Genomic DNA, 57,671 nt, shown 5'->3' on the forward strand with positions numbered 1-57,671 from the left:
CAGTTCCGCCACTTCCAGCATGCGTGCATCGCTGATGTAGCGGGCACCCAGGGTGAGGTTGTCCCGCAGGCTGCCGGCCAGCAGCGGCAGGTCATGGGCGACATAGCCGATCTGCTGGCGCAGGTCCGCCACGTCCAGTTGCCGAAGGTCCAGCCCATCGAGCAGCAACTGGCCTTCCTGGGGCTCATAAAAGCCCATCACCAGGCGCGCCAGGGTGCTTTTGCCCGAGCCACTGCGACCGATGATCCCAACCCGTTCGCCGGGCTTGAGGCTGAAACTCACCTTCGCCAGCGCCGGGGCGTTCTGGTCGTTGTAATGGAAGGTCACGCCGCTGACGTCCAGTGCGCCTTGCAGTTGGGTGCGATCCAGCGGCCGTTGTTTGGCATCGCGCTCCTGGGGCAGCGCCATCAGCGCATCGGTGCTGCGCATGGTGAGCTGGGCTTGCTGGTAACGGGTGATCAGCCCGGCGATCTGCCCCAGCGGCGCCAGCACCCGGCTGCCGAGCATGTAGGTCGCCACCAGCGCGCCGACGCTGAGGTTGCCGGCGATGATGCTGTAGACCCCGGCGACGATGGTCGCCATGCCGGCCAGTTGTTGCAGGAACAGCGTGCCGTTGGTGGCCAGCGCCGAGAGGCTGCGCGCGTGGCTGTCCAGGCGGGTGAGGGCACCGTGGGTGCTTTCCCATTGGTGCTGGCGCTCGCTTTCGGCACTGCAGGCCTTGAGGGTTTCCAGGCCGCCGAGGGTTTCAATCAGCAATGCCTGACGCTGGGCGCCCAACGCGAGGCTTTTTTGTACGGTGTCGCGCAGACGCGCCTGGATGATCATCGCGAAAATAATGGTGAGCGGAAAAGCCACCACCGGAATCACCACCAGCCAGCCGCCCAGCAGGCCGATCACTACCAGCATCAGCACGGCGAAGGGCAGGTCGATCAGGCTGGTCAGGGTGACAGCGGTCAGGAATTCGCGCAGCCCCTGGAAGTCATGGATGCTTTGGGCGAAGCCGCCGATGGTGACCGGTTTGGCCTTCATCGCCATGCCGGTGATGCGTTCGAACAGGGTGGCGGAAAGGATCACGTCGGTCTTCTTGCCGGCGGTGTCCAGCAGATGGGCGCGCACCACGCGCAACACCAGTTCGAAACCGGTGCCGATCAACAGACCGACGGCCAGCACCCACAAAGTCGACGTGGCCTGGTTCGGCACCACACGGTCGTAGGTCTGCATGACGAACAGCGGCACCATCAACCCCAGCAGGTTGATCAGGAAACTCGCCAGGATCGCGTCGCTGTACAGCCAGCGCGACAGTTTCAAGGTGTCGCGAAACCAGGCCTCGACCCGTGGAACCAAGGGCGCGCGCAGGTCTTCGAGTTCATGGCGCGGCCGGGCGAACAACGCCTGGCCGCTGTAGACGGCGTTCAGTTCGTCGCGGCTGACCCACTGCTCGCCACCGTCGGCTTCGCTGGGCAGGATCAGCGCCTGGCCGTCCTCGCCCCAGCGTCGCAACACGGCGCAGCGGCCACCGGCCAGAATAAGCATCACCGGCAGGTTGAGTGGCGAAATATCGGCCAGGTCGCGGCGTAGCAGGCGCGCCTGCAAACTGGCCCGGGCCGCTGCGCGTGGCAGCAGGTCCAGGCTCAGACGTTGGTGCGCCATTGGAAGCCCGGCGCCAAGGCTGGCGCGGCTGACTGTCGCGCCATGGAGTTTGCAGAGGATCAACAGACCGTCCAGCAACGGATCATCGAAATTCAGCCGCGGATCGGCGGGGATTACCGGTTCCATCGTGGTCACATTGATCGCTCCCATTTTTTTGGAGGGGGCCTACTTCAGTTCGGGCAGCTGCGCTTCGTTTTTGACTTCGGTCTGGGCGACTGCGTCGGCCGGCAGCACCACCCGCTGTTTGCTCAACAATTGGCCCATGTTCGCCAATACCCGATACATCGAGTATTCCTCGGTGTACCGCACCTCGGTGTAGCGACGGTTGGCGTTGTACAGCTCGTTTTCGCTGTCGAGCACATCGAGCAGGGTCCGCTGGCCGAGACCGAACTGATCCTGATAGGCGGCGCGTACACGGGAGGTGGTTTCGGCGTATTCCCGGGCGGTAGGGGTCTGCTTGCGGGCGTTGAGCATCGCGTTCCAGGCCAGGCGCGTGTCTTCGTTGAGTTGACGCAGGGCGTTGTTGCGGATGTCCATGGCCTGGTTGATCTGGTGAGCATTGGACGCCAACCGCGCCTTGTCGCTGCCGCCGCGGAACAGGTTGTAGTTCATCACCACACCGACCCGCCAGTTGTTGTCGTGACCTTCTTCGCCACCGAGGTTGTTATTGGCGCCCACCGCCGCCTCGGCGTCGAAACGCGGGTAGAACGGCGACTTGGCCACTTCATACTGGCTTTCGGCGGACTGCACGTCGGCCTGGGCCGATTTCAGGTAGGGGTTGTTATCCACCATGCTCTGCTGGGCTTCGCGCAGGTCAGCGGGCATTTCGCCTTTGGTCGAGGGCGGGGTTTCCAGCTCATCGGGCATGCGCCCGACCACGCTGTAGAAGTTAGCCTCGGCGTCGGCCAGGTCGACCTGGGCGGTGTCGTAGTTGTTTTCCGCCAGGGCCCGACGGGCATTGGACTGATCGGAGTCGGCGGTACTGCCCACGCCACGCTCGGTGCGCAGGCCGATCTGGTCGTTGACCCGTAGGTGAGCCTGCAGGTTGTTTTTGGCCAGGGTCACCAGCTCGCGACGCTTGAGCACTTCTAGATAAACCTCGATGGTGCGTAGCGCCAGGTCCTGGGCGGTGCCTTGGGCGTAGTAGGCCCGGGAATTGACCACGCCTTTGGTGCGTTCCACTTCATTGGCGGTGTTGAACCCGTCAAACAGCATTTGCCGCAGGCGCAGTTCCGACTGGGTGTAAGTCAGGATGTTGGTGTGGTGATTGCCCAGCGCTCGGGTATTGGTGTTGTCGCTGTAGCCCCGCCCGTAGCCGGCATTCAAATCCACCGATGGGAAGAACCCCCCTCTGGCGACCTTGACGTCTTCATTGGCCGACAGACGGCTATCGACCCGTTGTGCCAATTCCGGGTGAGTCGCAATGGTGCTCTGGATCGCTTCGGTCAACGACATGGCCTGCGCAGAAGAAGAGCAGGCCATGGCCAGCAAAACCGCGCTGCAGAGGGGGGAAAGAACGCGCATGGGGTGCATCTCCTGAGGTCTGTTGTACTTCGCTGTCGCCAATATATTGACGTATTTAAGATCAAAACCGTTTCAAGCTTGTAACAACACAGCTAAGAACATCCTGCGCAAAACCTAAGAAGAATTTCTCATAACGCTTATGCCAAAAAAAACTTATGTGCTTGGAAAAAAGCGGCACATTGTTCAAAGCGAAAGCCTTTGAATCTGCGGGTCCTGACGGATTTTGGGCGTCAATAAAGTTCCATCATCAATTTGAAACGATGTGAAGAGGTGCTGAAAAGGACGATTTGCAAGGCGGTTTTCAGTGACGGTTTTTTGTCATTGTGGCGAATAGCTAGCGCCTTTTGCGTCCACCAAAGCTGGCAGATTTTCCAGATTTCCTGGCTGCCAACCGGAGCGCCAACTCTTCACCCACACAGGTGCCGACTGCGGTTGGCAATGGAGGAATGCACATGGCAGCGCTCATCGGTACCGTCAGCAAGGTGGTAGGACAGGTTTTCGCAGAAGCCGTCGGCGGTCTGCGGCGACCTCTGGTTGAAGGTGATCGGCTCTATGCCGGCGAGCACCTGATCACCGGGGCCGAAGGGGCGGTGGCTGTGCAGTTGCAAAACGGCAAGGAGTTGACCCTGGGCCGTGGAAGTGACCTGACGCTGAGCCCGCAACTGCTTGCCAATCAGGCCTCTGCTGGCGACACGCCTGAGGCGACTACCCCCAGCGATGCGCAACTGACTGATGTGCAAAAACTGCAACAAGCCATCGCCGCCGGCGCCGACCCGACCCAGACCGGCGAGGCAACGGCTGCAGGCGCCGAGGGCGGTAATCCGGGCGGCGTGGGCGGCGGGCACAGTTTTGTGTTGCTGGAAGAGGTCGGCGGGGAGGTTGACCCGCTGATCGGTTTTCCCACCGCCGGGTTCAACGGGATACCCGAGTTTCCAGAACTGCGTCTGGCCGGTGATGCGGATGACGGCGGCGACGATGCAATCGTGCCACCGGTCGACCCTGAAACGCCGGACAACCCGGTTACCCTTGATGGCTTGACCGTGGATGGCGGTGAATTGACCGCCAATGAGGCGAACCTGTCTGACGGTTCCGCCAGCAATCCTGGCGCGCTGGTGCAGAGCGGCAGCTTTACCATTTCCGCGCCCGATGGATTGAGCAGCCTGAGCATCGGTGGCATCAACGTAATCACCGGCGGCGTACCGGCAGGTTTTCCCCAATCCATCACTTCAGCGCTGGGCAACACGTTGACCATCACCGGTTACAACCCCGCGACCGGTGTGGTCAGCTACAGCTATACCCTGACGGACAATGAAACCCATCCCGCCGGTGGTGGCGCCAATACCATCAGCGAGCAGTTCCCGGTCGTAGCCGTCGACAGCGATGGCGACACAGCTACGGGGACCTTGGACGTCAATATCACCGACGATGTCCCTCAGGCGATCGACGACAGCCACGCCAGTACCGCATCGGAAAGTCTTGTCACGCTCACTGGCAACGTCTTGCCCAACGATCACCAAGGCGCCGACCGCATCCCCACCGGTCCTGACAGCGGGCCGATCATTGGCGGTACGTTCACCGGCACTTACGGCACCCTGGTGCTGAACCCCAACGGCACGTACACCTACACCCTCAACACCAGTGACCCGCAATTCATAGCGTTGCACGGCGGCGGAAGTGGCACTGAAACCTTCACCTACACCCTGACCGACGCCGACGGCGACACCAGCACCGCCAATCTGGTGTTGCAGGTGCACAACAACGACGACCCGGTGATCATCGAAGGCCTGGACACCGAAGGCGGCGAGCTGAATCTGCAGGAGAAAAACCTCAGCGACGGCACCAGCCCGGATGCTCCGGCGCTGACCCAAAGCGGCACCTTCACCATCACCGCACTGGACGGTGTGCAGACCCTGAGCGTGGGCGGCATCAATGTCGTCACGGGCGGTGTTGCGGCCGGTTTTCCGCAGTCCATCACCACGGCATTGGGCAACACGCTGACCATCACCGGCTTCAATGCCGCCACGGGTGTGGTGAGTTACAGCTACACCCTGCTGGACAACGAAGCCCACGCAAACGCCAACGGCGCCAACAGCCTGAGCGAGCAATTTGCCGTGGTGGTCACCGATGACAACGGCACCACCGCCAACGGCAATCTGGACGTGAACATCGTTGATGATGTGCCCCAAGCCGTGGACGACAGCAACGCCGGCACCGCCTCGGAAACCAACCTGACCCTGACCGGCAGCGTGCTGACCAACGACACCGAAGGCGCGGATCGGGTGGCGTCCGGCCCGATCACACCCGGTACTTTTACCGGCACTTACGGCACGCTGGTTCTCAACGCTGATGGTTCCTACACCTACACGCTGAACACCGCCGACGCTGACTTCAAAGGCCTGAACGGCGGCGGAAGCGGCACTGAAACCTTCACCTACACCCTGACCGACGCCGACGGCGATACCAGCACCGCCAACCTGGTGTTGCAGGTGCACAACAACGACGATCCGGTGATCATCGAAGGCCTGGACACCGAAGGCGGCGAGCTGAATCTGCAGGAGAAAAACCTTAGCGACGGCACCAGCCCGGATGCTTCAGCACTGACCCAAAGCGGCACCTTCACCATCACCGCGCTGGACGGTGTGCAGACCCTGAGCGTCGGCGGTATCAACGTCGTCAGCGGTGGTGTTGCCGCCGGTTTCCCACAATCGATCACCACTGCCTTGGGCAACACGCTGACCATCACCGGCTTCAATGCCGCCACGGGTGTGGTGAGTTACAGCTACACCCTGCTGGACAACGAAGCCCACGCAAACGCCAACGGCGCCAACAGCCTGAGCGAGCAATTTGCCGTGGTGGTCACCGATGACAACGGCACTACGGCCAACGGCAACCTGGACGTGAACATCGTTGATGATTTGCCCACCGCCCATGCTGACTCCGCCTCGGTGGATGAAGGCGGAACGGTCAGCGGTAACGTCCTGAACAACGATGTGGGCGGTGCCGACGGACCCGCCGCAAGCGGCGCGGTGATCGGTGTGCGTGCTGGCAGCGACACCTCAACCTCGGCGGTTGGCGGCCTCAATACCCAGATCCACGGCACCTACGGCTACCTGACCCTGGACGCCAACGGCAACGCCGTTTACCACAGCAACCCGAACACTGTCAGCGCGCCGGGCGCCACCGATGTGTTCACCTACACCGTGCGCGATGCCGATGGCGATGAAAGCACGACGACCATCACCATCGACGTCTACGAAAGCTGCCTTGTCGCCACACCGGACGAGGAAATCAGCGTCTACGAGAAAGCCCTCGACCTGAATCAGGACGGCCAGGACCTGGCCCCTGGCACCGTCACCGGCAGTGCGCCGAACGCTAGCACTGAAACCGCCAGCGGAAGTCTGGTCGGTTCGGTCACAGGTGCGATCGGCGCCGTCACCTTCGCTCTGGTGGGCAACGCTACGGGGGCCTACGGCCAACTGCTGCTCAACCCCGATGGTTCGTACACCTACACCTTGACTTCGCCAGCCACCACAGCACCTTCGGCCAACGATGGTCCGAATATCCTGAGTGAAAGCTTTACCTACCAAGCCACCGATTCCCTGGGCAATACCGTCACCAGCACCATCGTCATCAACATCGTCGACGACGTACCCACCGCCCACGCCGATTTGGCTTCGGTAGTGGAAGGCGGCACGGTCAACGGCAACGTGTTGGACAACGACGTGCTCGGCGCTGACGGTGGCGCGGTGATCGGCGTACGGGCCGGCAACGACACCTCAACCCCTGCAATAGGTGGCCTCAACACCCAGATCAACGGCACCTACGGCTATCTCACGCTGGACGCCAATGGCAACGCCGTTTACCAGAGTCATCCGAACAGCGTCAGTGAACCCGGTGCGACCGACGTATTCACCTACACCGTGCGCGATGCCGACGGCGATGAAAGCACCACCACCATCACCATCGATGTCTACAACAGCTGCCTCGCTGCCACACCGGATGAGGAAGTCAGCGTTTATGAAAAAGCCCTGGACCTGAATCAGGACGGCCAGGATCTGGCCCCCGGCACGGTCACCGGCAGTGCGCCGAATGCCACCAGCGAAACCGCCACGGGCAGCCTTGTCGGTTCGGTCAGCGGTGCCGTCGGCGCTGTAACGTTTGCCCTGGTGGGCAATGCGACCGGCGCCTACGGTCAGTTGCTGCTCAACCCTGACGGCTCGTACACCTACACCCTGACTTCGCCCGCCACGAGTGCGCCCGCCGCCAATGACGGCCCGAACGTGTTAAGCGAGAGCTTCACCTATCAAGCCACCGATTCCCTGGGCAATACCGTCACCAGCACCATCGTCATCAACATCGTCGACGACGTGCCCAGCGCTCATTGTGATACTGCCTCGGTGGTGGAGGGCGGCACGGTCAGCGGCAACGTGCTGGACAACGACGTGCTCGGCGCGGACGGTGGCGCGGTGATCGGCGTACGGGCCGGAAACGACACCTCAAACCCTGCAATAGGTGGTCTCAACACCCAGATCAACGGCACCTACGGCTACCTGACTCTGGACACCAATGGCAACGCCGTTTACCACAGTAACCCGGACTCCGTCGGCGTGCCGGGCGCCACCGACGTATTCACCTACACCGTGCGCGATGCCGACGGCGATGAAAGCACCACTACCATCACCATCGATGTCTACAACAGCTGCCTCGTCGCCGAAACTGATCAGGACATCACCGTCTACGAAAAAGCCCTGGACCTGAATCAGGACGGCCAGGACCTGGCTCCCGGCACCGTCACTGGCAGCGACCCGAGCGCCACCAGCGAAACCGCCACCGGTAGCCTTGTCGGTTCGGTGACCGGTGCCAGTGGTGCGCTGACGTTCAGTCTGGTGGGCAACGCCACCGGCGCTTACGGCCAGTTGTTGCTCAACCCTGACGGCTCGTACACCTACACCCTGACTTCGCCCGCCACGACGGCGCCCAACGCCAACGACGGCCCGAATGTATTGAGCGAAAGCTTCACCTACCAGGCTACGGACGCCTTGGGCAACAGTGTCACCGGCAACCTGGTGGTGAGCATCGTCGACGACGTACCTACGGCCATCGCGTCCGAGCGTTCGGTGACGGCGGTGGAGATCGACTCGAACCTGCTGATCGTGCTCGACGTGTCCGGCAGCATGGCTGATCCCTCTGGTGTGCCGGGGCTCTCGCGACTGGACCTGGCGAAACAGGCCATCAGTGCCTTGCTCGATAAATACGACGATCTGGGGGATGTGAAAGTCCAGCTCGTCACCTTCAGCAGCAGCGCCACCGACCAGACTTCCGTGTGGGTGGACGTGGCGACCGCCAAGTCGCTCCTCACCGGCCTGTCAGCGGGCGGTGGGACCAACTACGATGCGGCGGTGGCGGCGGCCAAGACCGCGTTTGTCACCTCGGGGCAACTGACCGGAGCACAGAACATTGGCTACTTCTTCTCCGACGGCAAACCCACTACGGGCCAGGGGATCGATGCGGCGGACGAAGCGGCGTGGAAAGCGTTTCTCGACGCCAATGGCATCAAGAACTACGCCATCGGCCTGGGCGGCGGGGTCAGTGACACTCACCTCGACCCTCTGGCCTACGACGGCAGTACCCACACCGACACCGACGCGGTGCTGGTCACCGACCTGAACCAGCTCAACTCGGTGCTCTCCGGCACCGTGCAAGGTGTGCCAGTCACTGGCAGCCTGCTGGGTGAGGGCGGCTCGTTCGGCGCCGACGGTGGGTTTGTCAAAAGCCTGGTGGTCGATGGCACCACCTACAGCTACGATCCGACCGCCAACGCCGGACAGGGTGCGCTGACCGCGAGCGGCGGCGCCAACCATGGCACCTTCAACACCGCCAACAACACGCTGAGTATCGCCACTGACCACGACGGCACACTGGTGGTGAATCTCGACACCGGCGAGTACAGCTACACCTCCCAGACCGCCACCAACACATTGATCACCGAGACCATCGGCTTCACTGTCAGCGACAACGACGGTGACCTGGCCAGTTCCAGCCTGGTGGTCAAGGTTCTCCCCAACAGCCCGCCCGTGGCAGTCGACGACAACATCATCACCAACGTCCTGTCGGGCAACATCGTGATCCCGGGAGAAATGCTGCTGGGCAACGACAGTGATGCCAACGGTGATCCGCTCACCGCCTCCCCCACAAGTTTCAATACCGGATGGACAGCCAAAGGCGGGGATTTTACCGGCAGCACCGGCACGGCCAGCTTCACCGGCAACAATGTGCAGTCGATCAACCTCAACCGCGGTGCCTTTGTCGCCAATGCCGCGACCATGACCGCGGTGCTGGTGGTCAGCGGTGCACTGGGGATGGTCTCCAACCACAACAGCAACGATGAAGACTTGCTCAATATCAGCCTCAAGCAGGGTGAAACCCTCACCCTGGACCACAACCTGGCGGCCGGACGCATCGCCCTGGAGTACTCCCTCAACGGCGGGCCTTTCATCGCGATCACCGACGGTGCCTCGTTCACCGCGGCGGCCGATGGCAACTACCAGATCCACGTCACCAACATCGCCAATGCCAGCGGCGGCAACCCCAACGGCGCGGAAAACTACCAACTGACCTTGACCGTCAACTACGCCGGCGCCCAGGACAGCACGCCGGACTACCACGGCAGCTACACCGCCAGCGACAATCACGGTGGCAGCGACAGCGCAGCGGTCGGCATCAGCTATCAGGCCGGCCACACCCTGACGGGCACGACCGGAGACGACGTGCTGATGGCCGGCGAGGGGGACAACATCCTCAACGCGGGCGACGGCAACGACATACTCAGCGCCGGTTCGGGCAACAACGCCTTGCATGGCGAGGCGGGCAATGACTTGCTCTACAGCGGCGCCGGCAACGACCTGCTTGACGGTGGCACTGGCAACGACACCGCCAGCTATGCCCACGCCAATGCCGGCGTCACGGTGAACCTGGGCCTGTTGGCGGCGCAGAACACCTTGGGCGCCGGTATCGACACGTTGACGGGCATCGAAAACCTGGTCGGCTCGAACTTCAACGACACCCTCACCGGGGATGGCGCCAGCAATCGCATCAACGGCGGCCTGGGCGACGACGTGCTCAATGGCGGTGGCGGCGATGACGTATTGATCGGCGGCCTGGGCAACAACACCCTGACCGGTGGCAGCGGCGCCGATACCTTCCAATGGCAGGTGGGCAACAGCGGCCATGACCTGGTCACGGACTTCACCCCTGGCCTGGACAAACTCGACCTGTCGCAACTGTTGCTGGGGGAAAACGGCAGCAGCGCGTCCCTGGACGACTACCTGCACTTCAGCGTCACAGGCAGTGGTGCGTCGGTCATGACCAGCATCGACGTCAGCAGCACAGCCGGTGCGACACCGAACCAGACCATCGACCTGGCTGGCGTCAACCTTGCCAGCTACTACGGCGTCACGCCGGGCGTGGACGGCATGATCGCCGGCGCGGATACCGCGACCATTATCAACGGAATGTTGAATGATCACTCGTTGAAGGTGGATACGGTGTGAGGTGAGCTGAAACGAAAAAACCCGCCATTTCCTGACTGGGAATGGCGGGTTTTCTGTATTTCGGGGTGGGGCTGTGTCGGATTCCCTGTGGGAGCAAAGCCTGCTCGCGATAGCGGTGGTTCAAGTTGCATTGAGGTTGAATGTGCCTCAGTCATCGCGAGCAAGCTTTGCTCCCACAGTGGTCTTGTGGTGGTGCCCGGTATTCGGCCACAAAAAAATCCCCTGTGGGAGCGGGCCTGCCCGCGAAGACGGCGGCACATCCACCATCACCGCCCCAGACACACCGCTTTCGCGAGCAAGCCCGCTCCCACAGTTGTTGATTGCGGCTGCTCACAGATCCAGGGTTCGCCACAGATCCCCTGTGGGAGCGGGCTTGCCCGCGAAGACGGCGGCACATCCAGCACTTCAGGCTCAGGCAGGGCGCCATCGCGAGCAGACTCGTTCCCTCAAGAAGAGTGGGTTTCGCTGAGGTTAGCGAGCAGGCATTCGGGGCGTCTCACCGATTTAGTGGATTATTCCTTCAACTGCTTCTGCTTCTCGGCGATGAGATTGAAGCTTGAGCGCGGCACCACGTGATGCCGGGGTGGCGTAATAAAAGACCTGACCGCGCAATTGCCCTCGGCGAGGGTAGGGTATACGCGCCCGTTGTGGCGACTGGCGTGGGTCCCGACTTCAGGGCTTATGCAGGGTTTTTTGCCTGAGGATATAAACCGTCACCAACACCGCACTCGTCAACATGAACGCCCGTGCCCACGGCAGTGGCACCAGGTAGCAGGACAGCAGAATACTCGCCCACATCAACCCGATGGCGTAGACCTTGCCCTTGAGTGGGATGCCGTTGCCGCTGAGGTAATCGGCGATCCAGGGCCCGAGCCGCGGATGGCCCACCAGCCAGCGGTAGAAGCGTGGCGAGCTGCGGGCGAAGCAGGCAGCAGCCAGCAGCAGGAAAGGCGTAGTGGGTAATACCGGAATGAAGATGCCGATGACCCCCAGCACCACGCTCAGCCAGCCGATGGCCAGCAGAACGTAACGCAGGATCAGCGGGCGCTTGCCGATGGGCGCGGGCACCCGATGGCTCAGTGGTGGCGCGGCTTGAGGATCGCCGGTTTCTCGTCGGGTGCGTTGCACAGCAGGTACAGGGCAGTGAGTGCTTCCGGGATCTGTACGACCATGTCGTCCATCAGGTTCGCGTCGGCAGCGATGTCGGAAAACTCCGGTTGTTCGTCGAACAGGCCGGAACCGACCATGATCGGCAGGAGCATTTCGCTGACTTCGTCTTCGGCGGTTTCGAACCAGGCGGCTTCACGCAGGAACACGCCTTCCATGAAGCCGATGCACCAGCCACGCAGTTCCGAATCGTCCGGGTCATCGCCCAGGTCCAGCTCGCATGGCAATTCGAATTCTTCGTCGGAAGCCAACTGACGGGCGATGTGGGCCTTGAGGCCAACCAGCGTGGCTTCGATTTCGGCGCGCTGGGCTTCGTCGGCGTAATGCGGCTCTTCGGCGAACAGGGCATCGATCCACTCACGCTCCGGCACCTGTTCGGAGCAGATGGACAGGGCGGTCAGATAGCCGTGAGCGGCCACGTAATCCAGCGCTTCTTCGTGCAGCTCATCGGCGTCGAGGAAGACTTGCAGGCGGGTCAGTTGCTCAGCGAAGGACATTACAGGCTACCTTGGGGAATAAACAATGCGGGAATTCTAGGCCTTCTTGAGCGCCCAGGCCAGCCGCGTGGCGTATTTGCTTCGACTTGGGCGCACGGGCAGGTCGCGATACCTGTAGGAGCTGCCGAAGGCTGCGATCTTTTGATCTTGATCTTGATCTTGATCTTGATCTTGATCTTGATCTTTCGTCTCTCGACTCAATGGACAGTGGAAAGATCGCAGCCTCGTTGCACTCGGCAGCTCCTACAGGGCGCATAGCGTGCAATCGCCTATTTGATCACCTCTTGTCAGCAGCGCCCTTTGCCGAGAAGGCCTCGGGTATACTGCCGCGTTTTGTGATGCCCTGCGGCGTCCTGGCGTTTCGAAACGCGCACTTACGATTTGCCGGTGCAGCGTGTTTGAATCTGAACCAGCCTTGCAGGGATGTTTCGGTGATTTTTGGAGTTTTTATGCTCGAACAGGCTCAACGCGTCCTCAAGGACATCTTCGGCTACGACAGTTTCCGTGGCCGCCAGGGTGCCATCATTGAGCGCGTGGCCAGCGGCGGCGATGCTCTGGTGCTGATGCCCACCGGCGGCGGCAAATCCTTGTGCTTCCAGGTGCCGGCGCTGTTGCGCAACGGCCTGGCGGTAGTGGTCTCGCCGCTGATTGCGTTGATGGACGACCAGGTTGCGACCCTTGAAGAGTTGGGGGTTGCCGCCGCTTCGCTGAACTCGACCCTCAGCGCCGAGCAACAGCGGGACCTGGCGGCGCGAATCAAGCGCGGTGAAATAAAAATGCTCTACCTGGCCCCGGAGCGGCTGGTGCAGCCGCGCATGCTGGCGTTCCTGCAGAGCCTGGAAATCGCCCTGTTTGCCATCGATGAAGCCCACTGTGTGTCCCAATGGGGCCACGACTTCCGCCGCGAGTACCTGCAACTGGGGCAACTGGCCGAACTGTTTCCCGACGTGCCACGCATCGCCCTGACCGCCACCGCCGACAAACGCACCCGCGAAGAAATCGTCGAACGCCTGCACTTGCAGAACGCCGAGCGGTTTCTCTCCAGCTTCGACCGACCCAACATTTTCTACCGCATCGTGCCCAAGGAGCAGCCGCGCAAGCAGTTGCTGGCGTTTATTGCCGAACGGCGCAGCGACGCCGGCATCGTTTATTGCCTGTCGCGCAAAAAGGTCGATGAAGTGGCGGCGTTTCTCTGCGAGCAAGGCTTTCCGGCATTGCCGTATCACGCCGGCCTGCCCAATGACCTGCGGGCCTACCATCAGAAGCGTTTCCTCAATGAGGAAGGCCTGATCATGGTGGCCACCGTGGCGTTCGGCATGGGCATCGACAAGCCCAACGTGCGTTTCGTCGCGCACCTGGACCTGCCCAAATCCCTCGAGGCGTATTACCAGGAAACTGGTCGCGCCGGCCGTGATGGGTTGCCAGCCGACGCGTGGATGGCCTACGGCCTGCAGGACGTGGTGATGCTCAAGCAGATGCTGCAGAACTCCGAGGGCGACGAGCGCCACAAGCGTCTTGAGCAGCACAAGCTCGACGCCATGCTTTCGCTGTGCGAAGAGACCCGCTGCCGGCGCCAGACCTTGCTGGCCTATTTCGACGAGGACATGCCCCAGCCTTGCGGACATTGCGACAACTGTGTCGACGGCGTGGAAACCTGGGATGCCACCGAACCGGCCCGCCAGGCGTTGTCGGCGATTTATCGCACCGGCCAACGCTATGGCGTGGGGCATCTGGTGGACGTATTGCTGGGCAAGGACAACGAGAAGGTGCGCAGCTTTGGCCACCAGCATCTGTCGGTGTTCGGTGTGGGCAAGGCACGCACGGAGAGTGAATGGCGTTCATTGTTCCGTCAGCTTGTGGCCCGCGGGCTGGCCGATATCGACCTGGAAGGCTACGGTGGCCTGCGCCTGAGTGCCAGCTGCCGACCGTTGCTCAAAGGCGAGGTCTCCCTCGAACTGCGCCGTGATCTCAAACCGGCAACGGCGATCAAGAGCAGCAAGAGCCAGGCCAGCCAACTGGTGCGCGGCGAAGAGCGGGACCAGTGGGAAGCCTTGCGCGCCTTGCGTCGCAAGCTGGCCGAAGAGCATGGCGTGCCGCCGTATGTCATCTTCCCCGACTCGACGCTGCTGGAAATGCTCCGCAGCCAACCGACCTCCCTGGCGGAAATGGCCCGGGTCAGCGGCGTGGGTGCGCGCAAGCTGGAGCGTTACGGTGAAGCCTTCCTCCAGGTGCTGGGCGGCGAGGCCGAAGCGCCGAAAGCGGTGGCCGATGTTCGTCACGAATTGATCACCCTGGCCCGCGCTGGCATGACCCCGTTGCAGATCGCCGGGCAACTGCAATGTTCGGAAAAGAACGTGTATACGATGCTGGCCGAGGCCATCGGCAAGCAGCAGTTGTCTTTGGAGCAGGCGTTGGATTTACCCGAGGAGTTGATGGGCGAGGTGCAGGATGCATTTCTGGATGGCGAAGGCGAGTTGCCGCCAGTGTCGGAAATTTCTGCGTTGTTTGTCGGTCGGGTCCCAGAGGGCGTCCTGTATTGTGTCAGAGCTGCGTTGCAGTCTGAATTTGAAGTCTGATCAGTGAGTTACGGTCCTTTAACGATTCACTACAGGGGAAACCTTGCCTGAATCCAAAGCTCATGCTTAGCTGACTAATAATTAGTTTTTCTCTATTTCAGATCTGATGAGTTTTTTTATGCCGTTAACCGATCAACACCGTTTTGGCATGCAGTTGGCGCAAATGTCTCGAGGCTGGCGTGCCGAGCTGGATCGTCGCCTGGCCGGGTTGGGTCTGTCTCAGGCCCGCTGGCTGGTGCTGCTGCACCTGGCCCGTTTCGAACAGGCGCCGACCCAGCGTGAACTGGCTCAGAGTGTCGCTGTCGAAGGCCCGACCCTGGCCCGGTTGCTCGACAGCCTGGAAGCTCAGGGCCTGGTGCAGCGTCAGGCCGTGGCCGAGGATCGTCGTGCCAAGAAAATCGTGCTTTGTGCACCGGCGTTGCCGCTGATCGAACAGATCGAAACCATTGCCACGCAACTGCGCCGCGAGTTGTTCGAGGGAGTCGATGAAGCCGACATGCGCGTGTGCATGCGGGTCCACGGCACGATTCTGGCCAATCTGGAAAAATCCTGAGGCATATCCTGCGGGTCAGACTTTTTGAGATTCGGCGGTTCGCGAACTATAACCAGTACTTAGGCGCTCAGTCTGGTAATCAAAAGGGATGCCCATGTTTGTAAGTTTGCAGTGCACGTTGCGCAGTTGGGTCAACGTGTTGGTCGTCGTGGCAGCCATGGGGTATCCGGCGTTTGCATCGGCGCTGGGGCTTGGGGAGATCACCCTCCATTCCGCCCTGAATCAGCCGTTGCGTGCCGATATCGCCCTGGTCGATGTGGCTGGGGTGAGTGAAAGCGATTTATCGGCCAGCCTGGCGAGCCCGGACGATTTCAGCCGTGCCGGCGTGGAGCGGGTGTTTTTTCTCAATAGCCTGCGCTTCACGCCAGTGCTGCGCGGCGAGCGCAGCTACATTCGGGTGACCTCCAGCAAACCGGTGGAGGAACCCTTCCTCAATTTCCTGGTGCAGCTCAACCAGCCCAACGGGCGCCTGCTGCGCGAATACACCGTGTTGATCGACCCACCGGGCACGCCGGGTATCGTGCCGGCCCGGGACGAGCCTTCCGCCACGGTCCAGGCAACGCCTGCGATCAAGCCGCCTGCGGCTACTCAAGGCAAGCGCTATACCGTCGTGCAGGGAGACAACCCCTGGTCCATCGCCAAACGCCTGCATGACGCCGGCAGCAATGCTTCGGTCAATGAGCTGATGCAGGGCATCCAGGCCCTGAACCCCGGCAGCGAGCGGCTCTCCGTGGGCCAGCGTTTATTGCTGCCCGATTCTGCGGTGCTGCCATCAGCGACAGAAGCGGTTGCGGCCCCGGCCGCCGCCGAGTCTGACGAGCAACTGGCCGCCAGCGTGCTGCAGACCGAGCAGCAACAAAAAACCATCGAGCAACTGCAGGCGCTGCTTCAAGCGCAGGACGAAGAAATCGCCGGCCAGCGCGAGCAGATCAGCGAGTTGCAGACACAACTGGCCGAGGTCACGCCGGCCCCTGCTGAATCTGCGCAGCCGGAGTCGGTGCCTGCCGCATCAGCCGCATCACCCGCGCCGGCAGATCAAGCACAACCCGTCACAGAACCGGTCCCGGAACCAGAGGAGGGCATTAACTGGTTGTGGATGACGGCGCTGGTGGGGCTATTGGGGTTGCTGGGGTTATTGCTGTTCCTTCGTCGACGGCAGCAAGAACAGGCCGAAATGGAGCCCATACCCGAGCGTCCTGAACCGATGCTTGAAGACGACAGCCCAACCTATGCGTCGACCGCCGATACGGAGCAGCCCGAGGCCGCCACATCGTTCAGTAACGGTGATGCACCTTTGGGGGACGTGCTGGAAGGAGTCGGGATTTACCTGACCTACGGTCGTTTCACCGAAGCGGCGGGATTGCTGCGCGCCGCGTTGCTGACGGAGCCCGCGCGTACCGACCTGGGCCTCAAGTTGCTGGAGGTGCTGGGCAAGCAGGGCGATACCATCGGTTTCCAGGCCCAGGAACATCATTTGTTGGCGCAGGGCATTGATGTCAGGACACTGGAGGAGATCCGCGGGCGTTATCCGAAGGTCGCCGCGGTCGCCGCGCCCATGGTGACAGAGCCTCAGCCGCTGGCGCCGCTGCCTGACGCCGTCCCTGTGTCCAGTGACGAGTTCGAGCTCGATCTGGATGCGCTGTCCATGGAAACCAGTTGGGACCTTGCCGAGCCCCCGGACAGTGCCGCTGAAAAAACACCTATTGCGCCGGAAGGCTTTGGGGACTTGTCGCTTTCGAGTTTCGACGAGCCGGAGCTGCAGTGGAGCGCACCGTCGGAAACCGAATCGCTGGACGATGCATTTCTCGATGGGTTTGCCGATGAAGAACAGTCGCTGGAACTGGAGCCGATGGCCCTCGAACCTGTTCGCCAAGAGCCTCAGGTAGCGGAACACTCCGACAAGCTGGAGCAGGCGCAGAACTGCATCGACGATGGTGATCTGAAAACCGCCGTCGCACTGCTGGAAGAGTTGCTCGAAGAGGGCAACGAACCCCTCAAGCAAACCGCGCGGGTGCTGCTGGCGGGGATTCGCTGAAGTCCTTTATTGATGTGAACCTACCGGCCCCTTCGCGAGCAAGCCCGCTCCCACAGGGGGGGGACGGTGAACGCCAATGCTGCGCCCGACACGAAACCAATGTGGGAGCGAGCCTGCTCGCGATAGCGGCAGCACAGTCGACATCATTGCAACTGAACCACCGCGATCGCGAGCAGGCTCGCTCCCACACAGTAGCTGTTGCGGATACAGGGGTGTGTCTACGCCTCCCCTTGGTTTGTTGCATGGCCATCAAAACGTCTGCCCCAGATTCAGATACACCGCCTGTTCATCATCATCGTTAAACCCATAACTGAAATTCAGTGGCCCCAGCGGCGTATCAAACCCCAGGAAAATACTGGCGGCATTGATGTAGCCACTGTCGAACTCATTGTCGTTGTTCCACGCCCGGCCCCGTTCCAGGGAGCCGCCGATGTACAGCGGGAAATCCAGCGGCAGGTAGGCTCGCGGTGTGAGCCTTCGGTAATACACGGCGCGCATCAGGCTCATGTTCTGCCCGGATATGCCGTCTTCGCGAAAGCCCGACAGCTGCCGCGCACCGCCGAGTACAAAGCTTGAAGTCACCACATCGGCGGTGTCCAGGGTACGCCCGTAACGCCCGCCGAGGATGAAGGTGTCCGGGCCGCGGCTCAGCGCCTTGTCCAGGTTGAGTTCCCATTGGCGGTAACGCTGGTCGGAACCCAATCCCGGCTCATACTGGCGCCAGGTCAGGCCGATGTCTTCGCCTTCATGGGGGAAGTACACATTGTCGAAGGAGTCGAATGAATACTTCAGGTCGTAGAAGCCTTCATTGAAGCTTTCGCTGGGCTGGTCATGATCGCCAATACGTACATCTGCCTCGCCCCAGGCTTGGCCGACACCGAAACGGATTTCGCCGCTGTTGCCGATCTGCCGGCCCAGGTTCAAGCCGAAGCCATAACGCTCGACGCGGTACTGGGCCACCGGATCGTTGTCCAGGATGGACTCCACGTTGCGGGATTCGAATTGCCCGTAGGGTGCGATGAAGTAGCGCGAGCCGACATCCAGCGGCTGGTAGAACTCGCTGTACAGTTCCTGCTTGCCGCCGATCTGCGCCCGGGTCAGCCACTCCGCGCCCAAGCGGTTGATGCCATTGACCCGATAGCTGGCGCCGAGGTTGAAAGCGCTGTCGCCGCGCATGTCGTCCGACAGGCTCAACCCCAGCCGCAGATAATCGGTGCCGGTGCGTTTGCCCCGGGCACTGATGACCAGCGTATGCTCCGGGGCCTTGTGCACGACGCGGTATTGCACCTGTTCGAAGTAATCCAGCCCGTACAACGTGCCCATATCGGTTTGCAAACGACCCAGGTCCAGTGGCTCGCCGACTTGCTGGCGAACGTAATAGCGAATCACATCGTCGCCGACTTTCGAGTCGTTCTCCACGCGAATGGCGGTGATGACCGGTGTGCGCTCACTCGGGGTACGCGCCGCCATGAGTTCGGGGTCGGCCGGTTCCGTGGGGCGCAGGTGCGCCAGGCGAGCCTCGAGTATTTGGGTGGCACGGTAACCGGCGTCGATCATCTCTTGGGCACGGCCAAAGTCTGTGGCGCCGAAGCTCGCCAGCGCCGGCTGGATCAGCACATCGTCTTTTTTCAGCGTTGCCAATTGTTCTTCGGAGTTGCGCCGGGTCATCAAAGTGGTCGACTGGTTCAGGACGTCGATCACCGTGACCAATTGCTTGCGGGTGCTCAGCGGGGTGCCGATGTCCACCACGATGGCCATGTCCACGCCCATTTCCCGGGCCACATCCAGCGGGATGTTGTCGGTCATGCCGCCATCTACCAGCAATCGGCCGTCCAGTTCCACCGGCGCGAACACCGCCGGGATCGACATGCTGGCGCGGATCACCTTGGGCAGGTGGCCCTTGCGAAACACCACTTTCTCGCCACTGGCGATGTCGGTCGCCACGGCGCGAAACGGGATTGGCAGTTTGTCGAAATCCCGGGTGTCGCTGGCGTGGGCCAGCAGGCTTTCAAGCAGCAGGGCCAGGTTCTGCCCCTGGATAACGCCCAAGGGCAGGCCGAGGCTGCCGTCGTCGCGAAAACTCAGTTTCTGTTTCACCAGAAAGTCCCGGTCATCCTGCTTGCGCCGGAACGGCACGTCCTTGCGCGGCGGGGCGTCGGACAGGGCCTGTTGCCAGTCGATGCCCAGGGCGAGTTTTTCCAGCTCGTCGATTTTGTAGCCCGAGGCATACAGCCCGCCGATCACGGCGCCCATGCTGGTGCCGGCGATGGCGTCGATCTGGATGCCTTGCTCCTCCAGAGCCTTGAGCACCCCGATGTGGGCCAGGCCCCGGGCGGCGCCGCCGGACAGTACCAGGCCGACTTTCGGACGCGGGGCCTGAGCGGCGTCGGCGAACAAGGGCAGCAGTAACAGAAGCAGGCAAGGCAGCAGGCGGCGCATCGTCAATCTCGGGGCGGGCGATCAAAGGCAGGTATTATAGCGATGCCTTTGCCCCCAGGAGTTCCCCCGCAATGACCGAACACAAACCGGAAGTCGTCATTACCTATTGCACCCAATGCCAGTGGCTGCTGCGCGCCGCCTGGTTGGCTCAGGAGCTGCTCAGCACGTTTAGCGACGACTTGGGCAAGGTGTCGTTGGTGCCGGGCACCGGTGGGGTGTTTCATATCAGTTGCGATGGCACGCAGATCTGGGAGCGCAAGGCCGATGGTGGTTTTCCCGAGGCCAAGGTTCTCAAGCAGCGGGTCCGTGACCGGATCGACCCGGAGCGGGATCTGGGCCATAACGACCGGGTTCAGTGAGACGTGGCTTGGGCCCCTACACCCGGTTTCTTTGTGCCGCCACTGAGTTGGCTCGACACCACGATCGCAACGATGATCAGCGCGCCACCCAGCAGCATGCGCAATGTGGGATTTTCATCGAATAGCAACCAGGCCATGGTGATGCCATAGACCGGCTCCATGGCAAACACCACCGCCGCCGTGCGGGCCTTGATCACCGCCAGGCTGGCGACGAACAGGCTGTGGGCCAGGCCGGTGCAGAACACCCCCAGCAGGGCGATCCACAGCCAGTCGACAGGGCGCACGTCAATCAGTTGTGGCGCTGCCATTGGCAACAGGCAAAACCCGACCACCAGGTTCTGGCACAAAGCGGCCTGTACCGGCGGCACCCGTGTGGAACCGGCGCGGTTGACCAGCGAAAGCAGGGAGAACAGCAAGCCCGAAAGCACGGCCCACAGCAGGCCGGTGGTGGCGCCGCTGGCCAGGTCGAAGTGCGGTGTGACCAGCACCAGGCCGATGCTCACCAATACCACCAGCAGGATTTCATTGACGCGGATCCGCTCGCGGAAAATCACCCCTTCGAGCAGCACCGTGAAGGCCGGGAAACTGGTAAAGCCCAACGTGGCGATCGCCACGCCGGCGACTTTCACCGCGATGAAGAAGCTCACCCAATGGCCGGCGAGCAATAGCCCGCCCAGCAGCAAGCGTCGAACGTCCTGTGCGTGGAGCTTGTGCCAGCGGGCGCTGCTGGCGAAACGGGCAAAAACTGCCAGGGCCAGCACCGCGAATACGGCGCGACCGAACACGATGACCGCTGGCGAGGCGGCGGCGAGCTTGCCGAACACACCGGTCAGGCCAAACATGAGTGCGCCAATGTGCAGGGCGCCGAGGGCGGTACGGGGAGTCATTGCGATCCTTGTCCAACGGTTGAGCGTCAGGGTATTGAACCCGTTACCGGCCGTTCCTGTCTGTCGCGATCCTAGCGTTTTTTAGCGCGAAGCTAGCGCTGGCGCCGCAGTTTGCCCGGTGAAGCGCCGAATTCGCGCAGCACTGCGGCGGCAAACGCACTTTGCGAGCTATAGCCGACCCGGTGGGCAATTTCACCGATGGGCAGTTGTGAGTCACGCAGCAGCCCTACCGCCTTGTGTAGACGGCGGCTGCGGATGTAGTCCATCGGGGTTTGCCCGCATTCGGCGACGAAACGTGCATGCAAGCGGGCACTGGAGAGCCCGGCGACCTGGGCCAGGTCCGCCACTTGCAGCGGATAAGCGGCGTACTGGTCAATGTGGGCGTTGAGCGCCGCATAGGGCAGGCGCCGGCCACCGATTGTGTCCTGACCAGAGCCATTGAGGCTGGCCAGGAGCAGCACCGCCCCTTGTTGGGCAATCAGTGGGTCGTCCACCGGGCTGCCCGCCAGCCAGTTGACCAACTGGCTTTGCCCCGCATCCAGGGGCCTGCGAGCGGTATTGTCGAGCAATCGGCGGCTGGCGTCGGCGTGATCACCCAAGGCTTGCCCGATCCAGTCATCGCTCGGCACATCCAATACCAGGCAACGGCTGCCACGGGGGCTGCCGCAGGCGTGATGGGCGCCGGCCGGTATCACTACGAAGCTCTGCTGCACGACCTGGCTGCCACAACCTTCGACCTCGAAATCCAACAGGCCGGACAACCCGAACACCAGTTGGGCGTGGTCGTGGCTGTGGACAATCAGGTCGTGGCTGTACTGGCGTAGCGTGAGGATCGGTCTCATCTCGGTCTCCCGGGGCAGGCCGTCAGCATACACCGAGGCCACGCAGCTTCGCGCTGTCATGTAACGGACTTGTTTTTGTCATGGGGTATTAACCGCAGGCAGGCACAGTGGCTAAAACGATCAGAGGGTTGCCCATGACCAGCGCCGAGCTCGCCAGACCCAGCCGCAAACAGCGTGTTCGCACCCTATGGATTTCCGATGTGCATCTGGGCACCCGGGACTGCCAGGCCGAGCATTTGTCGCAGTTTCTCAAGGGCTACCATACTGACAAGATCTACCTGGTGGGTGACATCATCGACGGCTGGAAGCTGCGCGGCGGGATGTACTGGCCACAGGCTCACACCAACGTCATTCGTCGCTTGCTGACCATGAGCAAGCGCGGCACCGAGGTGATCTACGTCACCGGCAACCATGACGAGTTCCTGCGGCGTTACTCCAAGCTGATTCTGGGCAATATCCAATTGGTGGACGAAGCGGTGCACGTCACCGCAGACGGCCGACATTTGCTGGTGATCCACGGCGATCAGTTCGATGTCATCACCCGGTACCACCGTTGGCTGGCATTCCTGGGCGATTCGGCCTATGAGTTCACCCTGACCCTGAATCGCTGGCTCAACCATTGGCGGGCCCGTTATGGCTACGGTTACTGGTCGTTGTCGGCGTACCTCAAGCACAAGGTCAAGACGGCGGTCAGCTTTATCAGTGATTTTGAAGAAGCCATCGCCCATGAATGTGTGAAGCGTGAACTGCACGGCGTGGTGTGCGGGCACATCCACCATGCCGAGATGCGCCGGGTGGGCGAGGTGGAGTATCTCAATTGTGGCGATTGGGTCGAGTCATGCACGGCGCTGATCGAGCACTGGGACGGGTCGATCGAGTTGTATCGGTTGGCCGATGCCCAGGCGCGGGAGGCGCAGTTGAAAGCACTGAAAGTCGCCGAACCTGCTTGAACCCGTAGGAGCTGACGAGTGCAACGAGGCTGCGATCTTTTCCTGCCGCTTGAGTCTCAACCGAAGCTTCAAGATCAAAAGATCGCAGCCTTCGGCAGCTCCTACAGCAGGCGTTTGATGTCTGTCAGGCCGGTGTTTCAGCCATCGCCGCCTTGTAGATCGACTGCTTCGGCACAGCAAACACCCTTTCGAGCATCGGCTCGAAGAAACTCAACGGCAGGGTATCGTACTCGGCATCGAACGCCGCGGCGTCGTATCGGGCGCAGAAATCAATGGTCGCCTGGTATTGGGGATGCGCTTTGAATTGCTCGCGCAGGTGCCGGTCCATGCCCAGGTGGTGGAAGAAGTAATAGCCCTGGAATATCCCGTGTTTCTCCACCATCCACAGGTTTTCGGCGCTGACGAACGGCTTGAGGATGGCGGCGGCAATGTCCGGGTGGTTGTAGCTGCCCAAGGTGTCGCCGATGTCGTGAAGCAAGGCGCAGATCACATATTCCTCGTCCCGTCCGTCACGATAGGCGCGGGTGGCGGTTTGCAGGGAATGGGTCAGGCGATCCACCGGAAAACCGCCGAAATCGCCGTCCAGCAACTTCAAATGGGTCAGGATTCGACCCGGTAATTGCCGGGCATAGGTGCTGAAGTCGGCGGCGATGATTGCCCAGTCTTCCTCAGTACCGTCCTTCATGTGGGTAAAGCTCGCTTGAGAGTTCATGGGCAGTCCTTTGAGCGTGGCTAGAACGCAACCTTGCCCCGCAGCATGTCGCGGTACATGACAAAATCGCCGAGCAGGCTGTAGAACGGGTGCTGGAACGTGGCGGGACGGTTCTTTTCAAAGAAGAAATGCCCGACCCACGCAAAGCCGTAGCCGGCAATGGGCAAGACGATCAGCCACCAGGCGTTGCCGACGATCAGGGCCAGGGCGAAAATCAGGATGACCAGGGAGGTGCCGATAAAGTGCAAGCGCCGGCAGGTGCTGTTGCTGTGTTCGCTGAGGTAATAGGGATAGAACTCAGCGAACGTATTGAAGCGTCTGGTGTTTTCCACGACTGCGGGCTCTGTGGTTATTGTTCTGTTGATTCTGGGCGACCAACGGTTTGATTGAAGTCTAGAGCGATCACTTGCAACGACCAGTGACAATGGGCGCCACTTTAGTATCCTTCGCAAATCCAGCCGTACCCTGCGGCTCGTCATGCAAGTAAAACGTCATGAGCGAACGAACGACTTCTTCAAGCTGGGCGATGGGGATTGTCAAGGCACTGGAAATGGACGGCCTGGATTGTCGGATGCTGTTCAAACAGCTGGGGCTGGACTATGACGCGCTGGAAGATCCGGATGCACGTTTCCCCCAAGATTCGATGACCCGCCTCTGGCAACGAGCTGTGGAGTTGTCGGGCAACCCGGCCATCGCCTTGAACATGGGTAAAGTGGTGCGCCCGGCGTCGTTTCACGTGGTCGGGTATGCCTTGATGTCCAGCCGCACGCTGGTCGAGGGTTTTCAGCGGCTCGTGCGTTATCAGCGGATCATCGCTGAAAGCGCCGACCTGAGCTTTCGTCAGATGGAGGGGGGCTACGGATTGGTGCTGACAGTGCATGGTGATCACCTCCCGCCGACCCGTCAAAGCGCCGAGGCTTCCCTGGCCTGTGCGCTGGCCATGTGCAACTGGTTGACCGGACGCACCCTGCACCCGATGAAGGTGTTGTTCCAGGGCGCCGAACCGGTTGATCTGGCACCTTATCAGCAGGCGTTTCCCGCGCCGCTGGTATTCGGCGCGCCCTACGACGCGTTGATCTTCGAGCGTAGCGACATGGAGGCGCCGTTACCCACCGCCAACGAGGCCATGGCGCAGCTCCACGACCGGTTTGCCGGTGAATACCTGGCGCGTTTTTCCGAAAGCCGCGTGACCCACCAGACCCGCCAGGTATTATGCCGGCTACTGCCACGGGGCGAGCCTAAGCGTGACGTGGTGGCGCAGACGCTGCACCTGTCCCAGCGCACCTTGCAGCGACGCTTGCAGGAAGAGGGCACCAGTTTCCAGAGCCTGCTCGATGACACCCGCCGCGAACTGGCCGAACAGTACCTGGCGCAGCCGGCCCTGACCCTGCTGGAAATCGCCTATCTGCTGGGCTTCGCCGACCCGAGTAATTTTTTCCGGGCCTTTCGACGCTGGTTCGACACGACGCCCGGCGAATACCGGGCGCGGTCAAACGGCCAGGCCGGTCAGTGACGCCAGAACGCCGGGATACACAGCACGAACACGGTGATGATCTCCAGTCGGCCCAGTAGCATGCCAGCCGACAGAATCCATTTGGCCGCATCCGGCAGCGGGGCAAAATTGCCGGCCGGGCCGATGGTCTCGCCAAGCCCTGGGCCAACGCCGGACACGGTGCTGGCGGCGCCGGTCAGGGCTGTCATCCATTCCACCCCCAATAGCGAGAGCAGCAGGGCGATCACGCAGATGGTGATGGCGAAGAAGAACGAGAAGGTGAGAATCGAGCGCACGATTTCTTCGTCGAGGCGGTGGCCGTTGTACTTCTGTTTGATCACCGCGCGCGGGTGAATCAGTTGCTTGAGGTTGGCCCTGAGCAGGATGTAGGCGACCTGGAAGCGGAAGATCTTGATCCCGCCGGCCGTCGAGCCTGAACAGCCACCGATGAACCCCAGGTAAAAAAACAACATCAGCGAGAAATTGCCCCACAGGCTGTAGTCCCCCAGGGCGAAACCGGTGGTGGTGACGATCGACGTCACGTTCATCGCCACGTGCCGCAGGGCCTCCAGCCAGTGCAGGTCGGTAGTCGCCCAGTACCAGGTGCCCAGCACCACCCAGGTCACCAGCAGCACCGCCAGCAGGCCTTGGACCTGCTGGTCCTTGATCAGCGCCCGGCGATTGCCCCGCAGCGTCGAGACGTACAAGGCAAATGGCAGGCTACCGAGAATCATGATAACGATAATGACCCAGTGCACCGCCGGCTCGGTCCATTTGGCCAGGGATTTGTCCGACGTCGAGAAACCACCGGTGGAAATCGCCGACATTGCATGGTTGATGGCATCGAAGAGGCTCATCCCCGCCCACCACAGTGCGAGGGTGCCGAGAATGGTGATGCCCACATAGGACGCCACGATCAGCCGCGCCACCATGTGGGAGCGGGGCATGACTTTCTCCGAGCGGTCGGAGGATTCGGTCTGGAACAGCCGCATGCCACCGATGCGCAACAGTGGCAGGATCGCCACCGCCATCGCGATGAAGCCGATCCCGCCGAGCCAGTGCAACAACGACCGCCACATCAGGATGCCGGGGGACATGTTGTCCAGACCGCTCAGGACCGTGGCGCCGGTGGCGGTGATTCCGGACATGCTTTCGAAGAACGAGTCGGTATAGCTGATGTGCTGGGTAAGCAGGAACGGCAACGCGGCAAAGATACACACCACCAGCCAACTGCTGACGGTCAGCAGGTACATGTCCCTGGGGCGCAGATGCACGTGTTCCGGGCGTCCGGGCAGGACCAGGGCCAGGCCGGCGACAAAAGTGATCATGCTCGACCAGAGGAACGACGGGAGGTCGTTGGTGCGCTCGAAGATCAGCAAGGTGGCCATGGGCACGACCATGGAGATCGCCAGGGTGATCAGGAAGATGCCGATGATGAAACCAATGATCCGTAGGGTCGGCAACGCCATGAAGTCCGCTCGGGCTGAAAGGGAAGGGCGTCATTCTACCCGCGACAAGCGGCATGTAAACCGGCACCCGGTGGCGCGTGAGGCCAGTGGTCTGCGCAATGGACGTCTGGTCGCGGAATTTGAGCTAACGAACTCGCCGTACAAGCCACTAGAATAGCGGGACATTTTTTCAGGAGGTGGCCGATGCAGGCTCTCGACGCTTTGCTCAACCGTGTTTCCGTCCCGCGCCTGGTGGACCCGGCGCCTACCGCTGAACAGCGCGAGGTCATGTTCGCCGCTGCGATGCGGGCTCCGGATCATGGCCAGTTGCGGCCATGGCGTTTTCTGACGGTCGAAGGGCAGGCGCGTCATCGCATGGGCGAGCTCCTGGCCGAAGCGGCACGGTTCAATGATCCGCTGGTAGCCGAAGCGGTCGTGGAGAAAGCGCTCAACGGCCCGTTGCGCGCGCCGCTGGTCGTGGTGGTGATTGCACGGTTGCAGGACCATTTCAAAATCCCCAAGTCCGAACAAATGCTGGCGGCCGGCTGCGCGGCCCATGCAATCCTGTTGGCGGCGTATGCCCAAGGGGTGGGCGGAGTCTGGCGTACCGGTGAGCTGGCGTATTCACCTCATGTGGCCAAGGGGCTGGGCCTTGAGGACGGGGAAGAGGTGATCGGTTTTCTCTACCTGGGGACCCCGCAGAAAGAAGCGCGCACGGCGCCGAAGGCGGAAACGGCAGAGTTTGTCAGCGAGTGGACTGGCTTGTAGGAGCTGCCGAGCGAAGCGAGGCTGCGATCTTTCCCCATCCCCATTGAGTTCCGAGCGAAAGGTCAGGATCAAAAGATCGCAGCCTCGCTTCGCTCGGCAGCTCCTACATGTTACTTGCACACGTCAGCAATCGCCTCAGCCAGTAAATCCAGGCGCGTGGCATCAATGCCGGCCACGTTGGCCCGGCCTGTGCCGACCATGTACACGCTGTGACGTTCGCGCAGGTGCCTGACCTGTTCCGGCGTCAGGCCGGTGTAGGAAAACATCCCGCGTTGTACGCCGATATGGGCGAAGCGCTCACGCAAACCGTGGGGTTCGAGCGCTTCCAGCAGGCCGCTGCGCAACTGCGCAATGCGCAGGCGCATGGTCTGCACTTCGTCGGCCCACAGGCTTTTGAGATCCGGGTTGCCCAGAATCGTCGCCACGACGGCTGCGCCATGATCCGGCGGCGTCGACCACAGGTTGCGGGCGATGTTCGCCAGTTGGCTGCGGATGTCCACCAGTTTGTCGGCATCGCCGGCGCAGACGATCAGCGCGCCAGTGCGGTCGCGGTACAGGCCGAAGTTCTTAGAACAGGAACTGGTGATCAGGACTTCAGGCAAGCCTTGAGCAAACAGCCGCACGGCCCAGGCATCCTGCTCCAGCCCATCGCCGAAACCTTGATAAGCGAAGTCGATCAACGGCAGCAGGTTGCGGCTGCGCATCACCTCCAGTACCTGGCGCCATTGTTCCTGGGTCAGGTCGAAGCCGGTGGGGTTATGGCAGCAGGCATGCAGCAACACCACATCGCCCTTGGGTGCCTGGCTGAGGGTCGCCAGCATCGCGTCGAAATCCAGGCGATTGTCTGTGCCCACGTAGGGGTAATGACTGGTCTTGACCCCGGCAGTGGCGAAGATGGTTTCGTGAATCGGCCAGGTCGGGTTGCTCAACCATACGCCGCGGCCCGGCAGGCATTGGGCAATAAAGTCGGCACTCAGGCGCAGGGCGCCGGTGCCGCCCGGCGTCTGGGTAGCTCCGGCGCGATTGTCCTTGATCAGCGTCGAGTCGGCGCCCAGCACCAGTTCATTGATCAACTGGCCGAACGCGGCGTCGCCATGACCGCCGATGTAGGTCTTGGTGCTCTGGCGGTCCACCAGGCGCTGCTCGGCCTGTTTGACTGCCGCAAGAATCGGCGTCAGGCCTTGGGCGTCTTTATAGACGCCCACGCCCAGGTCGAACTTGCCCGGATTGCTGTCCGCCGCGTAAGCCTCCATCAGGCCGAGGATCGGATCGCCGGGCACCCGGCCGATGGCATCGAAATGCATTACTTGCGGCCCTCGGCGGTCTTGGCCACGTCATCGGTGCGGGCGGCCATGATGAAGTCATTGCGGTGCAAACCTTTGATGGAGTGGCTCCACCAGGTCACGGTGACTTTGCCCCATTCGGTGAGCAGGCCCGGGTGATGCCCTTCGGCCTCGGAGATTTCCCCGACGGCGTTGGTGAAGGCCAGGGCGTGCTTGAAGTTCTTGAACAGGAAGACTTTTTCCAGTTGCATCACGCCGTCGCGCACTTCGATGTTCCAGTCCGGGATCTGCTTGATCAGTACCGGCAGTTCTTCGTCGCTGACTTGTGGCGCGTCGGCGCGGCAGGCTTCGCAATGGGCTTGGTTCAGAGTGTTCATGGTGTGTTCCCGGATCGAATATTTGAAAAACGTCGATGCACTCACGCTAAAGCAAAGCCGCGTTGTGCAACAGACTCAATTGAGATTAAAAGACGCGGTTCACGCAGCTTTTGGCGGAAATTTCGGAGCGTGCAGGCCCAGTTCGCGACCGCGCTTGACCATGCCCATGATGTCTTCGTGGGCCAGGTCGAACAGTCGCTTGAGCTCGGGGAGCACGAAATACACCGGCTGCAGGATGTCGATGCGATACGGCGTGCGCATGGCTTCCAGCGGATCGAAGGCTTGATGCTCCGGCTCGTCCGACAGGCAGTAAACGGTTTCTTTGGGCGAAGACAGGATGCCACCACCGTAGATGCGTCGGCCTTGCGGGGTTTGCACCAGGCCGAACTCAATGGTCATCCAGTACAGGCGCGCCAGGTAGACGCGTTCTTCCTTGGAAGCCTGTAGGCCGAGTTTGCCGTAGGTGTGGGTAAATTCGGCAAACCAGGGGTTGGTCAGCAGCGGGCAGTGGCCAAATATCTCGTGGAAAATGTCCGGCTCTTGCAGGTAATCCAGTTCTTCGCGGGTACGAATAAACGTCGCGACTGGAAACTGCTTGCTGGCGAGCAATTCAAAAAAGGTCTGGAAGGGGATCAGCGCCGGTACCCGCGCCACTTGCCAACCGGTGGTTTCGCCCAACACCTTGTTGATTTCACCCAATTGCGGGATACGGTCGTGGGGCAGGCCCAGCTTGTCGATACCGTCCAGGTACTCCTGGCACGCACGGCCTTCGATGACTTTGAGCTGGCGGGTGATCAGCGTGTTCCACACCGCGTGTTCTTCGGCGGTGTAGTGGATAAAACCTTGCGCATCGGGCTCGCGGGCCACGTACTGCGTCTGCTTCATGCTGCTCTCCTGCTGATTTCCCTCTGGGGGACGGCTTGTTTGTTGTTATGTCCAGCGATGCATTAGAGATAACCCGAAGCAGGCGTCGGCGCAGCGACGAGACGCAGAGATCAGTCTCTGATAAAGGCCAATAACGTAAAGTTTTCGTTACGTATCGGCTGGCGTGGCGATGTTCTGGAGATTTTCGAGTGGGAATCGGCCTACAACTGTCACATAATCTTGACGACTATTTGCGCGCCACTGCAGAAATTCTTTGTGGCGAGGGCGCGTGCTCCCGCTGGGGCTGTGCCGTAGGAGCTGCCGAAGGCTGCGATCTTTTGGGACTCAAGTGTTTCGGAAAAGATCGCAGCCTCGCTTCGCTCGGCAGCTCCTACAAGCGGGAGCGAGTGCCCTCGCCACGAATTCCTAATACACATCGGGTCTTTTTATGCGCATCAAAGTCCATTGCCAGAACCGCATCGGCATCCTGCGGGACATTCTCAACTTGCTGGTGGAGTACGGCATCAACGTCGCCCGCGGGGAAGTGGGTGGTGAGCACGGCAATGCGATTTATCTGCACTGCCCGAATCTGATCAACATCCAGTTTCAGGCGCTACGTCCGAAGTTCGAAGGTATTGCCGGGGTGTTCGGCGTCAAGCGCGTCGGGTTGATGCCCAGTGAGCGCCGGCACATGGAGCTCAACGCGCTGCTCGGCGCCCTGGAATTTCCGGTGCTGTCCATCGACATGGCAGGCTCCATCGTCGCCGCCAACCGGGCAGCGGCGCAGTTGCTCGGGGTGCGAGTGGACGAAGTGCCAGGAATCCCCCTGTCCCGGTACGCCGAGGATTTTGACCTGCCGGAGCTGGTGCGGGCCAATCAGTCACGCATCAACGGCTTGCGAGTCAAGGTCAGGGGCGATGTGTTTCTGGCGGACATCGCGCCACTGCAATCGGAGCACGACGACAGCGAGGCCATGGCCGGTGCGGTGCTGACGCTGCATCGGGCGGACCGGGTCGGCGAGCGCATTTATAACGTGCGCAAGCAGGAGCTGCGCGGCTTTGACAGCATTTTCCAGAGTTCGAAGGTGATGGCTGCGGTGGTTCGCGAGGCCCGACGCATGGCGCCACTGGATGCGCCGCTGTTGATAGAGGGCGAAACCGGCACTGGCAAGGAGTTGCTGGCTCGCGCCTGTCACCTGGCGAGTCCGCGCGGGCAGTCTCCGTTGATGGCGCTCAATTGCGCGGGGTTGCCCGAGTCCATGGCCGAGACCGAACTGTTCGGCTATGGCCCCGGTGCTTTCGAGGGCGCCCGTGCCGAAGGCAAGCTCGGTTTGCTGGAGCTGACCGCCGGAGGCACGTTATTCCTCGACGGGGTGGGGGAAATGAGCCCGCGCCTGCAAGTGAAATTGCTGCGCTTTTTGCAGGACGGTTGCTTCCGTCGTGTCGGCAGCGATGAAGAGGTGTACCTGGATGTCAGGGTGATCTGTGCAACGCAGGTGGATTTGTCCGAACTCTGCGCCCGAGGGGAATTCCGTCAGGATCTGTACCACCGCTTGAACGTCCTTTCGCTGCACATCCCGCCCCTGCGCGAATGCCTCGACGGCTTGATGCCGCTGGTGGAACATTTTCTTGACCAGGCCAGTCGGCAGATTGGTTGTGCGCTACCGAAACTGGCCCCGGCGGCGATGGACCGTCTGAGCCACTATCACTGGCCAGGCAACGTTCGGCAGCTGGAAAACGTGCTGTTCCAGGCCGTTTCCCTGTGTGATGGCGCAACCGTGAAGGCCGAGCATATCCGTCTGCCGGACTACGGCGTGCGTCAGCCCCTGGGGGACTTTTCCCTGGAGGGCGGACTGGACGACATCGTCGGGCGATTCGAGAAAGCGGTGCTTGAGCGGCTGTATTCCGAACACCCCAGCAGCCGGCAACTGGGCAAGCGGCTGGGGGTTTCCCATACCACCATCGCCAATAAGTTGCGTGAGTATGAGGTTGGCAAAAAACCGGCTGAAGATCAAAACATGTAGGAGCTGCCGCAGGCTGCGATCTTTTGATCCCGATTTTCTCCGGTTGAGATCAAAAGATCGCAGCCTGCGGCAGCTCCTACAAGAGTCAGTGGTCTTAGCACGAGTTGCCGCCAAACGGCATGACATCGCCGGTTTTCCGTCTTCAGTGCCTTCTCCCAATTCCCTCCAGAACCCTTAAACCCTTTGTTTTAAGGGCTCGACGGCGCCAGAAAAAAGTTGGTCTGCAAATTGCTTAGTGCTCAGCAGTACAGCAGTGGACGGCAAACGTCCGGCATGCAGAGGAACGACAGTGGACAAGTACCTTTATGTGGCAATGACCGGCGCCAGCCAGAACGCACTGGCGCAGCGGGCCCATGCCAACAACCTGGCGAACATCTCCACCAACGGTTTTCAGAAGGACCTGGAGCAGGCTCGTTCGATGCCGGTGTTTGGCGACAGCTTTCCGGCGCGGGCATTTGCCATGTCCGAGCGTCCAGCCACCGACTTCACCCCTGGCGCGCTGGTGGAAACCGGCCGCGACCTCGACGTGGCAGTCAGCGGGCCGGGCTGGATGGCTGTGCAGAACCCTGAAGGCGGTGAAAGCTACGTGCGCACCGGCAGCCTCAACGTTGACGCCCTGGGCGTGCTGCGGGCCGGCAACGGTATGCCGGTAATGGGCAACGGTGGTCCGATCGCCGTGCCGCCAGAGCAGAAAATCGAAATCGGCCAGGACGGCACCATCAGCATCCGCGCCATGGGCGAAGGTCCGCGCGTGATGGCTGAAGTCGACCGCATCAAGCTGGTCAACCCGGATCTTCGCAACATGACCAAGGGCCTGGACGGCACCATCCGTACCAAGGACGGCCAGCCGGCTGTCATTGATGCCAACGTGCAGTTGGTGTCGGGTTTCCAGGAAGCGAGCAACGTCAATGCCGTGGACGAGATGACGTCGGTGCTGGCCTTGGCCAAGCAGTTCGAGCTTCACGTCAAGATGATGAACACCGCCAAAGAAGGCGACGAAGCCATGGCTCGGGTCTTGCAGATCTAATCATTAATTACAGCGTCGCGCCGAAAAACAGGCGTACGAGGAGAATCGAATGCTTCCGGCTCTTTGGGTTGCCAAAACAGGTCTGTCCGCCCAGGACACCAATCTTTCTACTATTTCCAACAACCTGGCGAACGTGTCGACCACGGGTTTCAAACGTGATCGTGCCGAGTTCCAGGACCTGCTGTACCAGGTCAAACGCCAGCCAGGCGCCCAATCGACCCAGGACAGCGAACTGCCGTCGGGCTTGCAAGTGGGTACCGGTGTGCGCATCGTCGGCACCCAGAAAAACTTCAACGCCGGCAGCCTGCAAACCACCGAGCAGCCGCTGGACATGGCGATCGACGGTCGCGGTTTCTTCCAGATTCTGCAGCCCGATGGCACCACGTCCTACACCCGTGACGGTACGTTCCACCTTGACTCCAATGGCCAGATTGTCAACGCCAGCGGGTTTGCGCTGGAACCGGCCATCATCATTCCGAATGATGCCCAAACGTTCACCGTGGGCCGCGACGGCACCGTGTCCATCACCGTGGCGGGCAACCCGGCCTCTCAGGTGATCGGCAACCTGCAGACTGCTGACTTCATCAACCCGGCCGGCCTGCAAGCGGCGGGTAACAACCTGTTCCTGGAAACCGCCGCCAGCGGCGCGCCACAAGTCGGTACGCCAGGCCTGAACGGCTTCGGTACCACGCTGCAGAACACCCTGGAAACGTCCAACGTGAGTACGGTGGAGGAGATGGTCAACATGATCACCACCCAGCGCGCCTACGAGATGAACTCCAAGGTGATTTCCACCGCCGACCAGATGCTTTCGTTCGTTACGCAGAATCTGTAATCACGTCTATAAGGCGGCCTGAGGTCGCCTGCAACACCAAGAGGTAGGGTCATGAATCGCTTCGTATCTGTTCTGGCACTGAGTGGGATTACCGCGCTCGCGGGCTGTGTCGCGCCAACGCCCAAGGCCAATGACCCGTATTACGCTCCGGTGTTGCCGCGCACACCGTTGCCGGCCGCCGCCAACAATGGTTCGATCTACCAGGCCGGTTTTGAGCAGAACCTGTACAGCGACCGCAAGGCTTTCCGGGTCGGGGATATCATCACCATCACCTTGAACGAGCGGACCCAGGCCAGCAAGAACGCCAACTCGCAGATCGACAAGACCAGCGAGACCAGCGTCGGCCTGACGTCGTTGTTCGGCTCCAGCCTGACCACCAACAATCCCATCGGTGGCGGGGACCTGAGCCTCAACGCCGGTTATGGCTCCGACCGGGCTACCAAGGGTGACAGCAAGTCTGGCCAGAGCAACAGCTTGACCGGCTCGATCACGGTGACCGTCGCCGATGTGTTGCCCAATGGCATCATCGTTGTGCGGGGCGAGAAGTGGCTGACCCTCAACACCGGTGACGAACTGGTGCGTATCGCCGGCATGGTTCGCGCCGATGATATCGCTACCGACAACACCGTATCGTCGACCCGTGTAGCCGACGCACGTATTACCTACTCGGGCACCGGTGCCTTTGCCGATGCGAGTCAGCCAGGCTGGTTCGACCGTTTCTTCCTCAGCCCGAAGTTCCCTTTCTAGGTGGCCCAGTTGAATCTCAAGCGGTTGAATCTCAAGCAGCTGTTGATGGGCGCGTTGCTGATGACGGCGGCCTTCACCGCTCAGGCCGAGCGTCTGAAGGACATCGCCAGCATTTCCGGCGTGCGTTCCAACCAGTTGATCGGTTATGGCTTGGTCGTGGGTCTGAACGGCACGGGTGACCAGACCACCCAGACCCCGTTCACCCTGCAAACCTTCAACAACATGCTGTCGCAGTTCGGTATCAAGGTGCCGGCGGGGTCGGGCAACGTGCAGTTGAAAAACGTCGCGGCGGTGTCGGTCAGTGCCGACCTGCCGGCGTTCGCCAAGCCCGGGCAACAGGTGGATATCACTGTTTCGTCCATCGGTAACTCCAAGAGCCTGCGCGGCGGCACCCTGCTGCTGACGCCGCTCAAGGGTATCGACGGCAACGTCTACGCCGTCGCCCAGGGTAACCTGGTGGTGGGCGGCTTTGACGCCGAGGGGCGCGATGGTTCGAAGATCACCGTCAACGTTCCGTCGGCTGGCCGCATTCCTGGCGGTGCGTCGGTGGAACGTGCGGTACCGAGCGGTTTCAACCAGGGCAACAGCCTGACCCTGAACCTCAACCGTTACGACTTCACTACCGCCAAGCGCATCGTCGACAAGATCAACGACATGCTTGGCCCAGGCGTGGCCCAGGCCATCGACGGTGGTTCGGTGCGCGTCACTGCACCGCTGGATCCGAGTCAGCGGGTCGACTATTTGTCGATCCTGGAAAACCTTGAAGTCGATCCGGGCCAGGCGGTGGCGAAAGTCATCATCAACTCGCGCACCGGTACCATTGTGATCGGCCAGAACGTCAAGGTTTCACCCGCTGCGGTGACCCACGGCAGCCTGACCGTAACCATTACCGAAGACCCGATCGTCAGCCAGCCTGGACCATTGTCCAATGGCCAGACCGCCGTGGTGCCCCGTTCGCGGGTCAATGCCGAGCAGGAAGCCAAGCCGATGTTCAAGTTCGGCCCGGGCACTACCCTGGATGAAATTGTCCGGGCGGTGAACCAGGTCGGCGCGGCGCCGGGCGACTTGATGGCGATTCTCGAAGCCTTGAAGCAGGCCGGCGCGTTGCAAGCCGACCTGATCGTGATTTAAGGAACGAGCCATGGATATGCGCAAGGGCGCTTTGATCAGCGGGGATTCGGGTTCCTACTCGGACCTCAATCGCCTGAACCAGCTCAAGGTCGGCGACAAGAACAGTGACGGCAACCTGCGCAAAGTGGCGCAGGAATTCGAGTCGTTGTTCATCGGTGAAATGCTCAAGTCCATGCGCGCGGCCACCGAGTCGATGGGCAAGGACAACCCGCTCAATACCGCTGAAGCCAAGCAGTACCAGGAAATGTACGACCAGCAGTTGGCCGTTTCCATGTCTCGCGAGGGCGGTGGTATCGGCTTGGCCGACGTGCTGCTGCGCCAGATGTCCAAGAACAAACCCCTGGTGTCAGGCGAGGCGGCAACACTGGCGGCCGGCAAGCAGGAGCAAGCGTTGGACGAGGCCGTCAAGGCCCCGGTGCCGACGCCCATTGCCGCCGGAACATTACCCGACGGGCCATTGTCGCGCTCCAACGGCCAGCGTCCGTTGTGGGCTTCGCGGGCCGTGAGTGCGCCGCAAGGGGCGGGCGAGGGCGTTCATCGCAACGACATGGAATTGCTCAACCAGCGCCGCCTGGCCTTGCCGCCGAAACTGGCCGACCGTCTGCTTGCCGGGCTGGTGCCTTCGGCTGCCGCAGCGCCTGACGTCAAGGCGCAGAACATATTGCCGGATCGTGCCATCACCGCCGTCAAGCCTGCCACCGGCGAACTGGCCAATGGCGACTGGCTGGCCGCGCTCAAGGCAGCAGAACCGAGCGGATCGATGCAGGTGTACGGTCGCGCCGTGGCGCAGCCACCCCTGGCTCCTGCTCGCAAGGCCTTCCGCGATGCTGATGAGTTCGTCGATGCCATGCTGCCAATGGCCAAGGAAGCCGCAGACCGTATCGGCGTAGACCCGCGTTATCTGGTGGCCCAGGCGGCCCTGGAAACCGGCTGGGGCAAGTCGGTCATGCGTCAGCCCGATGGCAGTAGCAGCCACAACCTGTTCGGTATCAAGGCCAGCAAGAACTGGACGGGCGATTCGGCGCGGGCGATCACCAGCGAATTCCGCAATGGCGAGATGGTCAAGGAGACGGCCCAGTTCCGTTCCTACGCCTCGTATCGCGACAGCTTCCATGATCTGGTCAATCTGCTGCAAAGCAACAGTCGCTATCAAGATGTACTGAAGTCGGCCGATAACCCGGAACAGTTTGTGCGTGAGTTGCAGAAGGCCGGTTACGCCACCGACCCGAACTACGCCAGCAAGATTTCGAATATAGCCCGGCAGATGACCAGTTACCAAAACTACGCTTCGGCTGGCGCCACTACGACTTTATAAGGTCTGAACCATGAGTTTGCTCAACATCGGGATGTCGGGTCTGTCCGCAAGTCAGACCTCATTGGTGACCACGGGTAACAACATTGCCAACGTTGATACCGCCGGTTATTCGCGTCAGCAGACCGTGCAGACCACCAAGGCATCCAATCAATACGGCAACGTTTTCATCGGCTCCGGCACCACCCTGGCCGATGTGCGCCGGGTCTATAATTCCTACCTTGAAGCGCAGTTGAAGACCACGACCTCGCTCAACAGCGATGCGGCGGCCTATCAAGGGCAGATCACCCCGCTCGACTCCCTGCTCTCGGACAGTGGCACCGGTCTTAACGGCGCCCTGACCAAGTTTTTCGCGTCGGTGCAGAACGTCAACGCCAAGCCGGGTGATGATGCGTCCCGTCAGTTGTTGCTCAGCGATGCCCAGGCCCTGAGCAACCGTTTCAATTCGGTCGCCAGCCAGTTGACGGAGCAGAACCAGAACATCAACGGCAACCTGTCGAGCATGGTCGATCAGGTCAACAAACTGGCCACCACCGTTGCTCAGTTGAACAAGAAGATCGCCGAAGTCTCCAACTCCGGCGGGGCTCCCAACGATCTGCTCGATGCTCGCAACCAGACCATTCTCCAGCTTTCGGCGTTCACCGGTACTCAGGTCGTGGAGAACGGCAGCAGCCTGGACATCTACCTGGGTTCCGGCCAGCCGCTGGTGATGGGCAATACCGTCAATACCCTGCAAACCGTGCCGGACAAGAACGATCCGGGGCGCCTGGGGATCCAACTCAATAGCGGCTCCAGTGTCATGGACCTCACCCAGGTACTCACCGGTGGCGAGATCGGCGGCCTGATGCGCTATCGCAGCACCGTGCTCGACCCGGCCATGAATGAGTTGGGCCGCGTGGCCCTGGTGGTCGCCGACCAGATGAACGCGATCCAGGCCTCCGGCATCGACAAGAACGGCGCCTTCGGTTCCAACCTGTTCACCAACATCAACAGTGCCGCGCAGATGAGCCAGCGCAGCATTGCCGCGCTGGACAACAGCGCCGGTTCCGGCAACTTCAACGTGGCCATCAAAGACACCGGCGCGCTGACCACCAACGATTACAAGGTGACGTTCACCAGCGGCACCGACTACACGGTCCAGCGCCTGCCCGACGGCACTTCGATGGGGTCGTTCAATACCGCAACGACGCCGCCGCCGGTGATCGACGGTTTCTCGATGACCTTCGCCAATGGCACCGCTGCCGCTGGTGATTCGTTCAAGATCACCCCGACCCGCAACGCAGCGACCAGTATCAAGACCGAGATGACCGACTCCAAGCGGCTGGCGATTGCCGCCCCGCTGGGCGCCGCCATCGTGCCGGGCGGCAGCGGTACGCTGACCATTCCGGCCAGCGGCCAGCCGGCCATGACGTCGCAGCTGGATATCTATGACGAAGCCACCACCACCATCATCCAGAACGGCATCAAGACCTCGATGCCAGTCAAGGTGGTCTTCGGTGCGACGTCCGCCGACGGCACCAGCCAGGCTTATCAGTTGCTCGATGCCACGGGCGTCGAGATCAGCAATGGCACGATCAAGCCCGGCCAGAGCAATACCTTGAACCTGAGCGTTCCGCTCAAGGATGCCAGCGGCAACCCGATCATGGATTCTTCCGCACCGCCGGTGCAGCGTACCGTCACCTTCGACATGTCGATTGCGGGCGCGCCGTCCAACGGTGCCGCGATCGATGTGAGCGTCAGCCAGGCCGGCACCCTGGACAACCGTAACGGTACTGTCCTGGCCGGTTTGCAGACCGCCAAGACCGTGGACACCGGTTCCGCCAGCAAGGGTATTTCCCTGGGCGATGCCTACGGCAAGCTGGTGGAAGGAGTCGGCTCCAAGGCCGCTCAAGGCAAGCTCGACAGCGCCGCGACCGGTGCGATCCTGGATAACGCCAAAGGCGCTCGCGACTCGCTGTCGGGCGTGGACCTGGACGAGGAAACCGGCAACCTGGTCAAGTATCAGCAGTACTACACCGCGTCTTCGCAGATCATCAAGGCTGCGCAGGAAATCTTCAGCACATTGATCAACAGTCTTTAAGGAGTCGTAGCCCATGCGAATTTCTACCGCCCAGTTTTACGAATCCACGGCTGCGAACTATCAGAAAAACTTCGCCAATGTGGTCAAGACCAGCGAAGAGGCCAGCAGCCTGGTGCGCGTGAATACCGCCGCCGATGATCCGGTGGGGGCTTCGCGTCTACTGCAACTGGGCACACAAGCCTCGATGCTGGCTCAGTACGAAACCAACGCCAATACGATCAAGGCCACCCTGGGCACCACCGAAGCGGTGATGACCAGCATTGGCAACGTGCTGCAGCGCGCCAAGGAATTGGCCGTCGGTGCCGGCAACGCTGGCTACACCGACGCCGACCGCCAGGCCAACGCCTCGGAGCTGGCGCAGATCGAAGAGCAGTTGCTCAGCCTGATGAACAGCAAGGACGAAAACGGCAAGTACATTTTCGCCGGCTCCAAGGGCGACACCATCCCGTTCACCCGCAACACTGATGGCAGCTACAGCTACAACGGTGATCAGGTGACCCTCGACCTGCCAGTCGGCGACACCATGTCGATGGCCACCAACAGCACCGGCTGGGAAGTGTTCCAGCAGGCCGTCAACACCAGTCGCAGCCAGGTCACCATGACCGCGCCGGCGGTGAATGATGGTCGTGTAGTGCTGTCCGACGGTCAGGTCTCGTCCAGTGTCAGCTACAACAGCAAATTCCGCAGCGGCGAGCCGTATACCGTTGAATTCACCAGTGGCACGCAACTGAGAATCACCGACTCCGGCGGCAACGACGTCACCGCCGAAGCCAGCCAGGGCGGTGCTTTTGACCCCACCAGCAAAAGCGGTCAGGCAGTGCAGTTCCGTGGTCTGGAACTGACCTTGAACATCAATCTGCAAACCGGTGATGATGCCAATACCGTGTTGCCAGGCCATACCTTCACTCTGGCCGCCAAGCCGGACACCTTTGTCGCGACCCGTAGCCCGGGCAACCCGACCGCCGTCCAGGTCACGGGGAGCGAGATCACCGACCCGGTGGCGTATCACGCCAGTTTCCCTACCGGCTCGGCGGTATTGAAATTCACCAGCGCCACCGATTTCGATCTGTACGCCGCGCCGTTGACCGCCAACAGTCAACCAGTGTCCAGCGGCACCCTGGCCGGCAACGTGGCCACCGCCTCTGGCGTGAGCTTCACCCTGAACGGTACGCCCGGTGCGGACGATCAGTTCAGCATCGCGGTCAACACTCACGAAACCCAGAACATTCTGGACACCGTGAACCAGTTGAAAACCGCGTTGAGCACGCCGACCAACAACGATCCGATTGCGCTGCAAAAGCTACAGGCTTCGCTGGCCTCTGGTATCGGCAACCTGGCCAGCGGCACCGATCAGTTGTCCAGCGCCTTGAGTTCGGTAGGTGGGCGTGGTCAGGCTCTGGAAACCCAAAGCGACACGAACCAGAGCCTGTTGTTGGCCAATACCCAGACCCAATCGTCGATTCGTGATTCCGATGCGGCCGAAGTGATGACTCGCCTGACCTTGCAGCAGACCATGTTGCAGGCTTCGCAACTGGCTTTCAGCAAGATCACCCAACTGGGCCTGTTCAACAAGATCTGAGCCGGTATCGACCGAGCCGCCAACCGTCTTTTTTTAAGCGGTTCTGGGGCGCTGGCCTGAAAAGGCCGGCGCCCGCCGCTCGAGAGTTTTCGCCGTGAAACCATTGCCCCTCGTCAGTATTGTCATTCCTGCGTACAACCCCCGGTTCTTCGATCAGGCACTACTCAGTGCCCTGGCCCAGACTTACGAACAGATCGAAATCGTTGTTTGCGACGATTCGTCAGGCGATGAAATTCGCCAGATTGTCGACTCCTTCGCCGAACCGTCCCATCCGATCCGCTATCTGCGAAATCCGCAGCGACTGGGGCTTCAGGGCAACCTGTTGCGCTGTGTCGAGGAGGCCAGGGGCGAGTTCATCAAAGTGCTGTGCGACGATGATCGGCTGTTTGCGCCGAGCATTGCCATGCAGGCCCAGGCGTTGATGGATCATGCTGACGTCAGCGTTGTGTTCGCGCTTCGGTTGTTGTGTGACGCAGGTAACTTCATCCTGCCACCCCGTGTGGACAATTGCCGCTTCTCGCCCAACGATGCCCTGCTCAAGGGCGACGATATGCTGGCGATTTTCGAGAGCACGCTGACCAATTTCGTTGGTAATTTCAGTTCCGCGCTGATGCGCCGGGCCGATGTGCTGGAATTGCTGCCGGCGCTCCTTCAGGACGGTGCCGGTTTTGTCGCTTTGCTCGACTTTGCTTTGTTCGTCTGCCTGATGCGTCGTGGCAACTTGATTGCCTTGAATACCGTGTTGAGTGTCGAGCGACTGTACCCGGAGCGTTTGAGCAAGACTCCGGAAATGCTCAAGGCCGCGAAGGCAGAAGGGGGGTGGCTGGCGCAAATGCTTGTTGCGCGCAGCGGCGAAGCGGCTCCGGCCTCGGGTTGGGTGCGCTGCATCGATTTGAACAAAATCACTGACCAGCCTCATGCCTGGCAGGAACTCTGCGTAACCCGCGTGCTGGGCAACCGCAATACCGTCGTCAATGGTCGGGTAGGTGCGCAAAGTGAGAGCTACGCCGACTTTTACCGCGAGTGGCTGAGCGTCCGCCAGTTCAGCGAGGTTGAGCGGCGTGTCATGCCGGCGCGTATCGATAGCTGGTCGTTTCAGCCGAACATCGTGCCTGTGATCATCGATGCTCTTGGCGATGCGACGTCGCTTGCGGCGACGTTGCGTAGCATCAAGGGCCAACTGTATCGCGCCCAGGCCGTGGTGGTGCTTTCCGATGCGCATTGCGAGGTCGACGAGCGAGTGCTGCAGTTGCCTTATCAGGCCGATTGGCAGCGTCAGCTCAATGCCATCATTCCACAGCTGGAAGGCGCGCACTGGTTTTACCTGCTGCGAGCGGGCGACGTTTTGCGCGATTCGGCATTGCTGATCCTGGCCGAGCGCGTGGCCGGGAGGCAGGGCATCCTTTGCGTCTACAGTGATGAAGGTGCGTTGGTGGACGGGGAGTCCTTCGAGCCGGTATTCAAGCCGGACTTCAACCTGGACCTGATGCGGGCCTATCCTTATGTCGGCCGGACCTTGGCTTTCGAGCGTGAGCGGTTCATGACCGCAGGCGGCTTCGAGCCGGCCCAGGGTGAACTGGCGCCCCACGATCTGCTCTGGCGCCTGGTGGAAGAGGCCGGCCCTCAGACCATCGAACACATTCCGGAAATCCAAGTCGAGTCGGCCCTAAGCTTCGCCCAATGGTTGTCGCTGCCCGAGGTCATCGAAGGCAATGCCCGGTTGGTTGGCGCGCATCTGGATCGTATCGGCATCGAACACAAGATTTCACCGGATACGATGCCGTTGATCAATCGCATCACCTATCGACACGGTGCGCGTCCGCTGGTGTCGATTATCGTGCGTACCGGTGACTCGCTTGCGGCGTTGCAACACTGCACCGAAAGCCTGATCGAGCGTACTGCCTATACCCATTATGAAATCCTGATCGTCGACAGCGGCGTCCAGGATCCGGCCATGCTCGACTGGCTGGCGAACATGGCTCAGTTGGGGGCGAGCATGCTGCGGGTGCTGCGTCATGTCGGCGAGGCCAATGACGCTGCTGTGCGTAATTTTGCCGCCAGCCAAGCCCGTGGTGAATACTTGCTGCTGTTCAGTGCGCACATGATCGTTCGCGATAATGATTGGCTGGACGAGATGATCAATCATGCCCAGCGGCCTGAGGTCGCGGTGGTAGGTGCCAGGATCCTCAGCCCTCAAGGCGCCCTTGTTGGCGGCGGGCAAATTCTCGGGTTGGCCGGGCCGGTGGGGACGCCGTTCTACGGTGAGTCAGCGGCTTCCCGGGGCTATATGCAACGTTTGCACACGACCCAGAACTGGAGCTCGGTGAGCAGCGACTGCCTGATGGTGCGCAAGCAGGTTTTCGATGAACTCGGCTACCTGGACGAAGCGTGCTTTACCCTCGGCCTCAGCGATGTCGACCTGTGCTTGCGCGCTGGCCAGCACGGCTATCTGGTGGTTTGGACGCCTTACGCCACCTTGATGAAAGTCGACCCTCAATCAAGCGTTGTCCGGCTCGATGAAACCACGTTAATGGAGCGCGAACACGAAATCTTCTCTCGTAGGTGGTTACCGCAGATTGCCCGGGATCCTGCCTACAATCCTGCGCTGAGCCTGGGAGCATCGAGCTTCAGCCTGGAGCCTTCGCTGCGCAACAACTGGAATCCGTTCTACACCCGTGCGTTGCCACTGGTGCTTGGCTTGCCGGTCAACGCCACCGCGGTCGGCCATTATCGTGTCACGGCTCCGTTGGCCGAATTGGAGGCTGCGGGACGGGTGATTGCCCGAGTCGCCTACGAGTCGCCTTCGACCGTAGAAGTCGAGCGCTTGTCGCCGGATACGATCGTCTTGCAGGGGCGCTACAGTGAAGGTGCCGCTGGCGATATCCTGAGGATGAAGAAGTATTCCAATGCCCTGCGGATCTTCGAGCTTGACGATTACGTCGTCAATGCGCCCAAGAAAAACACTCATGCGCGCAACAAGCCGGTCAATATCGAGCAGATGCTGCGCGAAGGGATCGGATTGTGTGATCGCGTTGTGGTGACGACGCCGTCGCTCGCTGATGCGTTGTCCAGCATGCACCATGAGATCCGTATCGTGCCCAACATGCTGCCGCCCAAGCCATGGAGTCGGTTGACCAGTCGTCGCGGTACGTCCTCCAAGCCTCGGGTGGGTTGGGGAGGAGGGACAAGTCACAGCGGCGACCTGGAGATCATTGCGGACGTGGTTCGCGAGCTGGCAGACGAGGTGGAGTGGGTCTTCTTTGGTATGTGTCCGGATGCGCTGCGGCCGTACATCCATGAATTCCACCGGTCGGTTGCCTTGAGCACTTATCCTTCCAAATTGGCCAGCCTGAACCTGGACCTGGCCCTGGCTCCGCTGGAATTCCATATCTTCAACGACTGCAAGAGCAACCTGCGCTTGCTGGAATACGGCGCCTGCGGTTACCCGGTAATCTGCACCGATACCAAGGCTTACGACGGCTTCCTGCCGTGTACCAAGGTACGCAGCAACAGCACCGAGGAATGGATCGCGGCAATCCGCATGCACCTGGCCGACCCTGACGCCAGCTACCGCATGGGCGATGAACTGCGCGAAGCAGTGCTTCGTGATTTCATGCTCAGTGGCGACAACTTGCAGCATTGGTTGTGGGGCTGGTTGCCGGACTGAGCATGAGCTGTTTGAGCCGGAAGGTCTGTGGCGAGGGATAAAACCCCCTCGCCACAAAGATCAGTATTCATCCCTGTTTTGATTCAAATCCCCTCCAGCGAGCTGGCGCGTTTCCTGCAAGCCCCCCTCATATCGCCATAAAACGAGCGCTTGCGGCATACCGCGGCGCCCGGATCGGCATCGAAGGTGTAATCCCCGCGCCCGCAAAGCGAAACAACGCTTGGCCGAGCCCGGTGATGGACAAGAGGGGAGACGATGAAGGCAGTTATCTTGGCAGGTGGTCTCGGCACGCGGATCAGCGAGGAGTCGCACCTCAAGCCCAAGCCGATGATCGAGATCGGTGGCAAGCCAATTCTTTGGCACATCATGAAGCAGTATTCCGCCCATGGAATCCACGACTTCGTCATTTGCCTGGGCTACAAGGGCTACGCTATCAAGGACTTCTTCGCCAACTACTTCCTCCACACCTCCGATGTCACCTTCGACATGTGCAACAACCGCATGGACGTTCACCAGAACTACAGCGAGCCGTGGCGCGTAACCTTGATCGACACCGGTGAAGACACCATGACCGGCGGCCGGCTGCGTCGGGCGGCGCGTTATCTGGAAAACGAAGAGGCGTTTTGCTTTACCTATGGTGACGGCGTCTCGGACCTCAACATCGGTGCGCTGGTGGATTTTCACCTGGCCCACGGCAAGCTCGCCACGGTCACCGCCGTCCAGCCTCCTGGACGTTACGGTGCGCTTGAGCGCGACGGCGATAGCGTCCTGGGTTTCACCGAAAAACCTCGGGGTGACGGTGGCTGGATCAACGGTGGTTTTTTTGTACTCTCGCCCAAGGTCCTGCCTTATATCGCTGACGACCAGACTTCCTGGGAGGCCGAACCGCTGGCGGCGTTGGCAACGGAACAGCAACTGCAGGCGTTCCAGCACGACGGTTTCTGGCACCCGATGGACACCCTGCGGGATAAAAATCATCTTGAGGCCCTGTGGCAAAGCGGGGAGGCCCCATGGAAGCAATGGGGTTGAGTCCGGAGTTCTGGCGCGGCAAGCGGGTGCTGGTTACCGGCCACACCGGTTTCAAGGGCAGTTGGCTGGCGCTGTGGCTGCAAAGCCTGGGCGCGCAGGTCAGTGGCTTTTCCCTGGATCCGGCCACTGATCCAAGCCTGTTTGAGTTGGCCCGCGTAGGCGAGGGCATCGATGATCGGCGCGGTGATTTGCGCGACCTCGGTGCCTTGCTGGAAGTGCTCGCCGACGTGCAGCCGCAGATTGTCCTGCACCTGGCGGCCCAGCCGTTGGTGCGTGAAGGTTATCGCGATCCGCTGGGCACTTACTCCAGCAATGTCATGGGCACCCTGAACCTGCTCGAAGCGGTCCGTCAGATCGGCGGCGTGCGAGCCTGTGTCCTGGTCACCACCGACAAGGTCTACGCCAATCAGGAATGGCTGTGGCCCTACCGCGAAAACGAAGCTCTGGGCGGCCATGATCCTTATAGCAGCAGCAAGGCCTGCTGCGAGTTGCTGGCGCAATCTTATGCCGCCTCGTTTTTCTCCGCCGATCGTTACGCCGAACACGGCCTGGCCCTGGCCACGGCCCGGGCCGGAAACGTGCTGGGCGGCGGTGACTTCGCCCCTGAACGGCTGATCCCGGACGTGCTCAAGGCTTGGTCGGCGGACGAACCGGTGACGCTGCGTTATCCCCAGGCCGTACGCCCCTGGCAGCACGCCCTGGAACCGCTGGCCGGTTACCTGCAATTGGCCGCGCGGCTCCTTGAGCAAGGCCCGGAGTTCGCCGGTGCCTGGAACTTCGGCCCCGGCGAGGCTGATATGTGCAGCGTCGGCGAAGTCGTCCAGTTGCTCGCCGAACGCTGGCCGCTGGCGCCGGGCCTGCGGATCGAACCGAGCGATTTGCATGAAGCCGGCCTGTTGCGCCTGGACAGCAGCCGCGCCCGGCAGTTGTTGGGTTGGCAGCCGCGTTGGTCGTTGCAGCAGTGTCTGGCCCAGACCCTCGATTGGCATTTGGCGTGGCAGAACGGCGATGACATGCGTCAGGTCACCCTCGGCCAATTGAACCTGTACCGAGGCGCGTTGTGAGCGAGTTTTTGTTAAAGGCATTGCCTCTTGCCGGGCTATTCAGCGTCCAGCACAAACGCTTCGAAGACCAGCGCGGGCATTTTGCCCGGCTGTTCTGCGAGGGCAGTCTGAGCGCGTTCGGCCAACCCTTTCATATCCGTCAGATCAACCATTCCTGCACCCGCGAGCGAGGCAGTGTGCGAGGTCTGCATTACCAGAGCGCGGCGCAACCGGAGGCCAAATTGATCACTTGCCTGCGCGGTGAGGTCTGGGATGTGGCTGTGGATTTGCGCCCCGATTCCGACACGTTCCTGCGCTGGCATGCCGAGCATTTAACGGCGGGTGACGGACGCAGCCTGTTGATCCCGGCCGGATTTGCCCACGGGTTCCAGACTCTGACTGACGATGCCGAACTCCTGTATCTGCACAGTGCCGATTACGCCCCGGAGCATGAGGGTGGCGTGTCGGTCAATGATCCGCGGCTGGCGATTGCCTGGCCGCTGCCTGTCAATAATCTGTCGATCCGGGACAGCAGCCATCCCTTGCTCGATGAGCATTTCGCTGGAGTGCGTGTATGAATTGCCGAGGTTGCGGGACTGCCCTGGTGTTGCCACTGATTGACCTTGGCACGTCGCCGCCGTCCAACGCATACGTGCGGGCCGACCAACTGGAGCAGGCCGAGCAGTGGGTGCCGCTCAAGGTTGCGGTATGCCAGCAGTGCTGGCTGGTACAGACCGAGGATTACACCCGCGCCGACAGTCTGTTCGACGCCGACTATGCCTATTTCAGTTCGTTCTCCAGTACCTGGCTGGCCCATGCCGAGCGCTATGTGGCCGAGATGGTCGAACGCTTCGATTTGACCCCGGACAGCCGCGTGGTGGAGATTGCCGCCAACGACGGTTACCTGTTGCAGTACGTGGCTAAGCGCGGCATTGCGTGCCTGGGCGTCGAGCCGACCCGCAGCACCGCCGAAGCGGCTCGTGAAAAGGGTCTGGACATTCGCGAGCTGTTCTTTGGCCGCGATACCGCGTTGCAACTCATGGGGGAGGGTTGGGCAGCCGACCTGATGGCGGCCAATAACGTGCTCGCCCATGTGCCGGACATCAATGATTTCCTCGCCGGTTTCGCCACGCTGCTGAAGCCGACGGGCGTAGCGACGTTTGAGTTTCCGCAATTGCTCACGCTAATGGCCGGGCAGCAGTTCGACACCCTGTATCACGAACATTTTTCCTACCTGTCGCTGACGGCCGTACAAACACTGTGCGAGCGCAACGGGCTGGAAGTATTCGATGTCAGCCAACTGTCGACCCACGGCGGTTCGTTGCGGGTGTTCGTCCAGCGTGCCGATGGCGTGCAGCGTCCGGTGCAGGCCACGGTGCAACAGCAGTTGCAGGCTGAGCTGTCTGCTGGCGTGAAAACTTCTGCGTATTACGCCACCCTGGCGCCAGCCGCGGAGGCCATCAAGCATGGTTTGCTGCGCTTCCTGTTGCAGGCCAAGGCTGATGGCAAGCATGTGGTCGGTTATGGTGCGGCCGCCAAAGGTAATACGTTGCTCAACTATGCTGGGGTCAAACCCGACCTATTGGCCTGGGTCGCCGATGCCAACCCGCACAAACAGGGCAAGTACCTGCCGGGCAGTCGAATCCCTGTGGTGTCGCCTGAGCGTATCGCGCGGGAGAAACCCGATTACGTCCTCGTCCTGCCCTGGAACCTGTTGAGCGAAGTCAGCCAGCAGTTGGCCGAGGTTCGCCAGTGGGGTGGGCAGTTCGTGATCGCCGTGCCTGAGTTGACGGTGCTATGAAGGTCCTGGTGACTGGCGCTACGGGGTTCGTCGGCCGTCATCTGGTCCAGGCGTTGCTAGCGCGTGGCTGTGAGGTAAGGGCTGTTGCCCGTCGGGTCGAACCGGCGAGAGCATTGCCTTGGTTCGACCAGGTCGAGTTCGTGGCGGCTGATGTTCACGATGACGCGCTGGACGTCGCGGCGCTGGCCGAAGGAGTCGATGCGTTGGCGCACCTGGCATGGCCTGGGTTGCCGAATTACCAGGCACTGTTTCATTTCGAACACAACTTGATGGCTGATTATCGCTTCATCAAAAAGGCCGTCGAGGCAGGCGTTTCCCAAGTGCTGGTCACTGGCACCTGTTTCGAATATGGCCTGCAAAGCGGGCCGCTCGACGAGCAGACTGCGCCGCAACCGGCCAATCCTTACGGCTTGGCGAAAAATACCTTGCGCCTGTTTCTCGAACACCTGCAACGCGAGCATCCCTTTACCTTGCAGTGGGCCCGTCTGTTCTACCTGCATGGCGCTGGCCAGAACCCCAACAGTCTGCTGGCGGCGCTGGACCGGGCGATCGATGCGCAAGCAGCGGTATTCGATATGTCTGGGGGGGAGCAGTTGCGCGATTACCTGCCCATCGAGACTGCGGTCGCCCATTTGGCTGGCCTGCTGCTGCGGCGGCGATTCAATGGCGTGGTCAATTGTTCCAGCGGCGAGCCGGTGTCGGTGCGCGCGCTGGTGGAAGCACACCTGCGCGAGCGTGGTGCCGTCCTTCGCCTGAACCTGGGCCATTATCCTTATCCGACTCACGAACCCATGGCGTTCTGGGGCGTGGCTGACCGTTTGCAAACCTTATTGGGAGCCGCACATGACGCGTGAGCTGTACCGGGCCACCGGTCTTCCGGTGCTGCAAAACCGAACCTTTGCCGATGAGCAGTCGGCCAAAGCCTCGGCGTGTGCCGATATGGTACTCGTCCAGGACGAAGTGAGCGGGTTGGTCTTCAACCAGGCATTCGATGCCGACAAGCTCAGCTACGACAGTGATTATCAGAACGAACAGGCCCACTCAGCTCAGTTCCAGCAGCATCTGTCTGAGGTAGAAGGCATCATTGCCCGGCATTTCCGCGCTCAGGAGCTGATCGAGGTCGGTTGTGGCAAGGGTTATTTCCTGGAGCTGCTCAAGCAACGAGGCTACGCCATCACGGGCATCGACCCGGCCTACGAGGGCGATAACACCGATGTGATCAAGGCGCCGTTCACTCGTGACCTGGGCCTGTCGGCCGATGCAGTGGTGCTTCGTCATGTGCTTGAGCACATCCAGGACCCGCTGAGCTTTCTCGCCGAAATCGCAGCGGCCAACCAGGGCGGACAAATCTACATCGAAGTGCCTTGCCTGGACTGGATTCTGGAGCATCGCGCCTGGTTCGACCTGTTCTACGAACATGTCAATTATTTCCGCCTTGATGACCTGCGCCGAATGTTCGGCACGGTACATGAGGCCGGACATCTGTTCGGCGGCCAGTACCTGTACATCGTGGCTGACCTGGCTACGTTGCGCCTGACGCCGGAAGAACCCGCGGCGGAACTTGCGTTGCCGGACGGCTTCACTGCCAGTCTCGGGCGCGCGGTGCAGATTATCCAGGCTGCGCCGCAGCAGGGCTCGGCGATCTGGGGGGCTTCGTCCAAAGGGGTGATCTATTCGCTGTTCCTGCAACGCGCTGGTGTGGCGGTGGACTGCGTGGTGGATATCAACCCGGCCAAGCAGGGACGATATCTGCCCTTGAGCGGCGCGCGCGTCTGTTCACCGGATGAGGCGCTGGATACCTTGCCTGAAGGGGCGCACGTGTTTGTGATGAATTCCAATTACCTTGAAGAGATCAAGCGGATGACCGGTGGGCGTTACGTCTACCACGCCGTTGACAGTGCTTCGTTCCAATAACCACGAGATTCGAACATGACCGACAACACGATCCATAAAGCCTTCGAAGCCCAATGCCAGACCGAAATCGCCGGTCAAGGCCAAGACCAGAAACTCGTTGGCCTGGCCAAGGAGTTTTTCAACGAATCGGCCCGTCACAAGTACAGCTACCATTTTTCCTGGATGGGCCGCCCCATCATCCAGCTGCCGCAGGACATGATGGCCATGCAGGAACTGATCTGGCAGATCAAGCCTGACCTGATCATCGAGTGCGGCATCGCCCACGGCGGTTCGATCATCTATTACGCCTCGTTGCTGGAACTGCAAGGCCACGGCGAAGTGCTGGGCATCGACCTGGATATCCGCCCGCATAACCGTGAAGCCATCGAAAACCACCCGATGAGCAAACGCATCTCGATGATCGAGGGCTCGAGCATCGATCCGGCCATCGCCGAGCAGGTCCATGCTGCGGCCAAAGGCAAAAAAGTCATCCTGGTGCTCGATTCCAACCACACCCACGACCATGTCCTCGAAGAACTGCGCCTGTACGCACCGCTGGTTTCGGTGGGCAGCTATTGCGTGGTGATGGACACCGTGGTCGAGGACATGCCGGCGGACTTTTTCCCGGATCGTCCATGGGGCCCGGGCGACAACCCGAAAACCGCGGTGTGGAAATACCTTGAGGAAAATGGCGATTTCGAAATTGACCGGCAGTTGCAGAACAAGCTGCTGATCACCGTTGCACCGGATGGCTATCTGCGCCGGGTTCGTTAATTCATCCGTATCAAATCATTGGCGTCTGGCAGGTTGTGGGGACAGGAAATATGCAGGTTCGAAACAATGCTCAAAGCAACGTGGCACCGCTGAACGAGCGGTTCACGGTGGTGGTGATCTCCCACAACCGCAGCGCGTTCCTGCGCCGGACATTGCATTACTACAGCGGTTATCCGTGTTCGGTGCTGGTGCTTGATTCATCGGTCGAGCGCGATGAGCAAATTGCCCGGGACTTTCCGTCGGTCGATTACCGGCACTTGCCGCAGTTCACCTACAAGGGGCTGCAAGACAAGTTGGTGTACGGCGTCAATCAGGTCTCGACGCCCTACATGGTGTTCGCCGCCGATGACGATTTCCTGCTGCACGATGCCTTGACCGAGTCGGTGGAGTTCCTCGAAGCCAATCCTGACTATGGCCTGTGCCATGGCTACGGGATCATGTACCTGTCCTGTGCGACCGAAGTGAACTATTTCCGTCGTGATCGCAAGGTTCATGAGGACTACAACAGCGAACTGTCCGAAGACCGGGTGATCCGCTTCATGGATCAGTTCCTGCCGCCGTTCTATGCCGTGACCCGCACCGACCTGCTGCAGCAGTGGTACGGCATGCTGCCGCCAGGCACCAGTTTCGAATGGCAGGAAATCGGTCATACCTTTTACTTGCTGGCGTGCGCCAAGGCGCGGATCCTGCCGATTCCGTTCGCCGTGCGCGAACTCAACTACGGCGGTTCCGAACACAACACCAATGTGTTGACCGTGCTTAGCTACAAGGACGCCAAAAGCGTTGCCGAGCGCGAGCAATTCGCCGAGTTTCTGGCGTCCCTTCCAACGCCGCTGCGCGAGCAAGCGCCGGGACGTGCCAAGCAGATCGCTCTGGACAGCTTCGCGGCCATGGCTGACTGCCTGCAGCAGGGGCGTTCACTCAAGGGCACACAGATCATTCGTTCGGCCTGGCTGGAAGCAGGGGGCGAGCCGATACGTTCGTTTGGCCCACAGCAGTTTGTCGAGATGCCTTTCTACAACCAACGGGTATTCGATCTGCTGACCCAGTTCGAATTCCTGCTGCATGCCATGCCGGCCGGTCGCCTTCAGCTTCAGCAACTGGAAGGCATCCTGCTGCGCCAGCACGAATTGATGCAGGTGCAACCCAACGACAACGAACGCACGATACGCAGCCGTTTGTGGGAAGCCCAAGGTCTTTATGCGTTCAACCGTACCGTGGTCAAGCGCCTGGCCGAGTCGTTGAAGAACAGCGACGAGCCTGAGGAGGCGGTGAAGTTGCAGGCCTGGCTCGAGCGCCTGGACTCGGTGCCGGGACAGCAGGGTCGCCGGTTACTGGAGAACATGCACTCCGGCCGCTTGTTGAGCTGGCTTGAGGCACGTAACCCTGATGAACAGCAACTCAAGTCCATCGCCGCCCACCTGGCCGAGCGTCAGGGCGGGCCGCGGTTTGGCATCCTGTTGCTGGATCTGGACGCTGACATGTTCAAGTTGCAGGCCTCCTTCGACAGCCTGGTCAATGGCCATTGCAAAGCATTCAACGTAGTGGTGTTCACCACCGGTGATTTGCCGGCGACCACCTCTGTGCGTGACACCGTGCACTTCGTCAAAGTCAGCACCGCCAATTACGTCGAGCGCATCAATCAGGTCGTCGGGCAATCCACCGCCGACTGGCTGTTGCTGGCCGAAGCCGGTGACCAGTTCACCCAAAGCGGCCTGCTGCGCGCCAGCCTCGAACTGATCGGTGCCGAGGGTGTGCGTGCGGTAGCCATGGATGAAATCCAGCGCAAGACCGATGGCGGCCTCACCGACGTATTCCGTCCGGGGGTCAACCTTGATCTGTTGCAATCGGTGCCTTCGTTGATGGCGCGGCATTGGCTGATTCGCCGTGAGGTGCTGACCCAGGCCGGTGGCTTTACCGCGCAATACACCCAGGCGCTGGAACTGGACCTGCTGTTGCGCCTGATCGAGGACGAAGGGCTCAGCGGTCTGGCGCATCTGGCCGAACCGTTGTTGATCTGCAACGCCCCGGCGCAGGAAGAAAACCCTCAAGAGCGTCAGGTGCTGACCCGTCACTTGGCTGCCCGGGGCTACCGCGCCCAGGTCACTTCGGCCCAGCCGCTGACCTACCAGATCGATTACCAGCACGCCGAGCGACCTCTGGTGTCGATCATCCTCGAGAGTCGCGACAACTTTGAACACGTCCAACAGGCGTTGGTCAGCGTGCTGCAACGTACCCGTTATCAGCGTCATGAAATTCTGATCGCTGACAACCACAGCCAATCCGAAGACCTGATCCAATGGCTGGATAGCCTGGAAGGCAAGGGCGAACGGGTTCGCATTCTGCGCAGCGACCGCCGCTTGAGCGCTTCTGCGTTGTACAACTGGGCCAGCGGTCAGGCCAAAGGTGATTATCTGGTGCTGCTGTCGGCCCAGGTGCAAGTGGTCAATGCCAACTGGCTCGACAGTTTGCTCAACCAGGCCCAGCGGCCTGAGGTGGGGATCGTCGGCAGCAAACAGATGGACATCCGCGGTGTCACCACCCAGGCCGGGCTGGTGCTTAAACCCGACGGCCAGGTGGGCTCGGTGTTTGTAGGCGAACGCAAAGACGCCAAGGGCTACCTCAATGGCCATCAGGTGGAGCAGAGCTATTCGGCGGTGTCGGGCGCTTGCCTGATGATTCGCAAGGACCTGTTCGAAGCCGTGGACGGCCTGGACGAGGAGCACTTCGCTGACGCGTTTGCCGACGTCGATCTGTGCCTGAAAGCGGCCGATGCGGGTTATCTCACCGTCTGGACCCCGCAGGCCCAGATGCTGCACCCCGGCACATTCGTCGAAGCGCCACAGGCTGCCGGCGCCCTGCAGGACAAATGGCAGGCGCGCTTCGAACACGACCCGGCCCGTAACCCCAACCTGGCCTTGACCGGTACCGGCTTTGCGCTGGGCACCGCCTCGGCGGTGGACTGGGCGCGGTTGTTGGCTTAGGCCTGGTTGTCAGGCAAAAGGACTCAAGGCATGTTCAACGGTAAATCGATTTTTATTTCCGGTGGCACCGGTTCGTTCGGGCGCAATTTCATCCGGCGGTTGCTGGAGCAATACCAGCCCAAGCGCGTGGTGGTATTTTCCCGCGATGAGCTCAAGCAATACGAAATGCAGCAGACGTTCAACGCCCCTTGCATGCGTTATTTTTTGGGGGACGTACGTGATGCTGACCGTTTGCGTCAGGCCATGCGCGGGATTGACTATGTAGTGCACGCTGCGGCTCTCAAGCAAGTGCCGGCAGCGGAATACAACCCCACCGAATGCATACGCACCAACGTCAATGGCGCCGAGAACATTATTGCCGCAGCCATCGACAATGGCGTGAAAAAGGTCGTTGCGCTGTCCACCGACAAAGCGGCCAGCCCGATCAATCTATACGGCGCGACCAAGTTGCTGTCGGATAAGCTGTTCGTGGCAGCCAACAATATCGCGGGTGAACAGCAAACCCGGTTCGCTGTGGTGCGCTACGGCAACGTCGCCGGCTCGCGAGGTTCCGTGGTGCCGTTCTTCAGCAAATTGATCGCAGAGGGTGCGACGCAGTTGCCGATTACGGATGAGCGTATGACCCGCTTCTGGATCACCCTCGATCACGGCGTGCAATTTGTGCTCGACAGCTTTGCCCGTATGCATGGTGGTGAAGTCTTCGTACCGAAGATTCCGTCAATTCGCATCGTCGATCTCGCGACGGGGATGGCTGGGCATTTACCTCACCAGAACGTCGGTATTCGTCCCGGCGAAAAACTCCATGAGCTGATGGTGCCGCTCGATGATGCGCGCATGACCATTGAGTTTGCCGATCATTACACCATCCAGCCATCGATTCGCTTCACCAGCGTGGATGTGGATTTCGCGCTGGACAACCTGGGTGAGCGCGGCAAGCCTGTGGCGGAGGACTTCGAATATCGCTCCGACACCAATCCGCACTTTTTGTCGGTGGATCAGATTGCCGACCTTCATGCCCGGTTGCCGACATGATTCCCTACGGTCGGCAAAGTCTCGATCAGGCTGATATCGATGCGGTGGTCGCGGTATTGCACTCCGATTGGCTGACCCAGGGGCCGGCTCTTGAGCGTTTCGAGCAGGCCATGGCCCTGCGTTGCCAGGCCGCTCACGCCGTGGCGGTGTGCAATGCGACCTCTGCGCTGCACATCGCCTGCGTGGCGGCGGGGCTCGGGCCAGGTGATCGTTTATGGACCACCCCCAATACCTTCTTGGCCTCGGCCAACTGCGGGCGTTATTGCGGCGCGCAGGTCGATTTTGTCGATATCGATCCGCTGACCTGGAATCTCGATGCCGCTGCCCTTGCCACAAAACTTGAAGAGGCCGAGCGCGATGGGAGGCTGCCCAAGGTGCTGGTGGCGGTGGCGTTCTCGGGGCAAAGCTGTGACATGCGCAGAATCGGCCAGCTATCGGAGCGGTACGGCTTTACAGTGATCGAGGATGCTTCCCATGCAGTGGGGGCGTCTTATGCGGGCCGGCCGGTGGGCTGTGGCGAATTCGCGGACATGACCGTGTTCAGTTTCCATCCGGTGAAAATCATCACCAGCGCCGAAGGCGGCATGGTCCTGACCAATCGCCCGGAACTGGCACAGCGCCTGCAACGCCTGCGCAGCCACGGAATGACCCGCGAGGCCGGCCAAATGACCGAGCCCAGCCATGGGCCGTGGTATTACCAGCAAGTCGAGTTGGGTTTCAATTACCGCATGACAGACCTGCAAGCCGCGCTGGGGCTCTCGCAGTTGAACAAGCTGGATGGGTTTATCGCACGGCGCCGTGAGCTGGCAGCGCGATACCATCGTTTGCTGGGCGGTTTGCCATTGACCTTGCCCGGCTTACAGCCCGACGCGGAGTCGGCCTGGCATTTGTATGTGGTGCGCTTGCAACTTGACGGCATCACCCTCAGCCATCTTCAGGTATTCGAGGGCTTGCGTGCGGCCGGGATTGGCGTAAACCTGCATTACATTCCGGTTCATCTGCAACCGTATTACCGTGACCTGGGATTTGCCGCAGGTGATTTTCCCCAGGCCGAACGTTATTACAGCGAAGCCATCAGCTTGCCCATGTTTCCTTCCCTCAGTGATGAACAGCAGGACTATGTGGTCGAGCAACTGCGCCGATTGCTTGAGGAGTAATGAGGTGAACGCCATCGCGATCATTCCCGCCCGGGGCGGCAGCAAGCGGATCGCTCGCAAGAACCTGAAGCTGTTCGCTGACGTGCCCATGATTGTCCACTCGATTCGCACGGCCCTGGCCTCGCGGCTGTTCGATGAGGTGATTGTCAGCACCGACGACGAAGAAATCGCCGAGCTGGCCCAGGATCATGGCGCGCGGGTACCGTTCATGCGTCCGGGCGCGCTGGCTGATGATTTCACCGGGACGGCAGCGGTGATCGCCCATGCGGTGGGCGAGTTGCGCGAGCGGTCGTTCGATTTCGCCTGTTGTATCTATGCCACCGCTCCGCTGTTGCAGGCGCGGTTCCTGCGTGAGGGATTTGAGTTGTTACGCGAGCACCCCGACAAGTCGTTCGCGTTTTCAGTGACCGGTTTTGGTTTTCCCGTACAACGGGCCTTGACCCTGGATGAGCAGGGCGCGCTGACCCCGCTTTATCCGCAGTTTCGCGACACTCGCTCTCAGGACCTGCCGGAAGCTTTCCAGGATGCCGGCCAGTTTTATTGGGGGCGTCGGGAGGCCTGGTTGCGGGGTGACGTGCTGTTTTCCCCCAACAGCCTGCCGGTGATCCTGCCCCGCCATCTGGTGCAAGACATCGATACCCCTGAAGACTGGAAACGGGCCGAATACCTCTACGCCGCCTTGAAAGCAGGCGGGGAGCTGCAATGAGGGTACTGATTCGCGCGGACGCCTCGCCAACCATTGGCAGCGGGCACATTGCTCGCTGCCTGACGCTGGCTCGCGTGCTGCGCGGGCAGGGGACGCACGTGGCGTTTGCCTGCCGCTCGCTGTCAGGGCATCGATTACAGGCATTGGCAACCGAGGGCTTCGCAACCTTTGCCTTGCCGGATCTCTATCCCGACGAGGATCCGCTACAGGCGATCGAGTCGTTGCTGCCCTGGCAGGCGGATATCACTGCGTTGGAACAGGCTTTGAGCGGTCAGCCGGGTTTCGACTGGATCATCGTCGACCATTACGGCCTGGACCATCATTGGCAAACCGCCGCACGGCGCTTTGCGCCCCGGATCATGGCCCTGGACGACCTGGCAACACGCACCTATAGCGTCGATCTACTGCTCAATCAGAACCTGTCCGGCACCCGGGCCGCGTACGCAGGGCTATTACTCGAGCACTGCCAGACACTGCTCGGGCCGCGGTACGCATTGTTGCGTGATGAGTTTTGTGGTCGGGCGATTGAGCCACAACCCAAGGTCAGACGGGTACTGGTTAACTTCGGCGGGTTTGATGCAGCGATGCAAACCCATCACGCCATGCGAGCGCTGGCGGATTTTCATGATCTTGACGTCGATTTTGTCGCCGGAGCCGACAACCCCGCCTGGGCTCAGATGCAAGTGATGGTGGCGAGTCGGCCGCGTTGGCGATTGCACAGTTTCGTGGGCAACTTCCATCAACTCATGTTCGAGGCGGACCTGTTCATCGGGGCCGGTGGCGGGACCAGTTGGGAGCGCGCCGCGATGGGCCTGCCGACGATTTGCATTGCGGTGTCGAACAATCAGCAGGCCAATGGTGAGGTGATGGCGACGTTT

The 57,671-nt window shown here is 61.0% G+C and carries 41 protein-coding genes and 1 pseudogene (2 of these 42 running past the window's edge); 29 read left to right on the forward strand and 13 right to left on the reverse strand.

Annotated features, from left to right (window positions below; all coding sequences use genetic code 11):
- Nucleotides 1-1,785 carry the 5' portion of a type I secretion system permease/ATPase gene (locus tag BMY45_RS11005; protein ID WP_092397759.1) on the reverse strand. 372 nt of this gene lie to the left of the window's left edge, so the window shows 1,785 of its 2,157 coding nt (coding positions 1-1,785); its start codon is at nucleotides 1,783-1,785; the stop codon falls past the left edge of the window.
- A gap of 30 nt (nucleotides 1,786-1,815) precedes the next feature.
- Nucleotides 1,816-3,174, reverse strand: coding sequence for a TolC family outer membrane protein (locus BMY45_RS11010; RefSeq protein WP_092397461.1), 1,359 nt, complete (start codon nucleotides 3,172-3,174; stop codon nucleotides 1,816-1,818).
- 452 nt (nucleotides 3,175-3,626) lie between these two features.
- Between BMY45_RS11010 and BMY45_RS11015 the strand changes: the two genes are divergently transcribed.
- The gene (locus BMY45_RS11015) at nucleotides 3,627-10,724 is read left to right on the forward strand and encodes a retention module-containing protein (RefSeq protein ID WP_092397463.1); all 7,098 of its coding nucleotides are present in this window, start codon (nucleotides 3,627-3,629) and stop codon (nucleotides 10,722-10,724) included.
- Nucleotides 10,725-11,396: 672 nt separating this feature from the next.
- Here BMY45_RS11015 and BMY45_RS11020 read toward each other — a convergent pair.
- Complete coding sequence (locus tag BMY45_RS11020) at nucleotides 11,397-11,792, reverse strand: YbaN family protein (RefSeq protein ID WP_092397465.1); 396 nt, start codon at nucleotides 11,790-11,792, stop codon at nucleotides 11,397-11,399.
- An 8-nt stretch (nucleotides 11,793-11,800) separates the two neighbouring features.
- Nucleotides 11,801-12,388: a UPF0149 family protein gene (locus BMY45_RS11025; protein WP_092397467.1), complete on the reverse strand. Its 588-nt coding sequence runs from the start codon at nucleotides 12,386-12,388 to the stop codon at nucleotides 11,801-11,803.
- A gap of 449 nt (nucleotides 12,389-12,837) precedes the next feature.
- On the opposite strand from BMY45_RS11025, the gene recQ reads away from it, so the two are divergent.
- From recQ to BMY45_RS11040, 3 genes are all read left to right on the forward strand, one after another.
- Nucleotides 12,838-14,964 carry a DNA helicase RecQ gene (recQ, locus tag BMY45_RS11030; RefSeq protein ID WP_092397469.1) on the forward strand — a complete coding sequence of 709 codons (2,127 nt, stop codon included), beginning with the start codon at nucleotides 12,838-12,840 and terminating at the stop codon, nucleotides 14,962-14,964.
- Nucleotides 14,965-15,082: 118 nt separating this feature from the next.
- Entirely contained in the window at nucleotides 15,083-15,517 is a 435-nt protein-coding gene (locus BMY45_RS11035; protein ID WP_047226202.1) for a MarR family transcriptional regulator, read from the forward strand.
- Between the two features lie 94 nt (nucleotides 15,518-15,611).
- Entirely contained in the window at nucleotides 15,612-17,552 is a 1,941-nt protein-coding gene (locus tag BMY45_RS11040) for a FimV/HubP family polar landmark protein (RefSeq protein WP_092397471.1), read from the forward strand.
- A 249-nt stretch (nucleotides 17,553-17,801) separates the two neighbouring features.
- Here the strand turns inward: BMY45_RS11040 and BMY45_RS11045 are convergent, their stop codons facing one another.
- Complete coding sequence (locus BMY45_RS11045) at nucleotides 17,802-19,991, reverse strand: patatin-like phospholipase family protein (protein ID WP_092397473.1); 2,190 nt, start codon at nucleotides 19,989-19,991, stop codon at nucleotides 17,802-17,804.
- Nucleotides 19,992-20,062: 71 nt separating this feature from the next.
- Here BMY45_RS11045 and BMY45_RS11050 point away from each other — a divergent pair, with 71 nt between their 5' ends.
- On the forward strand, nucleotides 20,063-20,350 hold the full coding sequence (locus tag BMY45_RS11050) for an Rdx family protein (RefSeq protein WP_047226205.1): 288 nt from the start codon (nucleotides 20,063-20,065) through the stop codon (nucleotides 20,348-20,350).
- Here the strand turns inward: BMY45_RS11050 and BMY45_RS11055 are convergent.
- On the reverse strand, nucleotides 20,344-21,237 hold the full coding sequence (locus BMY45_RS11055) for a DMT family transporter (RefSeq protein ID WP_092397475.1): 894 nt from the start codon (nucleotides 21,235-21,237) through the stop codon (nucleotides 20,344-20,346). The two genes, BMY45_RS11050 and BMY45_RS11055, sit on opposite strands and share 7 nt — an antisense overlap.
- Before the next feature lie 92 nt (nucleotides 21,238-21,329).
- Nucleotides 21,330-22,079: a helix-turn-helix transcriptional regulator gene (locus BMY45_RS11060; protein ID WP_092397477.1), complete on the reverse strand. Its 750-nt coding sequence runs from the start codon at nucleotides 22,077-22,079 to the stop codon at nucleotides 21,330-21,332.
- Nucleotides 22,080-22,213: 134 nt separating this feature from the next.
- On the opposite strand from BMY45_RS11060, the gene BMY45_RS11065 reads away from it, so the two are divergent.
- On the forward strand, nucleotides 22,214-23,029 hold the full coding sequence (locus tag BMY45_RS11065) for a UDP-2,3-diacylglucosamine diphosphatase (RefSeq protein ID WP_092397479.1): 816 nt from the start codon (nucleotides 22,214-22,216) through the stop codon (nucleotides 23,027-23,029).
- A 124-nt stretch (nucleotides 23,030-23,153) separates the two neighbouring features.
- On the opposite strand, the gene BMY45_RS11070 is transcribed toward BMY45_RS11065, so the two are convergent.
- Nucleotides 23,154-23,741 carry an HD domain-containing protein gene (locus BMY45_RS11070; protein ID WP_092397481.1) on the reverse strand — a complete coding sequence of 196 codons (588 nt, stop codon included), beginning with the start codon at nucleotides 23,739-23,741 and terminating at the stop codon, nucleotides 23,154-23,156.
- 20 nt (nucleotides 23,742-23,761) lie between these two features.
- Nucleotides 23,762-24,073 (reverse strand): Mpo1-like protein, encoded by a 312-nt coding sequence (locus BMY45_RS11075; RefSeq protein WP_092397483.1) that lies wholly within the window; start codon nucleotides 24,071-24,073, stop codon nucleotides 23,762-23,764.
- Between the two features lie 161 nt (nucleotides 24,074-24,234).
- Here BMY45_RS11075 and BMY45_RS11080 point away from each other — a divergent pair.
- Nucleotides 24,235-25,291: pseudogene (locus BMY45_RS11080) on the forward strand (AraC family transcriptional regulator).
- On the opposite strand, the gene BMY45_RS11085 reads toward BMY45_RS11080, so the two are convergent.
- Nucleotides 25,248-26,702 carry a TrkH family potassium uptake protein gene (locus BMY45_RS11085; protein WP_092397485.1) on the reverse strand — a complete coding sequence of 485 codons (1,455 nt, stop codon included), beginning with the start codon at nucleotides 26,700-26,702 and terminating at the stop codon, nucleotides 25,248-25,250. The pseudogene BMY45_RS11080 and the gene BMY45_RS11085 sit on opposite strands and share 44 nt — an antisense overlap.
- A gap of 183 nt (nucleotides 26,703-26,885) precedes the next feature.
- Between BMY45_RS11085 and BMY45_RS11090 the strand changes: the two genes are divergently transcribed.
- Entirely contained in the window at nucleotides 26,886-27,449 is a 564-nt protein-coding gene (locus BMY45_RS11090) for an NAD(P)H nitroreductase (RefSeq protein ID WP_092397487.1), read from the forward strand.
- Nucleotides 27,450-27,559: 110 nt separating this feature from the next.
- Here the strand turns inward: BMY45_RS11090 and BMY45_RS11095 are convergent, their stop codons facing one another.
- From BMY45_RS11095 to phhA, 3 genes are all read right to left on the reverse strand, one after another.
- Nucleotides 27,560-28,753, reverse strand: a complete 1,194-nt coding sequence (locus BMY45_RS11095) for an amino acid aminotransferase (RefSeq protein ID WP_092397489.1) — start codon at nucleotides 28,751-28,753, stop codon at nucleotides 27,560-27,562.
- Nucleotides 28,753-29,109, reverse strand: coding sequence for a 4a-hydroxytetrahydrobiopterin dehydratase (locus BMY45_RS11100; protein WP_003184087.1), 357 nt, complete (start codon nucleotides 29,107-29,109; stop codon nucleotides 28,753-28,755). The genes BMY45_RS11095 and BMY45_RS11100 overlap by 1 nt, the downstream gene beginning before the upstream one ends.
- A 99-nt stretch (nucleotides 29,110-29,208) precedes the next feature.
- A complete protein-coding gene (gene phhA, locus BMY45_RS11105) occupies nucleotides 29,209-29,994 on the reverse strand; it encodes a phenylalanine 4-monooxygenase (RefSeq protein ID WP_047226214.1) in 786 nt (261 codons plus the stop codon).
- Nucleotides 29,995-30,421: 427 nt separating this feature from the next.
- Here phhA and BMY45_RS11110 point away from each other — a divergent pair, with 427 nt between their 5' ends.
- The 21 genes from BMY45_RS11110 to pseG form a co-directional block, all read left to right on the forward strand.
- Nucleotides 30,422-31,996, forward strand: coding sequence for a sigma-54-dependent transcriptional regulator (locus BMY45_RS11110; RefSeq protein WP_092397491.1), 1,575 nt, complete (start codon nucleotides 30,422-30,424; stop codon nucleotides 31,994-31,996).
- Nucleotides 31,997-32,285: 289 nt separating this feature from the next.
- Nucleotides 32,286-33,023, forward strand: coding sequence for a flagellar basal body rod protein FlgF (locus BMY45_RS11115; protein ID WP_047226216.1), 738 nt, complete (start codon nucleotides 32,286-32,288; stop codon nucleotides 33,021-33,023).
- Between the two features lie 49 nt (nucleotides 33,024-33,072).
- On the forward strand, nucleotides 33,073-33,858 hold the full coding sequence (gene flgG / locus BMY45_RS11120) for a flagellar basal-body rod protein FlgG (protein WP_092397493.1): 786 nt from the start codon (nucleotides 33,073-33,075) through the stop codon (nucleotides 33,856-33,858).
- Nucleotides 33,859-33,909: 51 nt separating this feature from the next.
- Nucleotides 33,910-34,605: a flagellar basal body L-ring protein FlgH gene (gene flgH / locus BMY45_RS11125; protein ID WP_092397495.1), complete on the forward strand. Its 696-nt coding sequence runs from the start codon at nucleotides 33,910-33,912 to the stop codon at nucleotides 34,603-34,605.
- Nucleotides 34,606-34,650: 45 nt separating this feature from the next.
- On the forward strand, nucleotides 34,651-35,736 hold the full coding sequence (locus BMY45_RS11130; protein WP_177193342.1) for a flagellar basal body P-ring protein FlgI: 1,086 nt from the start codon (nucleotides 34,651-34,653) through the stop codon (nucleotides 35,734-35,736).
- 10 nt (nucleotides 35,737-35,746) lie between these two features.
- Complete coding sequence (gene flgJ, locus BMY45_RS11135; protein WP_092397497.1) at nucleotides 35,747-37,051, forward strand: flagellar assembly peptidoglycan hydrolase FlgJ; 1,305 nt, start codon at nucleotides 35,747-35,749, stop codon at nucleotides 37,049-37,051.
- A gap of 10 nt (nucleotides 37,052-37,061) precedes the next feature.
- The gene (flgK, locus tag BMY45_RS11140; protein WP_092397499.1) at nucleotides 37,062-39,128 is read left to right on the forward strand and encodes a flagellar hook-associated protein FlgK; all 2,067 of its coding nucleotides are present in this window, start codon (nucleotides 37,062-37,064) and stop codon (nucleotides 39,126-39,128) included.
- A gap of 13 nt (nucleotides 39,129-39,141) precedes the next feature.
- Complete coding sequence (locus BMY45_RS11145) at nucleotides 39,142-40,707, forward strand: flagellar hook-associated protein 3 (RefSeq protein WP_092397501.1); 1,566 nt, start codon at nucleotides 39,142-39,144, stop codon at nucleotides 40,705-40,707.
- A gap of 94 nt (nucleotides 40,708-40,801) precedes the next feature.
- Nucleotides 40,802-44,374, forward strand: coding sequence for a glycosyltransferase (locus BMY45_RS11150; protein WP_092397503.1), 3,573 nt, complete (start codon nucleotides 40,802-40,804; stop codon nucleotides 44,372-44,374).
- A gap of 255 nt (nucleotides 44,375-44,629) precedes the next feature.
- Nucleotides 44,630-45,403 carry a glucose-1-phosphate cytidylyltransferase gene (rfbF, locus tag BMY45_RS11155; protein WP_076385852.1) on the forward strand — a complete coding sequence of 258 codons (774 nt, stop codon included), beginning with the start codon at nucleotides 44,630-44,632 and terminating at the stop codon, nucleotides 45,401-45,403.
- Complete coding sequence (rfbG, locus tag BMY45_RS11160; protein ID WP_092397504.1) at nucleotides 45,385-46,467, forward strand: CDP-glucose 4,6-dehydratase; 1,083 nt, start codon at nucleotides 45,385-45,387, stop codon at nucleotides 46,465-46,467. Before rfbF ends, rfbG begins: the two co-directional genes overlap by 19 nt.
- Nucleotides 46,464-47,024, forward strand: a complete 561-nt coding sequence (locus tag BMY45_RS11165) for a dTDP-4-dehydrorhamnose 3,5-epimerase family protein (protein ID WP_092397506.1) — start codon at nucleotides 46,464-46,466, stop codon at nucleotides 47,022-47,024. The genes rfbG and BMY45_RS11165 overlap by 4 nt, the downstream gene beginning before the upstream one ends.
- Entirely contained in the window at nucleotides 47,021-48,247 is a 1,227-nt protein-coding gene (locus BMY45_RS11170; protein ID WP_092397508.1) for a class I SAM-dependent methyltransferase, read from the forward strand. The genes BMY45_RS11165 and BMY45_RS11170 overlap by 4 nt, the downstream gene beginning before the upstream one ends.
- The gene (locus BMY45_RS11175) at nucleotides 48,244-49,101 is read left to right on the forward strand and encodes an NAD-dependent epimerase/dehydratase family protein (protein WP_092397510.1); all 858 of its coding nucleotides are present in this window, start codon (nucleotides 48,244-48,246) and stop codon (nucleotides 49,099-49,101) included. Before BMY45_RS11170 ends, BMY45_RS11175 begins: the two co-directional genes overlap by 4 nt.
- Nucleotides 49,091-50,161 carry a class I SAM-dependent methyltransferase gene (locus BMY45_RS11180; protein ID WP_092397512.1) on the forward strand — a complete coding sequence of 357 codons (1,071 nt, stop codon included), beginning with the start codon at nucleotides 49,091-49,093 and terminating at the stop codon, nucleotides 50,159-50,161. Before BMY45_RS11175 ends, BMY45_RS11180 begins: the two co-directional genes overlap by 11 nt.
- 15 nt (nucleotides 50,162-50,176) lie before the next feature.
- Nucleotides 50,177-50,914, forward strand: coding sequence for a cephalosporin hydroxylase family protein (locus tag BMY45_RS11185; RefSeq protein WP_092397514.1), 738 nt, complete (start codon nucleotides 50,177-50,179; stop codon nucleotides 50,912-50,914).
- 50 nt (nucleotides 50,915-50,964) lie between these two features.
- Nucleotides 50,965-53,898, forward strand: coding sequence for a TIGR00180 family glycosyltransferase (locus tag BMY45_RS11190; protein WP_092397516.1), 2,934 nt, complete (start codon nucleotides 50,965-50,967; stop codon nucleotides 53,896-53,898).
- Between the two features lie 30 nt (nucleotides 53,899-53,928).
- Nucleotides 53,929-54,930 carry a UDP-N-acetylglucosamine 4,6-dehydratase (inverting) gene (pseB, locus tag BMY45_RS11195; protein WP_092397518.1) on the forward strand — a complete coding sequence of 334 codons (1,002 nt, stop codon included), beginning with the start codon at nucleotides 53,929-53,931 and terminating at the stop codon, nucleotides 54,928-54,930.
- A complete protein-coding gene (pseC, locus tag BMY45_RS11200; protein WP_092397520.1) occupies nucleotides 54,927-56,087 on the forward strand; it encodes a UDP-4-amino-4,6-dideoxy-N-acetyl-beta-L-altrosamine transaminase in 1,161 nt (386 codons plus the stop codon). Before pseB ends, pseC begins: the two co-directional genes overlap by 4 nt.
- A gap of 4 nt (nucleotides 56,088-56,091) precedes the next feature.
- The gene (gene pseF / locus BMY45_RS11205; RefSeq protein WP_092397522.1) at nucleotides 56,092-56,793 is read left to right on the forward strand and encodes a pseudaminic acid cytidylyltransferase; all 702 of its coding nucleotides are present in this window, start codon (nucleotides 56,092-56,094) and stop codon (nucleotides 56,791-56,793) included.
- Nucleotides 56,790-57,671: the 5' portion of a UDP-2,4-diacetamido-2,4,6-trideoxy-beta-L-altropyranose hydrolase gene (pseG, locus tag BMY45_RS11210; protein ID WP_092397524.1), read on the forward strand. It continues 624 nt past the right edge of the window; the window shows 882 of its 1,506 coding nt (coding positions 1-882); the start codon lies at nucleotides 56,790-56,792; its stop codon lies off the right edge, out of view. Before pseF ends, pseG begins: the two co-directional genes overlap by 4 nt.

Origin of the sequence: Pseudomonas sp. NFACC39-1, assembly GCF_900110355.1 — a bacterium.
GTDB classification, from domain to species: Bacteria; Pseudomonadota; Gammaproteobacteria; order Pseudomonadales; family Pseudomonadaceae; genus Aquipseudomonas; species Aquipseudomonas tehranensis.

Coding starts and splice junctions, on each gene's coding strand:
- BMY45_RS11010 (WP_092397461.1), bottom strand. CDS start 3,174: ATGCGCGTTCTTTCCCCCCTCTGCAGCGCGGTTTTGCTGGCCATGGCC.
- BMY45_RS11015 (WP_092397463.1), top strand. CDS start 3,627: ATGGCAGCGCTCATCGGTACCGTCAGCAAGGTGGTAGGACAGGTTTTC.
- BMY45_RS11025 (WP_092397467.1), bottom strand. CDS start 12,388: ATGTCCTTCGCTGAGCAACTGACCCGCCTGCAAGTCTTCCTCGACGCC.
- recQ (WP_092397469.1), top strand. CDS start 12,838: ATGCTCGAACAGGCTCAACGCGTCCTCAAGGACATCTTCGGCTACGAC.
- BMY45_RS11035 (WP_047226202.1), top strand. CDS start 15,083: ATGCCGTTAACCGATCAACACCGTTTTGGCATGCAGTTGGCGCAAATG.
- BMY45_RS11040 (WP_092397471.1), top strand. CDS start 15,612: ATGTTTGTAAGTTTGCAGTGCACGTTGCGCAGTTGGGTCAACGTGTTG.
- BMY45_RS11045 (WP_092397473.1), bottom strand. CDS start 19,991: ATGCGCCGCCTGCTGCCTTGCCTGCTTCTGTTACTGCTGCCCTTGTTC.
- BMY45_RS11050 (WP_047226205.1), top strand. CDS start 20,063: ATGACCGAACACAAACCGGAAGTCGTCATTACCTATTGCACCCAATGC.
- BMY45_RS11055 (WP_092397475.1), bottom strand. CDS start 21,237: ATGACTCCCCGTACCGCCCTCGGCGCCCTGCACATTGGCGCACTCATG.
- BMY45_RS11060 (WP_092397477.1), bottom strand. CDS start 22,079: ATGAGACCGATCCTCACGCTACGCCAGTACAGCCACGACCTGATTGTC.
- BMY45_RS11065 (WP_092397479.1), top strand. CDS start 22,214: ATGACCAGCGCCGAGCTCGCCAGACCCAGCCGCAAACAGCGTGTTCGC.
- BMY45_RS11070 (WP_092397481.1), bottom strand. CDS start 23,741: ATGAACTCTCAAGCGAGCTTTACCCACATGAAGGACGGTACTGAGGAA.
- BMY45_RS11085 (WP_092397485.1), bottom strand. CDS start 26,702: ATGGCGTTGCCGACCCTACGGATCATTGGTTTCATCATCGGCATCTTC.
- BMY45_RS11090 (WP_092397487.1), top strand. CDS start 26,886: ATGCAGGCTCTCGACGCTTTGCTCAACCGTGTTTCCGTCCCGCGCCTG.
- BMY45_RS11095 (WP_092397489.1), bottom strand. CDS start 28,753: ATGCATTTCGATGCCATCGGCCGGGTGCCCGGCGATCCGATCCTCGGC.
- BMY45_RS11100 (WP_003184087.1), bottom strand. CDS start 29,109: ATGAACACTCTGAACCAAGCCCATTGCGAAGCCTGCCGCGCCGACGCG.
- phhA (WP_047226214.1), bottom strand. CDS start 29,994: ATGAAGCAGACGCAGTACGTGGCCCGCGAGCCCGATGCGCAAGGTTTT.
- BMY45_RS11110 (WP_092397491.1), top strand. CDS start 30,422: ATGCGCATCAAAGTCCATTGCCAGAACCGCATCGGCATCCTGCGGGAC.
- flgG (WP_092397493.1), top strand. CDS start 33,073: ATGCTTCCGGCTCTTTGGGTTGCCAAAACAGGTCTGTCCGCCCAGGAC.
- flgH (WP_092397495.1), top strand. CDS start 33,910: ATGAATCGCTTCGTATCTGTTCTGGCACTGAGTGGGATTACCGCGCTC.
- BMY45_RS11130 (WP_177193342.1), top strand. CDS start 34,651: ATGGGCGCGTTGCTGATGACGGCGGCCTTCACCGCTCAGGCCGAGCGT.
- flgJ (WP_092397497.1), top strand. CDS start 35,747: ATGGATATGCGCAAGGGCGCTTTGATCAGCGGGGATTCGGGTTCCTAC.
- flgK (WP_092397499.1), top strand. CDS start 37,062: ATGAGTTTGCTCAACATCGGGATGTCGGGTCTGTCCGCAAGTCAGACC.
- BMY45_RS11145 (WP_092397501.1), top strand. CDS start 39,142: ATGCGAATTTCTACCGCCCAGTTTTACGAATCCACGGCTGCGAACTAT.
- rfbF (WP_076385852.1), top strand. CDS start 44,630: ATGAAGGCAGTTATCTTGGCAGGTGGTCTCGGCACGCGGATCAGCGAG.
- rfbG (WP_092397504.1), top strand. CDS start 45,385: ATGGAAGCAATGGGGTTGAGTCCGGAGTTCTGGCGCGGCAAGCGGGTG.
- BMY45_RS11170 (WP_092397508.1), top strand. CDS start 47,021: ATGAATTGCCGAGGTTGCGGGACTGCCCTGGTGTTGCCACTGATTGAC.
- BMY45_RS11175 (WP_092397510.1), top strand. CDS start 48,244: ATGAAGGTCCTGGTGACTGGCGCTACGGGGTTCGTCGGCCGTCATCTG.
- BMY45_RS11180 (WP_092397512.1), top strand. CDS start 49,091: ATGACGCGTGAGCTGTACCGGGCCACCGGTCTTCCGGTGCTGCAAAAC.
- BMY45_RS11185 (WP_092397514.1), top strand. CDS start 50,177: ATGACCGACAACACGATCCATAAAGCCTTCGAAGCCCAATGCCAGACC.
- BMY45_RS11190 (WP_092397516.1), top strand. CDS start 50,965: ATGCAGGTTCGAAACAATGCTCAAAGCAACGTGGCACCGCTGAACGAG.
- pseB (WP_092397518.1), top strand. CDS start 53,929: ATGTTCAACGGTAAATCGATTTTTATTTCCGGTGGCACCGGTTCGTTC.
- pseC (WP_092397520.1), top strand. CDS start 54,927: ATGATTCCCTACGGTCGGCAAAGTCTCGATCAGGCTGATATCGATGCG.